Raw genomic sequence first — 50,589 nt, 5'->3', positions numbered from 1 at the left:
GTTGATCTAGACAATCCACACCTATGTCGGAGGCCCTCTCTTGCTGTCAAATCACTGCCGGGCTGTACTCAACCTCCATGGTCAGTACACCTAGGTGGCCTCGTCGTCGAAGGGCGGGCGCTTGCCGTTGAGCTGGGAGGCGGGCCTGCGCTCCGTCTCCTCCTCTTCCTCCCAGAAGTGCTTCTGGATGAAGCGCTTGGGGTTGAGGTCCTGGACGTCGAAGTCCTTGTACTCCGGGCCCAGCCCCTCCTTGATGTCGTTGGAGGCGGAGTTGGCCATGGTGCGGAGCTGGCGCAGGACCCGGCCGACCTGCTGGGCGGCCTTGGGGAGCTGGTCGGGGCCGAAGATCAGCAGCGCGAGCAGAAGGAGGAGGACGAACTCCCCACCGCTGATGCCGAACATGTGCAGTCCTCGCTCCTGGTGTACCTACCGGCTTCAAGCAGGTTAACCGGTATCGCCGGGCTTGGGTAACCGTGTACCCCCTAACGCGGCGGCGGCGCGGAGCCGCCTCCACGGCCGCGGGCGACCCCTTCGGACGCGGTCCAGCCCCCCGCTCGGGGAGCGGAGGGCTGGGAAGACGCACGTGTGACGGTCAGACCGCGCGAACGTCCGCCGCCTGCGGGCCCTTGGGGCCCTGGATGATGTCGAACTCGACCTTCTGGTCCTCTTCCAGGTTCCGGAAGCCGGTACCCGCGATCGCCGAGTAGTGCACGAACACGTCGGGCTGACCACCCTCGACGGCGATGAACCCGAAACCCTTCTCAGAGTTGAACCACTTCACGGTGCCCTGAGCCATGTGCTCTCCCTTGGGGACTACGGCGGGACCGCACCCTGCTGGTCCCGGGTCGCCGGGCGCCGTTCGACGAAGGGGATTCCCGAATCGGCGAGCGCCCACGTGCAGTTCCGCGAGGCGCCTCGGGCATCCATGGAAACAACAACAGCAACCAGTTGCAGACAGTACCAGGGGGAGTGTGGCCCTGCCGAGGCTTTTCCGGCAGGAATCCGCGTTTCCGGAGTGTCCTGTTTCGGCAACTCGAAACTGTTGCTTTCCCGCCCTTCTGCCACTAATGGAGATGTGTTCCGGGGAACGGTTATCGCGTTCCCCGGAACGGGTCAGGAAGCGTCTCGGCCGTAGACCCACACCTCGAACCAGAGGGGGTCCCGCCAACTCTCCTCCGGTACCGGATAGGCCGACAACACCGGATACAGATACGCGAAGTGGGCGATGGTCAGCAGCACCACGACGCCGAAGACGACACCGCCCACGGCCCGCAGGTACGGGGCGAAACGGGGACTGTCCTCGCCGGCCCCCATCACCAGTCCCAGGGCCAGCACGATCGCCAGGACCAGGAAGGGCAGGAACGGCAGCGCGTAGAACAGGAACATGGGGCGGTCGGGGTAGGCGAACCACGGCAGCCAGCCCGCGGCGACCGCGAGCAGCACCGCGCCCGCTCGCCAGTCCCGGAAGGTGATCCACCAACCGAACATCACGGTGACGGCGATGATGCCGAGCCACCAGATCACCGGCGTGCCGATCGAGACCACGGAGGTCACGCAGCTCCCGGCGTCGCACCCGGTGGCGTCGCCGTTGTAGTGGAAGAGCACCGGGGTGCGCATGACCACCCACTCCCACGGCGCCGAGATGTAGGAGTGGTCACTGCTCAGGTTGGAGTGGAAGTTCATCATGCGGGAGTGGTAGTCCGCGAGGCTCCACAGGGCCTCCACGGGGGCCCGTACGAACCCCGGCAGCCAGTCCGGCGCCATGCCGTCCGCGTGGTCGCGGTTGTAGCCGCCCCGGGTGAACAGCCAGCCCGACCAGGAGACCAGGTAGACGACGGCGGCCACGACCACCGTCTGGGAGAACGCCGGGACGGCGTCGAAGCCGAACCACCGGCCCAGGGGCCGCCGCTGACCGGCGCTGCGCCGGGCCCCGTAGTCCCAGGCGACGGTGAGCAGGCCGAAGGCGGCGACGAAGAACAGGGCGGACCACTTGGTGCCGATCGCCAGGCCGAAGCACAGCCCCGCCGCGAGCCGCCACCAGCGCATCCCCAACCAGCCCGCGGTGGTGACGTCCGCCCCGGCCTCCGCGATCCGCGCCAGCCGCTCCCGGGTCTGGTCCCGGTCGATCACCAGGCACGCGAACCCGGCCAGAATCCACAGGGTGAGGAAGATGTCCACCATGGCGACACGGCTGAGCGTGAAGTGCAGGCCGTCCAGCGCCATGATGAGACCGGCGGTGCACCCGAGCAGCACCGACCGGGTCATGCGGGTGGCGAGCCGGACCAGGATGAGCACCGACAGGACCCCGGCCACCGCGGAGGCCACCCGCCAGCCCTCGGGGGACACCGCCGTGCCGAACGGGAGCAGCGAGTACAGCCAGTCGCCGAGCGCGATCATCCACTTGCCGACCGGGGGGTGGACGATGAAGTCACCGCCCCCGGTCCAGATGTTCCCCTCACCGTTGCTCAGCAGGTTGTCGGCGTGGTCCAGCGACTCGTGCTCGTACCCGAACTCCCACAGCGAGTAGGCGTTGTTGGCGTAGTACGTCTCGTCGAAGTAGATGCGGTCGGGCTGACCGAGGTTGAAGAACCTCAGCGCGCCCGCGAATCCGGCGACGACGAGGGCGCCCAGCCACCCCAGCCACCAGGGGCTGGGAAGACGGGGCGCGAGGCGGGAGCGGAGCGTGGGCGGCTGGGCCGCTGCCGGGGGGTTCGAGGGCGGTACCTCGCTGTGAAGTGCGGTGCTGGTCATCTCGGCTCGTAGGTTGGGGTCAGAGATGGGGTCCGTTGCGGACGGACCGCGAAACCGGGTTTCGGGTGGCGCGATAGAGCCAACCGTAGCGCGACAGGACGGGGATCACAGTGGTTGAGGTCGTTGGCGGAACGCGGCGCGTCGGGAGGCTCGTTCTGGCGGGCCTGCCCATCGGAAACCTGGAGGACGCGCCTCCCCGCCTGCTCAGCGCGTTGGAGGGGGCTTGCGTCATCGCGGCGGAGGACACCCGTCGGCTCAAGCAGTTCGCCTCCCGTGCGGGCGTCCGGCTGGGCGGTGCCACCGGTGCCCGGATCGTCTCCTACTACGACCAGAACGAGACCCGCCGGGGCGAGGAACTCCTGGCCGACCTCCGTGGGGGCGAGGAGGTGCTGGTGGTCACCGACGCCGGGATGCCTGGGGTGTCCGACCCCGGTTACCGGCTGGCGGCGGCCTGTGCCGAAGAGGGCATTCCGGTCACCGCCATCCCCGGACCGTCGGCGGTCACCACGGCGCTGGTGGTCTCCGGGCTACCCACCGACCGATTCTGCTTCGAGGGCTTCCCCCCGCGCAAGGGCCTCAAGGGGTATCTGTCCGAACTCGCCGACGAGCGCCGCACGATGGTGTTCTTCGAGAGCCCGCACCGGATCGCCGCCACCCTGGAGGCGATGGCCGGTGCCTTCGGCGCCGAGCGGCGGGCGGCCGTGTGCCGCGAACTCACCAAGACCTACGAGGAGGTGCGCCGGGGCGGCCTGGGGGACCTGGCCGACTGGGCCGCCGAGGGCGTGCGCGGGGAGATCTCGGTCGTGGTGGAGGGCGCCCGCCCGAGGGCGGAGCGCACCAGCGACACCGAACTCGTGGAGGCCGTCGCCGCCCTGGAGGACGAGGGCGTACGCCGCAAGGAGGCCATCACCCGGGTCGCCAAGGAGACCGGTGTGCCCAAGCGGCGCGTGTACGACCTGGTCCACGGGGTCGTCGAGGCGGAGTGAGCCGCGTCTCGCCCCGGAACCCTTTCGACCGGGGAGCGTCGAACCTGGAAGTAACCGGCGACAGGAACGAGAATCCGACCATGCGCAGCGACCTCTTCCAGCAGGCCCAGGAGACCCAGCGTCCGGGGATGCACCTCCAGAACCACAAGATGCTCAGGGTGGGCCTCAACGGCGAGTTCCTCGCCAGGCAGGGCTCCATGGTGGCCTACCAGGGCGACATCGACTTCTCCTACCAGGGCGCCGGGAGCGTCGGGAAGTTCTTCAAGAAGGCGTTCACCGGAGAGGGCCTGCCCCTGATGCGGGTGTCCGGGCAGGGCGACGTGTTCCTGGCCAGGGACGCCTGGGACGTGCACCTGATCGACCTGGAGGGCGACTCCATCACGGTCAGCGGCGAGAACGTGCTGGCCTTCGAACCCGGGCTGGAGTGGGACATCCGCCGGGTGCAGGGCGCCGGGATGATGGCCGGAGGCCTGTTCAACACCGTGTTCACCGGCCACGGCCGGGTGGCGGTGGCCTGCCACGGGACCCCGGTGCTGCTCGACATCGACCAGCCGACTTTCGTCGACACCGACGCCGCCGTGGCCTGGTCGAGCACGCTCCGGACCGGAATCCGGCGCACGGCCAAGGCGGGGGCCATCATCGGACGCGGCAGCGGTGAGGCCTTCCAACTCTCCCTGGAGGGGCAGGGGTTCGTGCTGGTGCAGGCCTCCGAGGGCGCGCCCGCCCCGGTCCAGGGCGGCTGACCGGAGCGCCCGGGCGGCGTGCTCCGGGGCGGTGCCGGTCCGTGCGTTCGGGGCTGGGCGGCCCGGCCCCGGCGGGGGAGACCCCCCAGGAGCGAAGGGTCCCGGGCAACGGGGAGGGGCCCCGACCCGCGCGGTGTGCGCGGGCCGGGGCCCCTCCCGTGTGTACCGGTCCGGCGACCGCTACACCACGGCGCCGTCGTCGGCGTCGCGGGCGGCCTTGGCGGCTACCTTCTGCTTGGCCTTGCGCTCCTTGAGCACGTGCGGAGCGGGCGTGTTGTCCCACTTCTGGAGCCAGATGGCGATCGGCACGGCGACGAACACGGTGGAGACCACACCGGTGGTCAGACCGACCAGCATCGCGATGGAGAAGTCCTGGAGCGAGGACCCGCCGAGGAAGGTCAGGAAGCCCAGGATGATCCACGCGCCGACGGTGGTGTTGACCGTACGCGGCAGGGTGTTGAGCACCGCCCGGTTCGCGATCTCCTTGAACGAGGACTTCTCGTCCCTCGCCCATTCGTCTCGGACACGGTCGAACACCACCACCGTGTCGTTGACCGTGAAGCCGATGACGCTCAGGATCGCGGCGAGGAAGACACCGTCGATCGACTTGCCCAGCCAGATGAACAGCCCGATGACCAGCAGCATGTTGAAGGCCAGCGACAACATGGTGGCCAGACCGAACGACCAGCGGAAACGCCAGGCCAGGTAGATCATCTGGAGGGCCAGCGCCGCGCCCAGGGCGATCATGGCCCGGTTGCGCAGCTCGTCTCCCATGCTCGGGCCGATCAGCTCGTCGCTGACCAGCTCGACTCCGCCGGTCTCCTCGGAGAGGGCGTCGGCGATGGTGGCGGCCTCGGTGTCGGAGATGTCGGCGGTGCGCACGGAGATGTCGCCGTCGCCCGCCTCCTGCACCACGGCCGTGTCCGAACCCGCGAAGTTCAGGCCGGAGATGACCGACCGCGCCTCGTCCACGGAGAGCGACGTGTCGCCGGTGATCTCGTACTCCATGACCCGGCCGCCGGTGAACTCGACACCGTAGTTGGGCTGGCGGACCAGCGGTGCGGCGACCGCGGCGACCACGATCAGCGCGGCGACGATCAGGCCCGCACGGCGGAAGTCCATGAGCTGCGGGTTCTTCTCGACCAGCCAGGTACGGACCGGGCCGATGCGGTCGAGTCCGGTGATCGCCGGGTGCTTCTTGACGACCGCGCGGCGCACGGCCCACTCGACGAACACCCGCGCGATGATCAGCGCGGAGATCATGGAGGCGATGGTGCCGATGCTCAGCGTGACGCCGAAGCCCTGGACGGTGCCGGAGGCGAAGAAGAACAGCAGACCCGCGGCGAGGAACGTGGTGACGTTCGTGTCGAGGACGGCGCTCCAGGCCTTCTGCGTGCCCTGGACGAACGACTTCTCCAGGTTGGGCGCGATGGCGCGGCGCCGACGGCGGGCCAGGGCGCCGGTCTCGGACGTGCCGGAATCGGCGTCGGTGGCGTCCTTCAGACCGGCCGACTTGTTGGCCTCGTACGTCTTCTGCTGGCGCTGGTACTCCTCACGCGCGCGTTCGAAGATCAGCACGTTCGCGTCGATGGCCATACCGATCGCCAGCACGAAACCGGCCAGACCCGGGAGGGTCAGTGTGGCCCCCAAGGCGACCAGCGCTCCGTACGCGATGAGCGTGTAGAACGCCAGCGCGAGCGAGGCGAGGAAACCCACCAGGCGGTAGACCACCGTGATGTACAGGGCGGTGAAGGCGATACCGAGGAGCGCGGCGATGGCGCTGGCCTCGATGGCGGCGGCACCGAGGGTCGGGCCGACGGTCTGGCGCTGGACCTCGGTGACCGGCAGCGGCAGCGAACCGCCCTCGATCAGCACGGCCAGCTCGTTGGCGCTCTCGCTGGTGAAGTCCTGGCCGCTGATGGTGGTCTGGCCGCCGGACATCCCGGCCTCACAGCCGATCTCCAGCGCGACCTGCGGGGCGGAGATGATCTGGTTGTCCAGCACGATCGCCACGCGGCGGCGGGGGTCGCCGTCGTTGTAGCAGGCGGCCTTGCCGGTCAGCTCGCGCCACTGGTCGCGGCCCTCGCCCCGGAAGCCGACGTTGACGACCCACTGGGCGCGGTTGGCGCTGTCCAGGGCGGCGTCGGCCGTGGAGACGCGGTCGCCCTGGATGAAGGTCTCACCCAGCTGGAGCACGGTGCCCTGCTCGTCGGGCAGGGTCAGGGCGACGTCCTCGGGGTTCTCCGCGGAGGGGCCCGCCGGAGCCTGGGGCATGCCGCCCTGGCCGCCGAGCAGGTCCTCGAGGCCCTCCATGTCGCCGAGGTCGCCCATGCCCTCGGGCAGCTCGCCGCCGTCCTCGGGGGCGCCGTCCTGGTTGTCGGAGGGGGCGCGGGCCTCGTCCGCCGGCGGGTTGGCGAAGTCGCCGCCGGGGGCCTGGACGCCCTGGCCGCCCTGCTCGCCGACGCCCAGGACCTCGTGGAAGGACAACTGGGCGGTCTGGCCGACGATCTGCGCGGCCTCCGCCGGGTCCTGCACGCCCGGGAGTTCGACGATGATGCGGTTCTCACCGGAGCGGGACATGGTCGCCTCGGCCACGCCGAGGCGGTCGATGCGCTGGCGCAGCACCTCGACGACCTTGTCGGTGTTCTCCGAGTTGGCCTTGGTGCCGTCGGTGCCGTCCTGCGTCTCCAGGACGATCTGCGTACCGCCGCTGAGGTCGAGCCCCAGACGCGGTGGGATGAACCACGCCGCGCCGAACGCGACGAGGATGACGAGGAGGGAGATGAGCGCGCGCGTCCAGCGCGCCCCCGCTCCCGTTTGACTGGACAAGGGGTGAACCTCTCACTGCGGATGGTGGGTACCGGTCGCGTGCCCGGACGTTCCGGGCAGGGGGTCGCGTGGGGCCGGTCCCGGCGCCGTCGAGGGCTCCGGGAGGCGGCCGACCGGGGGTGGTCAGACGAGGGTGTGCGCGGTGAGAGGCGGTGCCCGGGTGGGCGGCAGCTCCTCCGCGTCGACCTGCTCCGGAACGGGGTCGTGGTGCGGGAGGGGCAGCGGCCACCAGGGTTGGTCCCACACCGCCAGGCGCAGGGCGCACGTGGGGACGGCGTCGGGCAGGTCCCGCAGCACCGACCGCTGGTCGCAGACGGAGACGGGCGGCCCGAGCGAGACCGTCTGGGTCCCCCGGTACGGGTGGGCCTCCTCCGACGCCCCCGAGGGGTCGCCGTCGGAGCCGCCGTCCGCGGTGTCGTCCGCGGGGGCGCTGTGCCCTCCGTGCGAGGGCAGGGCGACGGTGTCCCTCTCCCCGGAGAGCCCGGAGGCCACGGGGAAGGACAGGATGACCAGCAGGACCACGCTGGTGATCAGCGACCCGGTCCGCAGGACAGGACGGGGTAGGGCACGCGTAACCGTGGTGACCACCGCCTCTGTACCAGTTGGAGGGTCGTGCTGGCTTGGCCGGCGCCCGGGGGCACACGGCTCCATCCAGCAGAGCATACGGGTAGGCACCCTCCCGGGGGAATCACGCGGTCGCACCCTGTGGACGACCGGGAACGGGCCCGGCGCCGGGCGCACACGGGGCTCCGCCGGGGCGCGGGCACCCCGGGCCACCTTTAGTCTTGTGTCATGTCGTCGAATCGCCACATCCTGACCGCGGTCGCCTGGCCCTACACCAACGGCCCGCGCCACATCGGCCACGTCTCCGGCTTCGGAGTCCCCTCCGACGTCTTCTCGCGCTTCCAGCGAATGTCGGGGAACCACGTGCTGATGGTCAGCGGCACCGACGAGCACGGCACCCCGATCCAGGTGCTGGCCGACCAGGAGGGCGTGAGCGCCCGGGAGCTGGCCGACCGCTACAACCGGATCATCGCCGAGGACCTGGTCGCGCTCGGCCTCTCCTACGACCTGTTCACCCGCACCACCACCGGCAACCACTACTCCGTCGTCCAGCAGCTGTTCACCACGCTCTACGACAACGGCTACGTCTTCACCCGCACCACCAAGGGCGCGATCTCCCCGTCCACCGGCCGCACGCTGCCCGACCGCTACATCGAGGGCACCTGCCCGATCTGCGGCTTCGACGGCGCGCGCGGCGACCAGTGCGACAACTGCGGGAACCAGCTCGACCCGATCGACCTCGTCGCGCCCCGTTCGCGGATCAACGGCGAGACGCCGGAGTTCGTCGACACCGAGCACTTCATGCTCGACCTGCCCGCCTTCGCGGACGTCCTCACCGAGTGGCTCAAGGGCAAGGAGGGCGACTGGCGCCCCAACGTCCTCAAGTTCTCCCTCAACCTGGTGGAGGACCTCCAGCCGCGCGCGGTCACCCGCGACCTCACCTGGGGTGTGCCGATCCCGCTGGACGGGTGGAGCGAGAACGCCGCCAAGCGTATCTACGTGTGGTTCGACGCGGTGATCGGCTACCTGTCGGCCTCCATCGAGTGGGCCCGGCGCATCGGTGAGCCGGAGGCCTGGCGCCGCTGGTGGCAGGGGGAGGACAACGAGTCCTTCTACTTCATGGGCAAGGACAACATCGTCTTCCACTCGGTCATCTGGCCGTCCATCCTGCTCGGGGTGAGCGGCAGGGGCGACCGGGCCGGGGACGTGGGTCCGCTCGGCGCGCTCAACGTGCCCACCGAGGTGGTCTCCAGCGAGTTCCTCACGATGGAGGGGCAGAAGTTCTCGTCCTCGCGCCGTGTGGTGATCTACGTGCGCGACTTCCTGGAGCGCTACTCCGCCGACGCGCTGCGGTACTACATCATGGCCGCGGGCCCGGAGAACCAGGACACCGACTTCACCTGGGCCGAGTTCGTCCGCCGCAACAACGACGAGCTGGTGGCGGCCTGGGGCAACCTGGTCAACCGGTCCGTGTCCATGGCCGCCAAGAACCTGGGGGAGATCCCGGCCGCCGGTGAGCTCCTCGACGAGGACCGCAAGGTCCTGGAGGCGTCCCGGGAGGCGTTCGCGACGGTCGGCGCCCGCTTGGAGAGGTCGCAGTTCAAGGCGGCGCTCCAGGAGGCCATGCGCACGGTCGCCGAGGCCAACAAGTACATCTCCGACCAGGCTCCGTGGGCCCTGAAGAAGACCGACCCGGAGCGCATGGCGACGGTCCTGCACGTCGCCCTCCAGCTGGTCAGCGACGCCAACACCCTGCTCACGCCGTTCCTGCCGGAGTCGGCCAACAAGGTGTACGCGATGCTCGGCGGTACCGGCACCTGGACGGGCATGCCGCGCATCGAGACCGGCCACGACACCATCGGCGGTTCCGAGGAGAAGGTGGACTACCCGGTCATCACCGGTGACTACGCCGACAACGCCGCCCGCTGGGAGTCCGTGCCGATCGTGCCGGGCACCCCGCTGAGCCGCCCCACCCCGTTGTTCACCAAGCTCGACCCGTCCGTGGTGGACGAGGAGCTGGCGCGTCTGGCCGACGGCACCGAGTAGCCGCGAACCGACTCGGGTCGGGCGCCGGTCCACACGGACCGGCGCCCGACCGCTCTCACGTCGTCCGGCGCCACCGGCCGATCCGAGGTCCGGGGCCGCCTAGAATCACCACGGCGCACGCAGGACACGTGATGGGGGCATGGGCATGGGCAGACGCAAGGGCAGCGCGGTCAGGGAGCGCAACGCGCAGACGCCGCCACCCGCACCCGAGCCGTTGCGGGTCGCGGTGGCCGACAGCCACACCCACATGGACATGCAGACCCCCGGCGTCGAGGAGATCATCGCGGCGGCGCAGGCCGTGGGCGTGACCCCGCTCGTGCAGGTCGGCGTCGACCTGCCCTCCTCCCGCTGGGCGGCCGAGGTCGCCGCGAAGCACCCCGGCAGGGTGTGGGCGGCGGTGGCCCTGCACCCGAACGAGGCCCCCCGCGTCGTGCACGGTGACGGCGCCGAGGGAGTGGAGCCGGACGACACCGACTGGGCGGGCAAGGCGCGACCGGCCGGGGGCGTCGAGGCGCTGGAGGCCGAGCTCGCCGAGATCGACGCGTTGGCGGCGCTGCCGGAGGTGGTCGCGGTCGGGGAGACCGGGATGGACACCTTCCGGACCGGCCCCGAGGGCGCCCGGGCACAGGAGCTGTCGTTTCGCCGCCACATCGCCATCGCCAAGGGGCACGGCAAGGCGCTCATGATCCACGACCGTGAGGCGCACGAGGACGTCCTGCGCGTCCTGGAAGAGGAGGGCGCACCCGAACGGGTGGTCTTCCACTGCTTCTCCGGGGACGCCGAGATGGCGCGGGTGTGCGCGGAGCGGGGCTACTACATGAGCTTCGCGGGCAACGTCACCTTCGCCAGTGCCGAGCACCTGCGCGAGGCGGCGGCGGTCGCCCCGCCGGAGCTGGTGCTGGTGGAGACCGACGCCCCCTTCCTCACTCCCAAGCCCTACCGGGGGCGGCCCAACGCCCCCTACCTGATCCCGCTGACCCTGCGGGTGCTCGCCGAGACCAAGGGCATGGGCGAGGACGAGCTGGCCGGGATCGTCGCCGACAACGCCCGGCGGGCCTTCCGGTTCTGACAGGGCCCCGGACGCGCCGCCGACCGGTTCGTACCGGGCGGTGACGGGCGGCGAACAGCGGGCCGGGACCGAACGGCCCCGGCCCGCCAAAGCCTAGTATCCGCGCTTGAGGCGGCCCGCCTCCCGGCCCTCCCGGGTGTTGCGCTTCGACTCTTGGCGCCGGGCGGCGCGCATACGCGCGTCGCCGCGGGACCGGTTCCACTCCGCCTCGCGGCGCAGCTTGAACCAGCGTTCGAGGCGCCGGGAGTCCAGCTCCCCCTCGTCCACGGCGGCGCGGACGGCGCAGCCGGGCTCGGTGTCGTGGGAACAGTCCCCGAACCTGCACGCGTCGGCCAGAGCGTTGACGTCCGCGAAGGTGCGGTCCACTCCGGTCTCGTCCCCGGGCACGTCGATGCGGCGTACCCCGGGGATGTCGAGGAACAGCGCGCCCCCGGGCATGGGGATCAGCTGGCGGTGGGTGGTGGTGTGGCGGCCGCGCCGATCGTCGCGGATCGCCCCCGTCTCCATGACCGTGCGTCCGGCCAGGGCGTTGAGCAGGCTGGACTTTCCGGCGCCGGAGGTGCCGAGCAGGACCCAGGTGGCCCCGGGGCGCAGGAGGGCGGACAGCTCCTCCAGCCCCTCACCGGTGTGCGCGCTGACGGCGTGCACCTCGGCCCCGGTCGTGACCGACGTGACCAGTTCGACCACCTCGGGGAGGCGGTCGCCGGCGAGTTCGGACTTGGTGACCGCCACGACCGGTGCGGCGCCGCTGGTCCAGGCGAGGCTGAGGAACCGCTCCAGTCGGCCCACGTTGGGACCCTGGTCGGCGGCCTCGCAGATCAGGACGGCGTCGACGTTGGCGGCCAGGACCTGGTCGTGGGAGTCCTTGGCCACGCCCTGGCGGACGAGGGTGCCGGAGCGTTCCAGCACGGCCTCGACCAGCCAGGTGTCGCCCGAACGGCGGACGGCCACCCAGTCGCCGGTGGTCGGGGCGGTGGCGGGGTCGGTCTCCGCCGCCCTGCGCACCTCGGGTGCGAGCGCGGCGGTCGCGTGCTGGGGCAGCCGGACGCCGACGGCTCCCCGGCGGGCCTCGCTGACCCGGGCCGGGAGCAGGGCGTGCGGTGATCCGCCGGTGGCGGCGTCGAAGGCGGCGGCCACCCGGGAGTTCCAACCCAGTGTGTCGAGCGGGTGGGTGGTACGGCCCTCGGTGCTGGTGCTGGTGCTGGTGCTGTGGTGACTCACGTTGCTCTCTCCGTGGAGCGCGAGCCGCCGCGGGGCGCGGTCTAGGGCTCGCTGACGAATGCGGTGCGGATGCTGAGGCCAGGCATGAGGCGGGCCATGGGCGTGCTCCTCTCGTCAGCGGCCGACGCGGACCGCGTGGCACGCACCGACCCTAGGGCAGGGGGCCGACGCCGTGCCAGCGATTTTCCCGGGGCCGTTCAGCCGCGCCGGGTCCACACGTCGTCGGTGGGGCGGGGTGCCACCGGTACTCCGTGGCGCGGGGTGTAGGCCTCCCCGGTGCCGGGTTCGGCCCGGTCCGGTGCGCGTTCGGCGGCGCGGGAGTAGTCCCGGCGCTCGTTCTCCTCGTCGTCCCCCAGCAGGAGGAAGAGGCTACAGATCAGCAGCAGGACGAACAGGCCGGTGATCACCGGCAGCAGGAGGTCCCACGCCTTGGCGCCGTCGGGGGCGCCCACAGGGGTGAAGTCGGGCGGGACGATCCGCATCCCGGCCATGCTCGTGTAGTGGGTGGCGGTGACGGCGGCCGCCAGCACTACCGAGGCGAGGACGGTCCCGGGCAGTCCTCGCGTCCGGCGGGCGCACCACAGGGCCGCGGTCCCGGCGACCACGGCGATCACCGTCGACACGGCCATGAGGTACGGGTCGTGGTGCAGGGTGCCGTGCAGGTTCATCGCGGCCACGCCGACGTGGTGCATGGCGACGATGCCGAGGCCGACGAGCAGGCCGCCGCCCAGGACGCGCACGGCGGTGGCCCCGCGCTGGAGTGGAAGCAGCGCGACCCCGGTGACCAGGACGGGGACCGCTCCGCTGAGGACGGTCAGCGGGACGTCGTAGCGCAGCGGGGTGCCGGGCACGGAGTAGCCCAGCATCGCGACGAAGTGCATGGCCCACACGGCCATGCCGCCCAGGGCCAGGGCGGCCAGGGCGTGCCACTGCCATCGGAAGAAGCCGGTCGTGCGGCGTGCCCTGGCGGCGAAGGAGAACCCGAGGAAGGCGCCGATCACCGAGATGGCGAAGGCGATGGTGGGGGTCGGCCAACCTTGGGGGAGGAGTTCGGTCACGGTCCCAGCTCTCTGCATTCCATGACGTGGGTCACAGATGTGGCCCCGTTCATGGAGAGTAGGGACGCGCCGCCCCGTTGACCAGGGGGTACGTCGACGATCCGTTGGCCTGATGTGGCCAAAGGGGGTGGTGGGGCGCGCCGAAGGGCTCAGTCCCGGTGCGACCGCAACCCTGCGAAGGCGATGTGGCACAGGGAGTCGGCGATCTCCTCGCACGACATGCCCCGGTCCGGCTTGTACCACTCCACGACGGAGTTGACCATGCCGAAGAGCAGTCGGGAGGCGACGGCCGGGTCGACGTCGCTGCGGATGTCGCCGTCCACGACACCGTCGCGCACCAGGTCGGCGATGAGGTGGTCGAACCGGCGGCGCCGTTCGAGGGCGTGCTTCTCCACCTCGGTGTTGCCGCGCACCCGCAACAGCAGGGTGACGTGGGGGAGTTCCTCGACGAGCACCCGCACGCTGCCGCGCATCACGTGTTCGAGCCGCGCGATGGCCGGGCCGGTGGTGGCGCCCTCCTCGCGGGTGACCTCGAACAGCGCGTCCATGGCGAGGTCGAGGGACTGGCGCAGCAGCTCGGTCTTGCCGGTGACGTGGTGGTAGATCGCGGACTTGGTCACCCCCAGGGCGCGGGCCAGGTCCTCCATGCTGGTCCCGTCGTACCCGCGTTCGTTGAACACGCGCGCGGCCACGCGGAGCACGGAGTCGGCGTCGTGCCCGGGGCGGCCGGAGCGGCGCCTGCCGGTCTGTTTCGGGGCGGCTGGTTCGGGTGCGGAAGATCGGGACACGGTTGTCGAATCTACCTCGTGACGGGGTCGGACGTGCGCGGGGTCGGTGGTCCGGCCGCGTCGTCCTCCTGAGCACCGGCTCACTGAACGAACGGTCGGTAGGTATCCCACCCTAGACCCGGGGACGCGGTCCGGGAAGGGTGCGCACCCGCGACGACCTCGGCTTCCCACGGTGCCGGTGCGCGCGGTCGTCCGGCGGCCCCTCGCGGCGTCGTCAGGGCGAGGGGAGGCGCCCGTATTCCCGCGTGGCTGGATGCGGCCACGCGGTGTTAGGGATGCGTCAATCCCCTTGTGATCGCTCGAGCACCAGGAGTAGCTTTTACCCGCTTTGCTGGCAAATGTCGTTTTGTTCGTGAAACGGAAAAAGAGCACATGGCCATCACCCGTCGCGGTGCCTTCAAGGCATCGCTGATCGGCGGCGTCGGCGCCGCCGTCGCCACCACCATCCCCGCCTCCGTGGCCTGGGCCGACACCCCCTCCGCGCCCCCCGTCGCCCGCGACGCCAAGGAGGCCCTGCGCCTGCTCAAGCGGGGCAACCAGCGCTGGGCGCGTTACGCGTCCACGCACCCGAACGAGAGCCGGTCCCGCCGGGCCCAGCTCGTCGACGGCCAGGCCCCCTTCGCGACCGTCCTCGGCTGCGCGGACTCCCGGGTCCCCCCGGAGCTCGTCTTCGACCAGGGGCTGGGCGACCTCTTCACCATCCGCTCCGCCGGTCAGGTCCTGGACGGCTCGGTGCTCGGGAGTCTCACCTACGCCGTCGAACACCTGCGCACACCGCTGATCGTCGTCATGGGCCACCAGAGCTGCGGCGCCGTCGACGCCGCCGTGCAGGCCCACCGCACCGGCCAGCTCCCGCCCGGGCACGTCGGCGGCCTGGTCGCCGAGATCCTGGAGGTGGTGGAGTCCACCCCCGACGACGGTGAGGACTTCCTCGACGACTGCGTCCGCGCCAACGCCGAGCACATCGCCCGGATGCTCGCCGAGGACCCGGAGATCGGCGAGTTCGTCACCAACGGCGAGGTGGAGATCGTCGCCGCCCGCTACGGGCTGGAGGACTCCCGGGTCTCCTGGCTCTGACGTCCGCTTCCATCCCTCCCGCCCCTTCCGCAGCCACCCTCCACCACGCTCCCCGCCGGCCCCGCCCCCGTCCCTGACCGTGCCCCGCCACCGTTCCGCCACTGGCCAGCCCGTCGCCTATGCGGGAGAATGCCGGTGACCATCCCCCAGCGGACCAGGGAGACCCGGTATGTTCCGGATCGCGATCAGTCGGCTCAGCGACGGCGGACAACGCATCACCCCCGAACACCGGTGCACCGCCCTGTCCGTGGACGAGGCGGTCCTCGCCCTCCGGAAGCACCTGCCCACGGTCGACACCAGCGCCTTCGGCAGCGACGCCGTCCAGCGCTCGGTCAACCGGGTCAACGACTTCCGGCACGACGTGGCCACCTCGGACGGCGGACGCTACCGGGTGGTCATCGCCCCGATGATGTGAGTCCGGTGCCACGGCGACCCCGTGGCACCGGACGGCGCGGCCTGCCTCGGGTCGCCGACGACCCGGTCAGCCCGACCCGAACGCCGCGTCGAAGGACGCCGTAGGCGGGTCGAAGGCGTTGGCCCGCACGAACCGCACCGCCTCCGCCGCCCCGGCCAGCCGGTCCATGCCCGCGTCCTCCCACTCCACGGAGAGCGGTCCCTGGTAGCCGATCGAGTTCAGCACCCGAAAGCACGCCTCCCACGGCACGTCACCCCGGCCCGTGGACACGAAGTCCCACCCCCGGCGCGGGTCGCCCCAGGGCAGATGCGATCCGAGCCGTCCGTTGCGGCCGTTGCCCACACGCTTGCGGGCGTCCTTGCAGTCCACGTGGTAGATCCGGTCGCGGAAGTCCCACAGGAACCCCACCGGGTCGATGTCCTGCCACACCATGTGGCTGGGGTCCCAGTTCAGCCCGAACGCCTCACGGTGCCCCACCGCCTCCAGCGCCGCCTCGGTCGACCAGTGGTCGTAGGCGATCTCCGACGGGTGCACCTCGTGCGCGAACCGCACGCCCACCTCGTCGAACACGTCCAGGATCGGGTTCCACCGGTCGGCGAAGTCCCGGTAGCCCGCCTCGATCACGTCCGCGCCCACCGGCGGGAACATCGCCACGTACTTCCAGATCGCCGACCCCGTGAAGCCCACCACCGTCGACACCCCGAGGTTCGCGGCGGCGCGGGCGGTCAGCTTCATCTCCTCGGCGGCGCGCCGGCGCACGCCCTCGGGTTCACCGTCGCCCCAGACCCGGGAGGGCAGGATGTCGCGGTGGCGGTGGTCGACGGGGTCGTCGCACACGGCCTGGCCCAGGAGGTGGTTCGAGATCGCCCACACCCCCAGGCCGTGCCGTTCCAGGATCTCCAGGCGCCCGCGGACGTAGGCGTCGTCCACGGCGGCGCGGGTGACGTCCAGGTGGTCGCCCCAGCAGGCGATCTCCAGGCCGTCGTAGCCCCAGGAGGCGGCGAGCGCGCACACCTCGTCGAAGGGCAGGTCGGCCCACTGGCCGGTGAAGAGGGTGACCGGTCGGGTCATCGGGCTGCCTCCAGAGTGGCGGTGGATGGGCGGGGCCGGTCGGGTCCGGCCCCGGGGGCGCCGGTCGGTTCAGGGCGGGGTCGGCCCCGCCGGTGCCGGCACACCGACGAGGCCGAGCATGAGGTCGCGCACCTCGGCGGCGGCGACGCGGTCGCGGGCGAGCCCCGGCTCGCTGCACAGCACGAGGGGCCCGTCCTGGGGGTCGTCGTGGGGTCGCCCGTGGGTGCCCCGCACACAGCCCGGGTCCAGGGGGACGACGTTCATGGCGTAGCGCAGGCCCACCCGCTTGCGGACGAGGTTGGCCGCCGCCCTCGCCTTCACCAGCGGGTCGGCGGGGTTCAGGAAGAGCTCGGCCGGGTCGTACCCGGGCTTGCGGTGGATGTCCACCCCGCGCGCGAAGTCGGGCGCGGACCGGTCGTCCAGCCAGTAGTAGTAGGTGAACCAGGCGCCCGGGCGGGCGAACAGCACCAGCTCCCCCGAGCGCTCGTGGTCCAGCCCGTACCCCGCCTGGGCCTCGCGGTCCAGGACCAGGTCGACCCCGTCCAGCCCGCGCAGGAGCTCGGTGACCCTCGGCAGGTCGGCGGGGTCGCGGACGTACACGTGCGCGCACTGGTGGTCGGCGACCGCGAAGGCCCGGGAAGCCCACGGGTCCAGGTACTCCATGCCCTCCTGCGTGTACACCTCCAGGAGTCCTTCACGGCGCAGCAGCCGGTTGACGTGGACGGGCCGGTCGGCGGGGGTGATGCCGTACTCACTGAGCACCAGGACCGCCGCCCCGGCCGCCTCGGCGTCGTCCAGCAGCGGAGCGAGGGCGGTGTCCAGGTCTCCCACCGCCCGCCGGGCCTGCGCGGAGTCGGGTCCGAAGCGCTGGAGGTCGTAGTCCAGGTGGGGGACGTAACAGAGGGTGAGGTCGGCCCGGGGCAGGAGCCTGCGGGTGGCGGCCACGATCCACTCGGTGGAACGGAGGGACGCGGTCGGCCCCCAGTAGTGGAAGAGCGGGAAGGGCCCCAGCTCGGAGGTGAGCTCGTCGTGCAGCTCGACCGGCCGCGCGTAGCAGTCCGGTGACTTGCGGCCGTCCGCGTGGTACACCGGCCGGGGTGTGACGGTCCAGTCGGTGGTGGCGCCCATGGCGTACCACCAGCAGACGTTGGCGGTGCGAAAGTCCGGGCGGTGGCGTCGGGCGGTCTCCCACACCTTCTCTCCCCCCACCAGCCGGTTGTGCTGCCGCCACAGGTGTACCTCGCCCAGGTCCCGGAAGTACCAGCCGTTGGCGACGGCCCCGTGCTCGGCCGGGGCGGTCCCGGTGAGGAACGTGGACTGCACGGTGCACGTGACGGCGGGCAGCACCGTGTCCAGGGGAGCGCTCCAGCCGCGCTCGGCCAGGGCGCGCAGGCGTGGCGCGTGTTCGAGCAGGCGGGGGGTGAGCCCGACCGCGTCGACGACGAGGAGGCGGCTGGTCATGGGGCGTGGTTCCCTTCCGTGGCGGGCGCGTGGTGGGCGGGTACGGTGCGGGGGCCGGGGGCCGGGAGCCGGAGGCCAGGGACCGGGGGCCGGGGGCCGGGAGCCGGAGGCCCGCGGCTCAGAGCGGAACGAGCCCGAGCGCGGTGAGCCGGTCGCGCGCCCAGGCCAGTTCGGCGGCGATCCCGGCCACGAGCCCCGCCTCCCCGACCGGTCGTCGCTCCTCGGGCAGCACCGTCCAGGTGTAGGTCTCCACCTCCACGTGGTCGGTACGGGCGCCGCCGGGTCCCAGCAGGAGGGAGAGGGTGCGGTCGAGGTGGTCGGTGGTGCCGCGCAGGGGAGCGGCGGCGGGGGAGTGCAGGGGCGCGTGGAAGTGGGTGCGCCAGGGGCCCCGGCCCTCCAGCGGGCGGGGGCCGCCCAGGGCCTCGTGCAGGTCGTCCCTGGCCAGGGGGCGGCCGTCGACCAGCTCTCGGGTCTGGTGCAGGAACCGGTCCTCCGCGAAGGCGGCGAGGGCGGACCGGGTCGCGGGGTCGTCCGGGTCGGGCGCCTCCACGGCCGCCGACGCCTGGGTCTTGACCACCGGTAGCCCGGCCTCGGCCAGGCGGTCCAGGGCGGGGCCCGGTTCCTCGAACCCCACGGCCAGGTGACAGGTGTCCAGGCACACGCCCACGTGCGGGGGCGGGTCGGCGAGCAGGCGGACGGCGTCCTCGCTGGTCTCCACCGCGCAGCCGGGTTCGGGCTCCAGTCCGACCCGTACCGGGCGCCCGGCTCCGGCGAGCCTCTCCAGTGCGGCGGAGAGTTCCGCGAGGTGGCCTCGCGCTGTGTCCAGCCTCGCGGCGTCCCAGGGGTCCCGCCAGGCCAGCGGCAGGGTGGAGACGCTGCCGCGCGCCGCGTCGTCGGGCATCAGCCGGGCCAGCACCCGCGCGCAGTCCACCGTGTACTCCAGGCGGGCGCGCTCGGTCCAGTCCGGGGAGTACACCGCGTGCTTGACGACGGGTGCGTGGAACCCGGTGTAGGGGAAGGCGTTGAGGGTGACCGTCTCCAGCCCGGCGGAGGCCAGTCCGGCGCGCAGCCTCTCGGTGAGCGCGGGGGAGGCGGCCAGCTCGCTGGCGAGCGGCGCGGGCAGCCACAGGCCCAGGCCGAGCCGTTCGGCGCCGAGCGCGGCCCGGACCCCGCCGCCGAACACCCGGATCTGGCGCAGGACGCCGTCCAGGTCCTCGGCGGGGTGGACGTTGGTGCAGTAGGCGAGGTGGACGACGGTGCCGTCGGGGTGCCGGAACCTCACGCGGCGCCCCCTGGTGCGACGGAGCGCGGGTCCGGGGGCGGCTCGGTGTCCGGGCGCTCGCCGCGCAGGATCGAGTTGCCCGAGAACGTGCCCCCGGCCTCCGGGCCCGCGCCGGCCTCCAGCAACAGGCGGCCGCTCCTCCCGAAGAACTCGACCGGGTTGCGCCACAGCACGCGGTCCACGTCGTCCTCGGTGAACCCCGCCTCCAGCATCCGCCGCCCCGTGTACGCGGTGGTCAGCGGGTCGCTGTGCCCCCAGTCCGCCGCCGAGTTCACCACGGTGCGGTCCAGGCCCCACTCGGACAGCACGCGCACCATCCGTTCCGGCGACATCTTGGTGTCGGGGTAGACGGAGAAGCCCAGCACGCACCCGGAGTCGCGGACCATCTCCACGGTGGTCTCGTTCAGGTGGTCGACCAGGACCGTCTCGGGGGCGATCCCCGACTCCTCGACCAGCCGCAGGGTGTGCCGGGTCCCCTCGACCTTGTCCCGGTGCGGCGTGTGCACCAGCACCGGCAGCCCGAACTCCCGAGCCAGCTCCAGCTGGTGCCGGAACGCCTTCTCCTCCTCGGAGGTGCGCGAGTCGAACCCCACCTCGCCCACGGCCACCACGCCGTCCTTGGCCAGGTAGCGGGGGAGGAGGTCGAGCACCCCGGTCAGACGGGGGTCGTTGGCCTCCTTGGGGTTGAGCGCGATCGCGCAGTGGTGGCGGATGCCGAACTGGGCGGCTCGGAAGCGCTCCCAACCGACCAGGCCGTCGAAGTAGTCCCGGAAGGAGCCCGCGCTGGTCCGGGGCTGCCCGAGCCAGAAGGCGGGTTCCACCAGGGCGCGGACCCCGGCGTCGTACATCGCCCGGTAGTCGGCGGTGGTCCGCGAGGTCATGTGGACGTGCGGGTCGAAGATGCGCATGACGCCTCCAGTCAGCGGGGGTCGGGGCCGGACGGGCGGGCCTGGTCGGGTGCGCGGGGGAAACGCCCCAGGAGCGGGTGGACGTCGGCGGGCACCGCCCGTCCCGCGCGCTCGCGCTCACGGGCGAAGTCCGCGCACATGCGGGCCAGTTCGGCGTCGGCCCGCTCGCGCATACCCGCCACCAGGCGCAGCGGGACGCCGACGAACAGGCACTTGAGAACGGTCTGGCGCCAGGAGTGGTCGTCCAGCAGGGACTGTGCCCCGCTGGCCGAGGCGGCCGCGACCAGTCGGGTGTCGTTGGTGCGCAGGGCGTCCGCGAGCAGGCGGCGCGCGGTGGCGGCGACCTCCGGCGCCCCGGTGTCGAGGGCGTCGAGTCCGCGCAGCACGGCGCGGCGCTCGTCGGCGTCGCCGTGGTCGTAGAGGGCGTCGACCTCCCGGGCCAGGCCGCCCGGGGGCAGCGCCGTCGCGAGGGTCCGGAGCAGTTCCACCCGGACCAGGTCGTCCAGGGTCGGGCCCTCGGTTCCGGTGGGGTCCCCGGAAGGGCCGGGGCCGCGCGCGACCCGGCGGGCGGCGGACGGGAAGAGGACGGCCACGCGCCCGGGGCGCTCGACGACCTCGGCGCGCATCCGGGCCAGCTCGGTACGGGCGGGTTCCGCCAGCAGGTCGTCGACGGCTACCACGCGGCGCCTCCTCGTTCCGGTCGTCGTGTCCCACGGCTCACGTGCGTCACTTCACTCACCATCACTCGTCCCCCTCCCGCCCCCGCGCCCCTCCAGCACCCGCGACCAGGCCGTGTCGAGCGCACGCTTGGAGCGCGCGGCCACCAGCGGCGCCGCGTGCCCGTGCCGGGGCAGCTCCACCGAGGCCAGCCCCGTGTACCCCACACGGTCCAGGGCGGCCAGCACCCCGGCCAGGTCGAGGTCGCCCTCACCGAACTCCAGGTGTTCGTGCACGCGCGGGCGCATGTCGTCCAGCTGCACGTTGGCGATCAGGTTCCCGGCACGGGCCACCGCCCCCTCGGGGCCGTCGGGCTCGTTGCACACCCCGTGCCCCACGTCCAACGTCACCCGGAGCCGTTCGGGCCCGCCCAGCGCGCGCCGCAGCTCCAGGACGTCCTCCAGCCGCTCGGCGAACATGCCCGGCTCGGGCTCGAACGCGAGGTCGACCCCGAGCCCGTCCGCCGTCACCAGCACCTTCTCCACCCCGGAGAGCAGCCGGTCCCGGCCCTCCTCCCGGGTGACACCGGCGGGCAGGACGCCGGACCAGAACGACACCGCCTCCGCCCCCAGCGTGTGCGCGATCCGCACCGCCCGGCGCAGCAGGTCGACCCGCACGTCGCGGTCGCGGTCCGACACCAGGGTGGGCTCGTGCTTGCGGCGCGGGTCCAACAGGTACCGGGCCCCGGTCTCCACCACCACCGCCAGCCCCAGCGCGTCCAGCCTGCGTCCGACCGCCGCCACCCGGGCGTTCACGTCCAGGGAGAACGGGTCCAGGTGCGGGTGGTCCAGGGTGAGGCCGACCCCCGCGTACCCGAGGTCGGCGATGATCGCCAGCGCGTCGTCCAGCCGGTGGTCCCAGAACCCGTTGGTGCCGTACCCCAGCCTCAGCTGCCCGCTCACGTGACCGACACCGCCCTGGCCGCCCGCGCGGTCGCCGGGGCCCCGGCGGACAGCGCGCACGCGGTCCCCACCGCCCCGTACCGGGACAGCAGCGCCGACTGGAGTGGGATCATCCCCCGGATACCCGTGCCGGTCGCCGCGCGGACCGGACCGGCCCCGGGGTCGGCCAGCGCCCGGGCCTGGGCCCACCCGACCGTGGTGGCGAACGCGCCCGCGAACGCCCCCGCGGCGAGCTCGCCCACCCTGCCCCGCGCGGTGACGGGGGCCGTGCGCGCCGGACACGCGGCCAGGACGGCTCCGGCCAGCGTGCACGCCAGCGACCCGGCCGCCACGCCCGGCCGGGTGCCGTGCACCTCGCCACGGCTCAGCGCCGTCACGCCGTAGGTGTGCACGGCCATCGCGGCGGCGGGCAGCACGGCCGCGCCCGGCCGGTCGCCGGCGCCCAACAGCACGTCCAGCCCCCGGTTGACCGCCATACCCAGTGGAGCCAGCGGCGTGGGCTTGAGCACGAGGTCGTAGGCCCACACGGTGCCCGCCAGCGCGGTCGCCACCCGTGCGGTCCGGCCTCCCCCGGCCAGCCCGGCGACCGTGACTCCCGCCGCCGTGAGTCCCGTGGCCACGGCCAGGGCCTGGCCCGGGGTGACGTCCCCGGAGGGGAGCGGGCGTTCGGGGCGCTCGACCGCGTCCAGGTCGCGGTCGGCGTAGTCGTTGAGAGCCATCCCGGCCCAGTACAGGCATGCCGAGGCCACCGGGAGCGCCCACACACGGGGCTCGCGCAGCCGGCCCGCGGCGGCCGCCCCGGCGAGGCTGTCACCGAGCACGGTCAGAGCGGCGGGCAGGCGCACCAGACGGGCCAGGGCGCGCGGTTCCGGGAACCTCCGAGACCGGCTCATCCGCGCCCCGCCCCCTCCGCCGGTGCCGCGCACCAGGCGGTCAGCTCCTCCCACTGCGCCGACAGCCCGTGCACGTCGCTCCCGGCCGGGTCCTTGAAGAAGAACCCCAGCTCCGGCACCGGTCCCGCCCGCCCGGTCCGGTGCGCGTGCGCGATCAGCCGGGCCAGGTCCAGGACCAGCGGCGCGGCCAGCGCCGAGTCGTACCCCGACCAGGTGAACTGGAGGCTCATCCGCGCCCCCAGGAAGCCCTCGAAGGACACGTGGTCCCAGGCGGTCTTGGTGTCGCCCAGGTCCGGAACGTAGTCGACGTGCAGGGGGCCGTCCACGGGGTGCCCCAGCATCCGTTCCAGCCCCCGCGCCTTGGAGGCGGTCTTGCTGTCGTTGCTGGCCGGGTCGGCCAGGGTCGCGCCGTCGCCCCCGCCCAACAGGTTGGTGGACGACCACGAGCGCACCCGCAGCGCCCGCGCCGCGAACATGGGCGCCAGCGCGCTCTTGACCAGGGTCTCCCCGGTCTTGCCGTCCGACCCCGCCCACGGCAGCCCGAGCCGTTCGGCCAGGGAGGCCAACGCGGGCGGTCGGGGGCCCGCGTTCGGAGTGAACTCCACGAACGGACACCCCGCCCTCAGGGCGGCGTACGCGTACACCGAACTGGCCGGGACCCGGGCGGTCCCCGCGTCCAGGGCCGCCTCCAGCACGTCCGGGTCGTCCAGTTCGGGCACGCGCTCCGGAACCGGCTCCGTACTGGACAGGTCCACCACCACGACCCGCTCCAGGCACTCGTCCTCGGCGAACGCGCGCAGGTCCCGCTCCAGCCGCTCCACGTGGCAGCGGGCGAACCCCTCGCCGCGGGGCGCCACACCCGCGCGAATCCGCCGGTCCACGGCGTCGAGCTCCTCCGCGAAGGCCTCGGGCAGGTGCGCCGGGACCACACCGGCCCGGGCCAGCGGCACCGCGCTCTTGACCAGGGGGGTCTCGGAGACGTCGTGTCCGCCGAAGACCAGGTCGCCGAGGCCGGGCAGGTCGGCGTCGGCGAACTCGGGGCGTTCGGTCACGCACCCCGTCCGCTCGGCGGCACCCGCCCGTACGGCCAGGGCGCCCAGGACGGCCGTGGTGGCGACCGACCCGCGCGCCCCGACCAACCACACTCCGATACGTGTCATGTGCTCCCCTGCTGGTTGTCGTGCTGGTACTGGTCTCCGGCGGGCCGCGCCCCGGTGGTTCCGGAGCGCGGCCCCGCCCGGGCGGTCGTTCCGGCCGTCGCCGCGTCGGTCCCGCGTGTTCGTCCTGTCCGTCTTGTCCGTCCCGTCAGTGGTCGTCGTGGGCGGGCGGACCGTCCCCGGTCGCCCCCTCGCCCTCCTCCGCCTCGTCCGGCTGGAGCGCCCCGCTGGCGGGGTCGGCGGGCAGGTACAGGTGGATGTGGCCGTGCCCGGCGTCCACGCTGACCATGTCGAGCTGGGTGGCCGCCACCGACCAGGCCGTCACCGCCTGGTCGCGCAGGTCGGCCGCGAGGTCCAGCAGGTCCGTGCGCTGGTCGTCGTCGGCCTGGGAGGCCGCGTGGTAGGCGCTCACGGCCGAGCCGAGCAGGTCCACCGAGCCGTCCAGCCCGGCGACGGTGACGTTGAAGTCGGTCCGCCCCGACTCGCTGAGCTCGAAGTGGGCCCCGGCGTCGCGCACCGTGCCCAGCCAACCGTCGATCTCCTCGGAACTCGGAAACTCCTCGGCAGGGGCCGAGCCGTCGGCGGGCAGCACCCCGTTGAGGGACTCCAGGGCGGGGACCAGTTCCTCGTGGGCGGCCCTGGTGTGGCCCACCAGGCTGGCCACCTGGTCCACGTGGCGGGCGTCGGCGGAGGCCTCCAGCTCCGCCACCCGGGCGGGGTCGGGGGTGACCTGGTCGTCCCCGCCTCCGAAGAAGAGCACCACCGAGGCGACGACGGCGCCGACCAGCAGCACGGAGCCGCCGGTCAGCCACCAGGTGGTGGGGCTGGCGTTCGAGGTCCGGACCCTCTCGGTCCCCTCCGGGGCGGCGTTCTCCGCGTCCTCGGAGGAGGGGGTCTTCCCCTGCTGGCTGCTCGAGGGATCGGTGCTCACGGGCACCTCCTGTCAGGTTGACACTGGCCGGGTCATGGGCGGCGTGTGCCGTGCGAACGACGCCGCGGGGGTGTGGCGGGGCCGGGGGGGGCGGCCCCGCCACGACGCGATTTCCGCGCTACTGCCGATCCGGGGTTACTCGGGTGGTGCGGTCAGGTGTTCGAGGCCGTCGGCCAGGCGCCCCAGCTCCTCTCGGGTGTCGGCGTCGGCGACGCTCTCGGCGGTCCTACGGAACCGGTCGAGGGAACGCCCCGCCTGCGCGGGCCGGTCCATGCTCACGTGGTGCTCGGCCAGTTCCAGCTGGCGGGTGAGGCGGGTGGCCTCGGAGAAGCTCAGGGAGCCCTCCTCGGCGAGCTCGCCGAGCCGCTCGTGGACCTCGGCGAAGGTGAACTCCTCCACCTCGTCCTCCAGGTCGGTGACCTGCACGTCGCGGAACCACACGAGGTCGTCCGCGCCGTGGTTCTGGAGCCCGACGCGTCCCGACGACAGGTCGCGGTCGGGGTCGGTGCTCTCGAACTCGTTGACCAGCTCACCGTTGACCCACACGCGGATCATCGGGTCGCTGACCTCGATCTCCATCGTGTTCCACTCGCCCACGACCTCCGGGTGGGAGGTGGCCGCCTGGAAGTTGTAGACGGCCCCGGTCCGGGTGAGGGGGTCGCCCGCGGGCGCGCCGAACGGGTCGATCTGGATCTCGTAGCCCTCGTTGACCGCCACCCACGGGTCGTCGCCCGGGTCGGGGAAGCCGACGAAGACACCGGAGTTGTCGGACTCCTCGTGCGTGAGGTAGTCCAGCTTCAGCCGATAGGAGCCCAGCTCGTCCTCGTGCCAGAGCAGGCCCATGCCGCCCTCGGTCTGGAGGACGCACCCGTCGCCGCCGTCGACGACCTCGAAGCCGCCCGGACCCGCCATGGTCCAGCCGTCCAGCGACTCCCCGTCCCACAGGGCGCGGTACCCGTCGTCGAGGGACGGCGGGGCGCACTCCACGGGGCCCGGGTCGTCGCCGACCGTGATGGTGTGGGTGGCGGAGGTCCCGGTGCGGCCCTCGCCGTCGGTGGCCACCGCGCTGACCGCGTACTCACCGTCCGGAACGTCGGTCCAGGCGGCCTCGTAGGGGCCCTCGGTCACCGTGGCGACCGGTTGCCCGTCCACGAGGAACTCCACCTCCTCGATCCCGGCGTCGCCGTGGTCGGTGACCTCGGCCGCGAGCGGCACCTCCTCACCGGCCCCGAAGGACGCGCCGTCGGCCGGGCTGGTGAGCTCGGTCTCGGGCCCCTCCTCGTGGCCGCCGTCGTGGTCGGCGTTCACGTCGAAGTAGTTGACGTTGAACAGCGCCTCGTCCCCGGCTCCGTCGTTGACGAACACCAGGTGGAGGTCGATGGTGCCGCCGGGGTCGGTGACGTCCTCCATCGTGACGTCGGTCCACTCCTGCCAGCCGCCGGTGGGTTCCACGTCCACCGAGCCGACCAGCGTGCCGTCGGGGGAGTCGGCGCGGGCCTCGATGGTGCCGCCCGCCCCGTTCGACGCCACGCGGAAGCCGATCCGCTCCACCCCGTGCAGGTTGACCGGGTCGTAGGCGACCCAGCCGCCGTGGTGGACACCGCCGATGTTGCGTAGGCCGCCGTTGGGGTCCTCCGTGGACTCGGTCATCACCCCCTCACTGGAGGTGAAGTACTGCGCCTGCATCCGCGACGGGTTGAGCTTGACCCCGTCACTGCCGGTCAGGGACGGAACGCCGTCCCCGCCGCGGTCGGTGTACTCGGCCTGGAGCACCCAGAAGATGTTCATGTCGTGGCCGTGGCCGCCGTCGGTCCCGGTGACGCTCACCCCCTCGCAGCCCTCGTACTGGGTCCAGGGGTGGGCGTGGGTGTCGTGGCCCAGCGACGAGGTCACCTGCACGGTGTCGCAGTCGATCCCGTCACCGATCGACCCGTCCTCGGCGTCCTCCACGGTCACGTCGAACGGGATCTCGTCGCCCCAGTCGAAGAACTGGCCGTCCCGGGGCGTGTCGAAGGCGACCTCCGGCGCGGTGTTGCCCGCGGTGATCGACACCGTCGCCGTGCCCGTGCGCTCCTCGGTGTCGGTCACGGTGAGGCTGACGTTGTACCGGCCCGCCTCCTCGAAGGTGTGCGTGGGCGACACCTCGGTGGAGGTGGTGCCGTCACCGAAGTTCCACGCGTGGTCGAAGGCCAGGCCGCCGGGGTGGAAGGAGTCCTCACCCGAGAACTCCACCGTCAGCGGGGCGGGGCCGGAGGTGGTGCTGGCGCCGATCCGCGCCACCGGGCTGTTGCCCGACCCGGAGTAGTCGATACGGGAGATCGCCGAGTCCTCGGAGCCGCCGAACCAGCCCGAGCCGTACTCCAGCACGTACAGGGCGCCGTCCGGGCCGAACTCCATGTCCATGGGGTTGGCCAGGTCGATGTCCGGGACGGTCTCGGTGATGTCGAGGACGCCGCCCTCGTCGTCCAGGTGCACCTGCTTGATCCACTGGCGGCTCCACTCGTACAGCAGCGGGACGCCGTCGTAGTACTCGGGCCACTTGTTGTCGGAGTCCAGCTCCGGGTCGAAGGCGTAGGCCGGGCCGCCCATCGGTGCGCCGCCGCCGGTGCCCAGGTGCGGGAACTCCTCCGACTCGTCGTAGCCGTACCAGATCGCCGCCGGGGAGACCGGGGGCAGCTCCGTGAGCCCGGTATTGCGGGGTGACTCGTTGACCGGGGCGTCGCAGTCGAACTTCTCCCCGGACGTGCCTGACCCGAAGTCGTACTTGTTGTAGGCGGAGTTGTCGCCGATGCAGTAGGGCCAGCCGATGTTGGTCGCCTCGGTGATGTGGTGCCAGGTGACCGTGTTCTCGGGCCCGCGCTCGGGGTCGGCCGCGGGCGCGTCCGGGCCGTAGTCGGCCAGGTAGACGCTGCCGTCGGTCTGGTCCACGGAGAACCGGAACGGGTTGCGCAGGCCCATGGCGAGGATCTCGGGGCGGGTCAGGTCGGGGTCGGAGCTCTCCTCCGGGAACAGGTTCCCCTCGGGGATCGTGTACCCGCCGTCGTCGTCCACCGCGATCCTGATCAACTTGCCGCGCAGGTCGTTGGTGTTGGCCGAGCTGCGCTGGGCGTCGAAGGCCGGGTTGCGGCTCTCCCGCTCGTCGTGCGGGCTGAACCCGTCCGAGCCGAACGCGCTCGTGTCGTCGCCGGTGGACAGCAGGAGGTTGCCGTCCGGGTCGAAGTCGATGTCGCCGCCGACGTGGCAGCACATGCCCCGGGTGGCCTCGACCTCCAGGATCACCTGTTCGCTGTCCAGGTCCAGTACCGGTTCGTCACCGTCCACGAACTGGAAGCGCGACAGGTTGTTGTGCGCCTCGAAGGGCGCGAAGTCCTCCGGGTCGCCGTTCTCGGGCGCGGCCCCGGACGGGACTCCGTCGACCACGGGCGCGTAGTACAGGTACACCCACCCGTTCTCCTCGAAGTCCGGGTCGAGCGCGATGCCCTGGAGCCCGTCCTCGTCGTGGTCGTAGACGGGGACGTCCGCGAGCGCGTCGGTGCTGTAGGTCTCGGGGGACCACAGGGCCACCTGGCCGTCGCGGGAGGTGTGCATGACCCGGCCGTCCGGGAGCACGGCCATGCCCATGGGCTCGCCGACGTTCTCCTCACCCTGGGCGAGCGTGACCTTCTCGAAGTTGTCCCACTGGGTGGCGCCGCAGTCGCCCTCGGCCCGTCCGGCCGCCCACTGGAGGCCGCCCAGGAGGTGGGCGGTGAACTCCGGCTCGGAGTACGACTCGACGGTGTGGCCGCCGCCGGTGTACCAGGAGCGCCCGCCGTCGTACACCTGACACCAGGCGATCGGGTGGTCGAACCCCATCTGCCCGGCCGGGTCCACGACGTCCTCGTAGGAGGCCTCGTTCAGGCCCGCCAGAACGTGCACGTCACCGCGCGGGCTGACGTCGTAGTCGTACCACTCGTCGTGCCGGTCCCAGCTGGCCGGGAGCATCGAGGTGGAGGGGTGGGCGCGGTCGTTGACCATCACCTCGGCGTCCTGGGTGCCGGGCGGGTGGCTGGCGAAGTACGCCCCCACCAGGTCGCCGTACCACTCCCAGTCGTAGTGGGTGTCGGACGCGGAGTGGACGCCGACGTAGCCGCCGCCGTTTTGGACGTACTCCTCGAACGCGGCCTGTTGGCCCTCGTCCAGGACGTCGCCGGTGGTGGAGAGCCACACGACCGCGTCGAAGCGGGCCAGGTCCTCCGGGTTGAAGATGTCGGCGTCCTCGGAGTGCTCGGTCTCGAAGCCGTGCTCCTCGGCGAGGGCCTCGTACAGGGCGACGCCGTAGGGGATGGAGTCGTGTCGGAAGCCGGTGGTCTTGGAGAAGACGAGCGCGGTGAACGGCTCCTGCTCCTCCGTGTCGGCCTGGGCGGGGACCGAGGTCAGTCCGAGGGCCAGGGCGACGCTCGCCGTCAGGGCGCCCAGCGTTCGTAGGGGTCTCTTGATCACGGGAAACCTCACCTGGGGGTGGGGGGTCGATGAGTCCGTGCGGCGTGCCGGCGCCGACGGCAGGGACGGGGGCCGCGTTCGCGTGTACGGCGGGGGCCGTACGGCGGGTGCGAACCGTCGCGGAGTTCCTGCTATCGCGTTCGGAAGCGGGGGGTGGCCGCCTCATCGGTGTGATCAGTCCACGGCGGTTCCTTTCGTCGGGGGCAGGGAGGAACGTGGGCGGGACCGGCTGCTGGCATTCTCGGGTGTGCCGGTCCCGATGACCAGGGGTCTCGGGTGACCTGTTGAGGCCCCTGGGTTCACGGTCGGTAACCGTTCCAGGTGAAGCGGGGCAGGGGCCTCTCGGTCATTCGTACAAACCTGGGCGGATGGGGCCTTTCGGTCGGGCCGTGTGGTCCTCGGCCGCGGGCACGTCGACCCAGCGGCGCTCGCGGGCCGAGACCAGGACGGCCTCGGCGAGCACGGCGGCCCGGAGCCCGTCCGCGAAGACGGGGAGCCCCTCGGGTTCACCACCCGCGACGGCGGTGCCGGTGTCGGCGACCAGGGCGTTGAAGCAGTCCTGGTAGCCCTGGGGGTGGCCGACCGGGAGGGTGACCAGGCGGGCGGCGTCGGCGCTGAGGCCCGGGTCGTCGCGGGAGACGGTACCGGTGCGCTCGCGCCCGCCCGCCCAGAGCGTCTCGGGGCGCTCCTGGTCGAAGCGGAGCGAACCCTCGGTACCGGAGACCTCCAGCACCAGCTGGTTCTTGCGGCCGGGGGAGACCTGGCTGACCACGGCGGTGCCGACCGCGCCCGACTCGGTGGCGAACTGGAGGGTGACCAGGTCCTCCGTGGTGACGGCGCGGCCGCCGTCGGTGCCCCGGCGCTCGTTGAACCGGGAGGTCTGCGCGCAGACGGAGGAGATCCGGTCGCCGGTGACGAACTCCATCAGGTCGCACCAGTGCGATCCGATGTCGCCGAACGCCCGGGTGGGTCCGCCGACCGACGGGTCCACCCGCCAGTTGTCCTCCTCAGGGCGCAGCAGCCAGTCCTGGAGGTAACCGCCGTGGACGAGCCCGACCCGGCCGACGGAGCCGGAGGCCACCCGGGCGCGTGCCTCGCGGGCCATGGGGTGGAAACGGTAGACGAAGGGGACGACGGCGGTCAGGCCCGCGTCCCGGGCCGCCCGGGTGAGGTCCCGCGCGGTGGACGCGTCGGTGGCCAGCGGCTTCTCGCAGACCACGTGCTTTCCGGCCGCGAGGGCGGCCAGACTCAGGGGGGCGTGCAGGTGGTTGGGGGTGCACACGTGCACCACGTCGACGTCGGGGTCGCGGACGAGTTCGAGGGCGTCGGCGTGCGCGCGCCCGGCACCGTGGGAGGCGCTGAAGGCCTCGGCCCGGGCGAGGGAGGACCCGGCGACCCCGACGACCTCGCCGCCGTTGGCACGGACCGCGTGGGAGTGGACCCGCCCCATGAAGCCGGTACCGATCACCGCGGCGCGGTAGGTGGAGGGGGCGGTCGGTTCGGAAGCAGGCGCTGAGCCCAGACCTGTGACCTTCTTCACTGACATGTCCGAGACGTTACGTCTGACTTATGTCGAAGGTCAAGCATAAGTTGCCGGATGTGGACAAAATAGATGAATGACGGTCACTCAATAGATCCTGTGCTTCACTGGTCCCATGACGGAAGACGCGCTGACAGGCCCCGAGGGACCGGGGGCGACACCCCTGCGCACCCCGGCCGCCACCGCCGCGCCCGGCGCCGGGACCCTCCTCCGGCTGCTGCGCGACGGCCGCCCCCGCACCCGCTCCGAGCTGGCCGCCGTCACCGGCCTGGCCCGCTCCACGGTCACCCAGCGCGTGGACGCCCTCCTGGCCAGCGGGCTCATCGGCCCGGCCGGGGAGGCCGTGTCCACTGGAGGGCGCCCGCCCACGACCTTCTCGTTCCGCCCCGACGCGCGCGTCGTCCTGGCCGCGGACCTCGGCGCCACCCACGCCCGGCTCGCCCTCACCGACATGTCCGGCGCCGTGCTCGCCCAGAACCGCGCCGACATCGACATCGCCCAGGGACCCGAACCCGTCCTCGACTGGGTCGTGGACCACGGCCGCGCCCTCCTCGACGGAGCCGGACGCGGCACGGACGACCTCCTCGGCGTCGGCGTGGGCCTACCTGGGCCCGTCCAGCACTCCACGGGGCGCGCCGTCAACCCGCCGATCATGCCCGGCTGGGACGACTTCGACGTACCCGGCTACGTGCGCGGCCGCATTTCGCGGCCCGTGCTCGTGGACAACGACGTCAACATCATGGCGATCGGCGAACACCACGTCGCCTGGCCCACCGCCAGCCATCTCCTCTTCGTCAAGGTCGCCACCGGCATCGGCTGCGGGATCGTCAGCGAGGGCAACGTCTACCGGGGCGCCCAGGGAGCCGCCGGGGACATGGGGCACATCCACGTGCCCAGCGGCGCCGACCGGCCCTGCCGCTGCGGCAACACCGGCTGCCTGGAGGCCGTGGCCAGCGGGCACGCGCTCGCCGAGGCGCTCACCGCCCAGGGGGTGCCCGCCTCGGGAGCCCGCGACGTCGTGGAGCTCTCCCGCAACGGTTCCGTCCCGGCGCTGCGCGCCCTGCGCCAGGCCGGGCGCGACGTCGGCGAGGTCCTGGCCGCCTCGGTGAACATGTTCAACCCGTCGGTCATCGTGGTCGGCGGCGCGCTGGCCATGGCAGGCGACCACCTGCTCGCCGGGGTGCGCGAGGTCATCTACCAGCGGTCGCTGCCGCTCGCCACCGAGAACCTCAGCATCGTCTCGTCGAAGGCGGGGGAGGGCGCGGGAGTGATCGGCGCGGCCGTCATGGTGATCGAGCACTGCCTGAGCCCCGACCACGCCGAGTCCCTCGTCATGGGAGCCTGACCGGGAGCGGGCCCGTGAAAGGCGCCGCTCCCCGGCGGCGGATCAGGAACGGACGAACGGGGCCCGCCACCACCAGTGCCCGTCCGGCACACCGGACGGAACCGCCTCGGGGGAGGCCTCCTCGTTCTCCGGCAGGTTCTCCTTGAGCTGTTCGTCGACCCCGTCGATCTCCTCCGGCTTGACCAGGGCGAACGTCACCGCGCCGAGGAAGCCCTCGAACAGGTTCTCCAGCATGGAGCGGTACAGGCAGGCCGCGTACCACCCCTCCTCAGGGCCGGAGGCCAACCGATCGGCACGGAACAGGAGTCCCCGGATCTCCTCGCGACGGACGGCGGCGCCCTCAGCGACGAGCAGCCGCTGCTCCGGTGTGCCGACGAGGTCGGCCGCACCGATGCGGGCACCCCAGAGCAGAAGCAGCGACTGCCTCAGGGGGATTTCCGGGTCCGCCAGGTCGACCCGGGCGCGATCCAGAAGTTCCTCCGGACTACCCGTGAAGCCGTGCACGGGCTTCGACGGCGGTGCGGGCCACCCGTGGTCGGCCAGGTAGGCGGTGCCGTCGCCCCAGATCTCCACCAGGGTTGAGAGGGTCACCGTGGCCAACGGGGTCATGGGTGCGACCCGTTCGAAAGAGATGCTCAGCACCTCGTCGTCGGCTCCCAGAGACCTGGCGCGGCCGGTGCGCACGGTCTCCCCGGCCGAGGCGTGGTAGGCGGGGATGGGGTCCCCGAGTTCCGCTGCGGGTAGTTCGTCCAAGCGGCGCATGACGTGTGCCGCGGCGTCGATGGGAGATTCGAAACCGATCCGGTCGGCGGACTCGCGCAGAGCCTTCACCACGGCCTTGGGGCCCGCGGTGAGGTCCACGCGCACACCGCCCCGGCCCAGGGCGTCCACCGCGGCGACGTCCTGCTGGAGTCTTCTCTCCACCAGGGAGAGGTTGTCGTCGGTCATGGGGTGTCCCAGTCCTCTTCGTAGTAGCCGTAGAGCTTCTCGTTGATCTCGGCTTCGGTCCAGTCGTGGCGTGTGGGGACGCGCCACCACCAGTGTGACTCCGGAACCCACCAGGGGATCTCCCCGGGTGGGATCGGCACGATGTCGTCGGCGTTCTCGGTGAAGAGCGCGTCGACCACATCCAGCTTGTCGGCGTCGGCCGGGTGCATCAGGTCAGCGAAGGGGACGAAGTCGTCGATAATGATCTGAATCTTACTTCGATATTGGCATGCATTCAGGAATCCATCCCCCGTGCTGCGCCTCGAATATTTCTGGTACATGCGGAAATAATGGGTGAACCCGTGTCGGTTTCCATGCCTCCTCAGGAGCTTGCCTGCTTCCTCCTGAAATTTCGGCTCCCAGGTGCGGTTGTGTCTGCGGTTAAGCTTCCACAAGGAAGCGATTCCATCCACGATCGCGGGAAATGCTGTGGCCGTGGTCGGAGTCTTGCCCTCGGCGTTATCTCGAAGAAGTTCGAGGACTTCCTCCTCTTCGGGGTTAAAATTCTGGACCATGGTCCTCCTTCGTTTCTTTCCGGTATGTCGTCGGTGCGATCACTCCCGTCTCCCGCGAGAGGATCGTCGGGGTATAAATAGCGAATTTTCCTGCCGAAATCGACCTCTCAAACTGTACTTCAACTTCGGTGTTGTTCTTTTTGGAAAGGAAATTGACGACCTTTCCTTCTTTGATGGTCCGTCCCATGCTGTTGTGGTAGGCGGCGACCCGGTGGAGGCCCTCCCGTTCTTCGGTCGGCATCTCGCGCCCATGGATCTCCACGTGCCTGAGTGCATTGATGTCGTCTCCCATGCCGACGGCGTCAGCCTGGTCGCGGAGGGATGCGATGATCTTCTCTTTGCTTTCTGTGATGTCGATATCGATTCGCGCCCCCCGTCCTAGTCCGTGGAGGGTTTCAAGGTCGGATTGAAGTCTGTCTCGGAATTCTTCATCCGAGCTGAGGACTCGGTCTGCTGTGATCTTTATGAGTTCCGTTTCAGTAAAATAGGGGTTTCTCTCTGAAATGTACTCCTGTGTGGTGTCGTAGTAGGCCATGTAATAGGAGTACCTGTTGGCGGAGTCCTTGATTCCATCGCCTTCGAGTGCAAAGGAGAGACCTTGGGCCACCACGGGACGTATTGCTTGCGCCTCACTCCCCATGGTGTTCGTGTACGGGTATTTGTTGTCTAGTACCACTTTGGCCAGTCGGCTCAATGTCTTGGTGCTGGGTGTCGATTCCCCGTGGAGCCTCAGGAAATCTTCTTTGTCTTTGCCAGCCCAATCAATAACTCTGAAGAGGTGGTTGACCTTCTCTTTCAGCTTCCTTTCTTGCTTCTCTCTCTTGGTGAGGGGAGGGTTTTCTGACGAGTTGCTCACGGCAGTCTCCATTTGGGGGTGGGGAGAGGCGTGGTCGGGTGGGGTGGGGGCCATGCGGGTTACGGGGAGAGTTCTCCGGGCGTCTCGTCTTCGTCGTAGAGGTCGCTGAGGGAGTAGTCGTGGATCTTCTCGTTGATCTCGGCTTCGGTCCAGTCATGGCGGGTGGGGGCACGCCACCACCAGTGGGATTCGGGGACCCACCAGGGGATCTCCCCGGGTGGGATCGGCACGATGTCGTCAGCGTCCTTGACGTAAAGGCTGTCGATCCTCTCCCGTGCTCCGGCGTCGGCCGGGTGCACGAGGTCGGCGAACGGAACGAAGTACTCGTTCAGGATCTGGATCTTGCTGCGGAGGTAGCAGGCGCTCACGAACCCGTCGCCTCGTCTGCGCAAGGAGTACCTCCGGCACGCCCCGAAGTAGGCCGAGAATCCGTGGCGGTTCCCCTCTGTCCTGAGGAGTTGGGACGCCTCGTGGACGAATTCCGGTGGCCAGGCGCGGTCGTTACGGAGGTGGTCCTCCCTCAGGCGCATGATTCCCTCGACGATCTCGGGGAAGTTCCTGGCGCTGTCCGGGGGACGGCGACGGCGTTTTTCAGGAGGAGCTCGATGACGGCCTGCTCCTCGGGGCTGAACTGGGTCATGGTCGTGACGGCTCCGATGTCTCGTGAGTTGGTCAGTGCGTGCGGTGCGAGCCGGGTTCACGGCGGTTCCGTCGTGCTTGAGTCCTGGTCTTCGCCGTATCCCCCAGCGAGAGGAGGGCGGCGGTTCTCGCCCGACTACCGGGAGAGATCCCCGGGCAGCTCCTCGTTCTCGCTGTAGAGGTCGCTGAGGGAGTAGTCGTGGAGCTTCTCGTCGATCTCCTGCCGACTCATGTCGAGGCGGGTGGGGGCGCGCCACCACCAGTGGGACGCGGGGACCCAGGTGGGGAGCTGGTCCGGGGGGATGGGTGGGATCTCGTGGGCGTCGTCGGTGTAGATCTCGTCGATGGCGTCCAGGGCTCCCGAATCGGCGGCGTGCATGAGGTCGGCGAAGGGGACGAACTCCTCGACGAGCACCTGGATGTGGCTGCGGAGGTAGCAGGAGCGCTGGAAGCCGTCTCCCATGCTGCGCAGGGCGAACGTCTCACACTGGCCGACGTAGGCCTGGAAGCCGTGCCTGTTCGCGTCCGACCGGACGAGTGCGCGGACCCGCTCGACGAAACCCGGCGACCACTGCCCTCCGTCCCTGCGGTGGTACGCCCACAGGGTGACGAGGCGGTCCAGGGCCTCGTCGAAGACCCGGACCACTTCGGGGCCGGAGAGGTCGCCCGCGGTGCTTTCGAGGAGGGCCACGATCGTGTCCTCTTCACGGGAGGGGTCGTGCTCCACGCGTTGTGTCATGAGGGCTCCCAGCGGTCGACGTCGGAGCGGCCGGGCCCCACGCCACCGTGACGCGTGGCTCCGCTTCCGGACCGCTCCCCGGGTCCCCGCCCGCCGACGGGACCCGCGTTCTCGCCCTGTGCGACGCGGGGGCGCCTCGGTTGGTTCTCGCCACCACGGCACGGGAAGGGGGCGGGGCCACGTGGCCCCGCCCCCGGCGGTGTCGGTCGTTCGGTCAGTCGTCGCGGGTGCCGTGTCGGGCACGCTCCTCCTCCGCGCGCTGGGCCCGCGCGCGGTCGCGGGCGTCCTCGTACTCGGCGTCCTCCTCCAGGGCGCGGTAGCGCGTGGGGTCGTACTCCCGCTGGCCCACGTCGGGCAGGACGCCCTCGTGGCGCAGGGCCGGGCCCGCGTCGCGTCTGGCCTGCCGGGGGACCCGGCTGATCACGGCGGTCCGCCCCACGCCGCGCAGCAGCGAGGCGATGGCGATACCGCACACCAGGTTGATCAGGCCCGTGGCGACCTGGCTGGAGATCTCGGCGCCCTGTGTGAAGGGCGTGACGGCCGCGATGGCCGTGGCCAGACCGACGATCCAGCCGAAGAACGAGAGCGCCCGGGGCGCGGAGAGCAGCAGAAGGTGGAGCAGCGCGGTCGCGAGCAGTGCGACCAGCCCCGCCAGCAGCGCGTATCCGACCGTTCCGGCGTCACCCAGGTTCCCGGCCTCCTCCGGTGCGAGCACCGGGATGCCGAAGACCCCGCGAACCACCAGGGTCCCGGCGAAGATCACCAGGGCGGCGACCACCGCGGTGGCCAGTCCGCCGGACCACAGGCGGGTCACGTTGACGGCTCGTTCACTTCCGATTTCGTTCATACCGATATCCCCAAAATAGGGCTCGAACTCGGTCGTAGGCCACATACCCGCAGCTCCGCAGCGGTAACCCACGCGTGGAACACTGTGGGCATGGCTCCTTTCGCGCACGCTCGCGTCGATCTCGACGCGATCACCTCCAACGCCCGGCTGCTCCGTGATCTGGCCGGGGGGACCCCTCTCATGGGCGTGGTCAAGGCCGACGGGTACGGGCACGGAATCCTGCCCGCCGCGCGCGCCCTCGTCGCGGGCGGCGCCACGTGGCTGGGGACCGCGCTGATCAAGGAGGGGCTGGAGTTGCGCCGGGCGGGGATCACGCTGCCCGTGCTGTCCTGGATCATCCCTCCGGGGGAGCCGGTGGGGGAGGCGATCGGGGCCGACATCGACCTGGGGGTCAGCGACCGTGCCGTCCTGGACACGGTGGTGGCCGAGGCCGCGCGCCTGGGCCGGGTCGCCCGGGTCCAGCTGAAGGCGGACACCGGCCTGAACCGGGGAGGCGTCGGCCGGGGCGCGTGGGCGTCGGTGGTCGAGGCGGCGGCGCGCGCGGAGGAGGACGGCCTGATCCGGGTCACCGGGGTGTGGTCGCACTTCGCCTGCGCGGACGAGCCGGGACACCCCTCGATCCGGGCGCAGCTGGAGGTCTTCCACGAGGCTCTCGCGGTGGTGGAGAAGGCAGGACTGTCCCCGGAGGTCCGGCACATCGCGAACTCGGCGGCGCTGTTGACCCTGCCCGAGGCCAGGTTCGACCTCGTCCGGGGCGGGATCGCGAGTTACGGTCTGTGCCCTATCCCGGATATGGACGTGCCCGGATTGCGTCCCGCGATGACTCTCGCGTCGAAGGTCGCGCTGACCAAGCGCGTCCCGGCGGACAGCGGCGTCTCCTACGGCCACCGGTACGTCACCAAGGAGGAGACCACCCTCGCCCTGGTGCCGCTCGGGTACGCGGACGGCGTCCCCCGGGCCGCCACCAACCGGGGTCCGGTCCTGCTCGGCGGCTCCCGGCGCACCATCGCGGGAACAGTCTGCATGGACCAGTTCGTTCTTGACGTGGGAGACGACCCGGTGCGCGCGGGCGACCTCGCGGTGCTGTTCGGCGACCCGACCGAGAACCCGGACGTGCCCACCGCGCAGGACTGGGCCGATGTCCTGGACACCATCCCGTACGAGATCATCACGCGGATCGGCGTCCGGGTGCCGCGCACGTACGTCGGCGGGTCCTGACGCTCTCCCCGATATCGGTCACGAACCTTCCCCACCCGACCTAACCTGGGTGAAGAGGGACCTTCGGCGCGCCCCGACGCGGGCCGAACCACGACACGACCACTCTGCGAGAGCGATGACAGACACCACAGCCACCACCGGGGGCACATCCCGCGTCCACGCGGTCACCGCCGCGACGGGCGAGGAGATGCGCGTCCTGGGCCGTGACCTCGCCGCCCTCTCCCGCCCCGGGGACCTCCTGATCCTCTCCGGGCCGCTGGGAGCGGGCAAGACCACCCTCACCCAGGGGCTCGGACAGGGCCTGGGCGTACGCGGGTCGGTCACCTCGCCCACGTTCGTCATCTCCAGAATCCACCCGTCGGTGGTGGGCGGTCCCGCGCTCGTGCACGTGGACGCCTACCGGCTCGGCGGCCCCGACGAGATCGACGACATCGACCTGGACATGACCCTGGCCGAGTCCGTCACCGTCGTCGAGTGGGGCGAGGGCGTGGCCGAGGGGCTGGCCGACGACCGCCTGGAGATCCGGATCGAGCGCCACCCCGACGACACCCGCACCGTCCACCTGCGCGCGGTCGGCGCCCGGTGGACCGACATCGACCTGCCCGGCACCGCCGCCGGGAACGGATAGGCGGACCCACCCGTGCTGCTCCTGGCCTTCGACACCGCCACCCCGGCGGTCACCGCCGCCATCGGGGAGACCACCCCCGACGGCACCTTCTCGCTGCGCGCGAGCGCGAGCTCCGTGGACGCCCGCCGCCACGGCGAGCTCCTCACCCCCACCATCCAGAACCTGCTCACGGCGTCCGGGCTGGTGCTGGGCGACATCGACCACATCGCGGTCGGTGTGGGCCCCGGCCCCTACACCGGGCTTCGGGTGGGTCTGGCCACCGGTCACGCCCTCGCGGACGCCCTGGGCGTGCCCTGCCACGGGGTGACCACGCTGGACGCCCTGGCCTTCGCCACGCGGCGGACCGGACCGTTCCTGGGCATGACCGACGCCCGCCGCAAGGAGGTGTTCTGGGCGCGCTACGACGACCACCTCACCCGGGTCGGCGAGGTGCGGGTGGACCGCCCCGCCGAGATCGACACCGGCGGCCTGCCGCTGGTGGGCGACGGTGTCCGGATGTACGCCGAGCTGCTGGGCGCCGACCCCGAGGACACCGCGGCCCTGGAGCCGCTCCACCCGGACGCGGCGGCCATGGCCGAGCTGGCTCTGCTGCGCCTGCGCCGGGGCGAGGAGCTGTCCGAGCCCGCGCCGCTCTACCTGCGCCGACCCGACGCGGTCGAGCCGGGCGCGCCGAAGAGGGTCCGCCAGTGGGTGAGGTGACCGAGGCGGTGCGCCTGCGCCCGATGACCGCCGACGACGTCCCTGCCGTCATGGCGCTCGAACGCGCGCTGTTCCCGCAGGACGCCTGGAGCGAGGGCATGCTCCGCGAGGAGCTCGCCGAGGTCTCCACCCGGTACTACGTGGTGGCCGAGACCGAGACCGAGACCGAGACCGGTGACGGGGCCGCCGGGGCGGACACCGCGACCGCCACCGGTGCGGGCCTGGTCGGCTACGCGGGGCTGAGGTTCGTCCCGCCCGAGGGCGACGTCCAGACGATGGCCGTCGCGACGGACGCGTGGGGGAGGGGGATCGGCCGGGCGCTGCTCACCGAGCTGCTCGACCAGGCCGCCGCCCGGGGCGTCACCCACATGTTCCTGGAGGTGCGTTCGGACAACCCGCGCGCCCAGGACCTCTACACACGTTTCGGCTTCGAGGCGATCGGCGTGCGCCGGGGCTACTACAAGGGGGCGGACGCCATCGTCATGCGCCGCGTCGCGGAGAGGGGAAGCCATGAGTGAGCCGTTGATCCTGGGGATCGAGTCGTCCTGTGACGAGACCGGGGTGGCGCTGGTCCGGGGCTGCGAGCTGCTGGGCGAGTCGGTCGCCTCCAGCGTCGACCAGCACGTGCGGTTCGGCGGCGTGGTGCCCGAGGTGGCCAGCCGCGCCCACCTGGAGGCCATGACCCCCACCGTGCGCCGCGCCCTGGACGACGCGGGAGTGAAGCTCTCCGACGTGGACGCCGTCGCGGTCACCGCCGGGCCCGGCCTGGCCGGCGCGCTCCTGGTGGGCGTCTCCGCGGCCAAGGCCTACGCCATGGCGCTCGGCAAACCGCTGTACGGGGTCAACCACCTGGTCGGCCACGTGGCCGTGGACCAGTTGGACCACGGGCCCCTGCCCAAACCGTCGATCGCCCTGCTGGTGTCGGGCGGCCACACCTCTCTGCTGCTGGTCAACGACCTGGCCACCGACGTGGTCTCGCTCGGTGACACCGTCGACGACGCCGCCGGTGAGGCCTACGACAAGGTGGCGCGGCTGCTGGAGCTGCCCTACCCGGGCGGTCCGCCCATCGACCGGGCGGCGCAGAGGGGCAACCCGAAGGCGATGCGCTTCCCGCGCGGCAAGTGGGGCGACGGCACGTACGACTTCTCCTTCTCCGGGTTGAAGACGGCCGTGGCCCGCCACGTGGAGGACGCCGAGCGCCGGGGCGAACCGTTGGTGGTGGCCGACATCGCCGCCGCCTTCCAGGAGTCGGTGGTGGACGTGCTCACCCGCAAGGCGGTCGACGCCTGCGTGGAGAACGGGGTGAGCACCCTGGTGATCAGCGGTGGCGTGGCGGCCAACTCGGCGCTGCGGGCCCTGGCCGAGCAGCGCTGCCGGGAGGCCGGGATCGAGCTCCGCGTGCCGCGTCCACGCCTGTGCACGGACAACGGTGCCATGATCGCGGCCTTGGGCGCGGAGGTGGTCGCGGCGGGGCTGCCGCCGTCCTCGCTGGACCTGGCCACCGACACCTCGCTGCCGGTGGAGTCCCCGCTGGCCGTGTAGTCGTCGTGCCGGTCGGGTGGCTTCGCGGCCGCTCGGCCGCCTCGGGCCCCGCCGATCCGCACCGGACCGGTGGGGCCCGCGTGTGCCCGGGCCGGGTCCGCCCCCGTCCCGGCCCCGTGGCACTGTCCCCGCGCTCCCCGTTCCCCGCGCCCCCGTCCCCGCGCCCGCGCTCACGCACCCACCCGGTCGGAGACACCTCCGGGCCCCTGTGGTTGGGTGCGGTCATGTTCGCGATCACGGCAGCACGCATCTCGTTCGACGACCCCCTGTCCGGACTGGAGGCGGGCGAGCGGCCCGACCCCGTACCCCGCGAGGGGTGGACCACCGTCCGGGTCCGGGCGGCGGCGCTCAACCACCACGACCTCTGGAGCCTGCGCGGTGTGGCGCTGCGGGAGGACCGCCTCCCGATGGTCCTGGGCGGAGACGCCTCCGGGGTGGACGAGGACGGCAACGAGGTGATCGTGCACGGGGTGGTCACCGAACCTCCCCGGCCCGGGCGCTCGCCGCGCTTCTCCCTGCTCTCGGAGATCCATGACGGCACCCTCGCCGAACGCGTGCTCGTCCCCCGCGAGAACCTGGTGCCCAAGCCCCCGGAACTCTCCTTCGAGGAGGCGGCCTGCCTGCCCACCGCCTGGCTCACCGCGTACAGCATGCTGTTCGGCAAGGCGGACCCGCTCCCCGGTTCCACGGTCCTCGTCCAGGGCGCCGGGGGAGGGGTCTCGGCGGCCCTGATCGCCATGGCGGCGCAGGTCGGGCACCGTGTCTACGTCACCAGCCGGAGTGCGCGGAAGCGGGCCCGCGCCCTCGAACTGGGCGCGCACGCCGCGGTGCCCTCCGGCGAACGGCTCCCGGAACGCGTGGACGTGGTCTTCGACTCCGTGGGGCAGGCGACCTGGAAGCACTCGATCCACTCGCTCAAGCCCGGCGGTGCGATCGTCACGTGCGGTGCGACCAGCGGCGACGCCCCCTCCGCGGAGCTCACCCGGGTGTTCTTCCTCCAGTTGAGGGTGCTGGGCTCCACGATGGGCACCCGCGACGAACTGGTGGCGCTCACCGAGATGTGCGTGCGTACCGGGCTGCGCCCCGTGATCGACCGGGTCCTTCCGCTGACCGAGGCCCGGGAGGCCTTCCGGGCCCTGGAGGCCGGTGAACAGTTCGGCAAGATCGTCCTCGTGCCCTAGCCGGACCGGGGCCGGAACCCGACCGAACCAAAGGTGCCTCCCGTGCGTCTACTGACTGTCCGGGGAGCGACACGGGGCAGCCGGGAGGATGTCCCGGAGCGTGCCGAAGGGGCGTGAACATGTCGGGTGAAGTGGCGGCCAACACGCAGGACGCCGACAGCGGGGGCGAGAGCGCGGAGATCGCCGCCTCCTACCTGCGGGAACTACCGCAGGACTTCCAGGAGGCCGTGAACGAGGCCAAGGGTCTGCTCACACACGACCCCACCATCGGGGGCTGGGGCGGGTTCGCGGAGGACCACGAGAGCCACATGAACGAGGTCCAGCGGCACGCCGCGACCCTGGCCTCCAACGTCCGCAGCGGGGCGGGTCGGATCAGTGCCACCGACCAGTCCTCTGAGGACGGCTTCACGGGGAGCCAGGCGTCGGCCCCGATGGACGCGTCGCGGCACCTCAACCCCAACATTCGGGTGAACCGGCACCACGTCGGACCGGTCTAGGAAGATTCGGGAGTCACGGACGTGTCTTTACTGAATTACACCGAGTGCGAGTTCGACACCGCGAAGCTCACCACGGCCCGGGACGGGTTCCAGGCGCTGCACGCCAAGATCGCGGGCAGGTCCGAGGGGTACGAGTCGATCACCTCGCCGGTCGGGTCGGAGTTCAGCGACCTCGTCGACACCCAGCTGAAGCGGCTCGCGACGCAGAACCAGCAGGCGTGGAGCAGCGCGCTCCTGGCCTGCCTGCACGCTTACGGCGTGCTCGACAAGGCGATCGAGGACACCGACTGGTACGAGGAGCAGATCGCCGACGTCAAGTACCGGCTCTCCTCGGCCGTGAACGCCATTCCCTCAGTGGAACAGGACAGCTACACGCGGGTCGATTCTGTCAGGAGGACCTTCGACGCCGAGGCGCGCACCCTCTGGACGAGGTTCGAGGAACGGTGCCAGGAGACCGAGGACACGCTGAAGGACGGGCCGACGCCCTTCCGCATCCGCCAGCTGGCGGAGGGCGGGCACTTCGGTGCCAACGAGCAGGCCGGGTACAAGAGCAGCGGTGACGTCGACTACTACGTCATCGACGAGGACTACAACGCCGAACTGCTCATCGTCCACCTGTACGACGCGGTGGTCCACGGTCGCGACGGCAGCATCGACATGCTGGAGTCGGACCCGCTGACCCTCGCGCTCCTCCAGAGCATGTTCCGCCGGGCGGAACAGGCCCGCGAGGCCGGGGGGGAGCTGAGCGAACGCGAGCTCGACTTCCTCCAGGACATCTATCAGACGCTGGGCTACGGCTACGACGGGAAGGGGGACGGCTTCCTGAAGTTCGCGGACCAGGTCCGCGACAGCGACCACATCGACGACGACCTCCGTCGGGACATCCAGCGCGTGTTGGCCAACAGCATGCTGGTGCTGTCGGACGAGCAGGTCGGCGGCGGTATGTCCCGGCTGCCGGAGGACGTGCGGAACGCGGCCGACGGCCCGGAGATGCGAGATCTACGGGAGATCAGCGAGGAGAACTCCCAGGACTACATGGACGACTACCGGGAGTGGGGCGAGAAGTTCTCGTCCCTGGCCGACCTGCTCGGCCACTCCGGCGGTGGCGTGCGGGGCGGTACCGAGTTCTCCACCACCCTCCTCGGTACGACCGTCCAGTGGATCGGACACGAGCAGTTCTACGGCGGCCAGCCCGACCTGGAGGACTACCAGAACGTCGTCGACGCGGCCACGCGTAACCCCGAGGCCAACAACATCATCCTGACCGGCAGGGACTTCGACGGGAAGGAGTACGAGCACCACGAGAACCACACCCGCGTCTCGCCGAAGAACTCCCTGACGACCCTCTACACGGTCGACTGGCCGGACGACGGCGAGGCGGTCCGGGGGCTCACCCAGTGGCTGTCCCACGAACCCCCGCTCGACCCCTCGATCGACCCCGACGACCTCCCGCCGGGCGCCCGCGACCTGAGAGGCGTTCCCTTGGGCGCCCGCGAGGACGCCATGGTCGCCTTCCTGGACCTGTTGGAGGACGACGACGTCTTCGAGGCCCTGAACAGTACGAACCACAACGTGAAGTACAAGGACGAGGACGGCAACGAGGTCGAGTGGCGGGGAGTCTCCGCCACCCAGCTCAACCCCGAGCTCGCCGACGGTCTCGTGGACATCTTCCTCAGGTACTCCGACACGTTCGCCCACACCGAGGGCGTGGGCCCCGGTGAGGAGGTCGAGACGGCGAGGAACGGCGACACCCTCCGGTTCTCCTCGGACGCCCGTCTGGCCTTCACCCAGTTGGCGGTGGGCGACCCCGACGCGGCCGGCCGCCTCTACGGGGAGGTCCAGATGATGGCCACCGAGGCGATGTACGGCTACGTGGACGACACCGGCCAGGAGGCGACCCGAGCCGCGTCCAGGAGCGGTGCCCTCACGGGTCTGGTGGAACGGGCCCTGCTGGAGGAGGCCGAGTCCCGGAAGGAGAGCGACGAGCAGGCCGTCGCGCGGGCCAACAAGTCGAAGAACGCGATGCTCGACCTGGGAGCCGGCGCCCTGGTGGACGCCAAGGTCCCGAACGTCGTCTCGGCGGCACTCAAGCTCGTCGCCCAGGACGCCTGGACGGACACGGCGAACGGGGGAGCCTCCTCGCACGTCCCGGTCAGGAATCCGACGTTCGAGAACCAGTTGATGGACCAGATCGCCCTCCAGGCCCTGATCGAGAGGGACCCGCGACTGTTGGACCGGATCGAGGAGAACTTCGACCACGTCGTGGTCGGGGAGGGCGCGGACCGGCACATCCCGTTCGACCCGAAGGACTGGGAGGACGAGGACGGAAGCTCCATCCTGCCCGGTGTCCTGAACCACGTGGCCAACCATCCGTGGCCGGGGAACGGCGACCTGACGGCGCGGGACGCCAGGGACGAGTTCCTGCGGACGTTCGACAACCAGCGCGGCAACTGGGCGGACCGCGGCGCGGGGTGACCCCCGGCTCCGGTGGTGCTCCCGGCCCCGAGACACGGTTGAGGGTGTGGAGCACTACCGGACCCCGGGAGACGCGGGTTCCACCGGCGGACCACCAGGCCACCGGATGCCTCCGGTGCCGGCGGGGGCGGACCGCGCCGGGCGGTCCGGCTCCGGCGGCGGTCCGCAGGGTTCCCGCCGCAAGGGAAGAGGGGCCCGGGACGTCCACCGTCCCGGGCCCCTCGTTCACGCTGGCGCGCGGTTACTCGTCGTCGTCCTCGTCGCGGCGGCGCTTCTTCTTGCCGTCGCGGCCCGGGCGCAGCAGCGCCTCGGCCAGGGCGAGCACGGTCTCCTCCAGCGAGGAGAACCGCTTGGTGATGTCGTCGTGCGAGTTCTCGACCGCCTCGGTGACGGTCTCCTCCAGCTCGTGGCGGTCGGGCCGCTGCTTGAGTTCGCGGATGACCGGGTCGACGGCCGAGGTGACGTGGGAGTCGATCTCGTCGAGCTTGCCGGTGTGGTCCAGCAGCGGGCGGTCGACCAGCTCGGTGAGGCGGCGGTGCAGCTCGCTGACCTCCAGGGTCTGCGGCAGCTGGTTGAGGCGCTGGTTGAGCGCCTCCAGCCGGTCGTCGATGGCCTCCATACGGCCGTCGACACCCTCGAAGTGTCCGCTGACGCCCTCGAACTGGCCCTCGACGCCGTTGACGCGGCCGTCGATCCCGTCGAGGCGGCCGTTGAGGCCGTCGATGCGCCCGTCGACGCGGTCGATCTTGCCTTCGACGCCCTCGAAGCTCCCCTCGAAGTGGCCCTCGAAGGTGTCGAACCGGTCGGTGAGGCGGCCCAGCTCGTGGTCGACCTTGCCGGTGATCTGCGACAGGTGGTTGTCGACCTTGCCGGTGAGCCCCTCGCGGTGGCGCTCCAGGCGGTCGTCGAGCGCCGTCCGGTGGGAGTCGGCCTGGTCGGTGAGGGCCTCGGTGAGGGTCTGGTGCCGCTCCTCGGCCTCGGTGGCGAGCCTGGCGTTGTCCTCCTGGACGAACGCCCGCAGCTCGGCGAGGTCGGCCGCGACCTTCTTGGCGTCCTCGGCGATCCGTGCCGAAAGGGCGTCGGTGCGCTGGGTGAGCGACTCGCGCAGCCCCTGGGCGGTGGTCTCGGCGTGTTCGCGGGTCTCGGTGCGGCCCAGCTCGATCTGCTCGTCGAGCTCGGACAGGCGCTGACGCAGGTGCGTGCGCACCTCGTTCAGGGACTTGTCGTGGTTCTCCCGCAGCTTGGCGAGCGAACCGGTGACGTCGGCGACGGCGGCGACGGCCTCGGCGTGGTTCTCCTCGGCCTGGGTGTTGAGGTGCCCGGCGCTCTCGGTGACCTTGCCGGTGAGCTCCTCGTGGCGCCGCAGGGAGGCGGCGGCGTGGTCCTTGAGCTCCTGGGTGAGGGCGTCGTGGCGTTCGCCGGAGGCGGTGGCCAGGGCGCCCAGCTCCTCGGCCAGGGCGGTGGTGCGCTCGCCGAGCTCGCCGGTGTTCTCCTGGAGGCGGGAGAGCAGGGTCGCGTGCTGTTCGGCGGTGCGCTCCTCGACGAAGCCGCGCAGTTCGGCGGTGCGCTCCTCCAGGGCGGAGGTGAGGGTGGCGGTGACGCGCTCGTCGAGCTCGGTGGTGACCCGCTCGCCGAGGGCGGCGGTGGCGGTCTCCTGGGCCTCGCGGTGCTCGCGCACGGCGGTGGCCAGGGCCTCGTGCTGTTCCCGGCCGGTGGTCTCCAGTGCCTCGCGGTTCTCCCGGCCCGCGCTCTCCAGAGCCTCGCGGCTCTCGCGCACGGCGGCCTCGACGGCCGTGCGGCTCTGGGAGACGGCCTCAGACAGCTCCTCGCGGCTCTCGGCCAGGGTGGTGCGGACGGTGGCGGACAGTTCCTCGTGGCGTTCGCCCAGGGTGGTGTCCAGGGCGGTCAGGGCGGCCTCGATGGCCTCGGTCCGGGTGCCCAGTTCGGTCAGGGCCTTGTCGAGGGAGTCCAGGCGGGTGCTCATGGTCTCGCCCAGCTCGGTGACGCGCTCGCCGACCTCGGTGACCTGCTCGGCGGTCCGGTTGCCGGTCTCGCCCATGCGCTGGAGCCGGGTGAGGGCGGTGTCGAGGTGACCGGCCACGCGCTGGGTGTCGGCCCGCAGGGTCGACATCTCCGACAGCGGCTTGACCTGCCTGCCGACCACCTCTATGTGCTCGGCGAGCGCCTCGGCCCACTCCGGCGGGCGGGCCAGGAAGTCGTCGATCCGACCGTCGACGGCGGTGATCGCCTCGGCGAGCGCGGTGAGTTCGCGTTCGCGCAGCTCGCGGAGCAGCCACTCCATGCCCTCGAGGCGCTGGCGCATCTCCTCGCTGACCGCACCCTGCGACTTCTGCTCGGAGACGTGCTCCTGGGCGGCCTGGGAGAGCAGGTCACGCATCCGGTCGGAGACTCCGGCCTGACCTCCTCCGTTGAGGAAGTTGTGATTGGTCTGTTCCACCGAGGTGCTCCTTATGGTTCTGGCGCTCCCGCCCGCTGTCGCCGCACGGTGGTCGCGCGGACGGGTTCCCGATGGTCCCCGGGTGGGCGTGGCCCCGCACGATGTGCGTCCCAATGTGACGGAAACGTGACTGTGCGTGCGTGTGGGGGGCGCGGTTCGAGCGCCGACCGAACCGCTGGGCGGATCGAACGGACACGGCCTTCCGGGTGAACCCATGAGAAGGGAAAGGAATCTGCGGCGCCAGTTTAACGACATCGCCCCGCTCGACCCCAGGGGTCGGCGAAAGATATGGGTGTGGAAGATAACGATATGGTCCGTGAGCCCCGTGCCGATGTGATCCGGCCCGCATCGGGCTCGGGGTGGAGTCGGAGGCCTTCCGGAGCCCCTACGCCGCCTCGGTTTCGCGGCACAGCAGGTAGAACGGTTTCTCTCCGATTCGGGTGAGCGCCACCGTCACGGATTCCGGCCCGGAGGCACGCAGGTCGCGCCGGAGTTTCTCGGTGTCCACCGCCGAACCGCGTTTCTTGATCGTTACCGTTCCGGCCTTGTGCGCACGGACCGAGGAACGCAGCCGTTTCAAGGAGAACGGCGCGAACTCCAGTACCTCCAGGACCCGCCACAGAGGTGAGCGCTCGGCACGGTCCGAGGTGAAGTAGGCGATCCGCTCGTCCAGCAGGGCGCCGTCCACCCGAGCCGCCGCCTCCGCCACCAGGTGCGAGCGGACCACCGCCGGGTCGGGGTCGTACAGGTAGCGCCGGGCCGGGGCGACCGGCGCCGGGCCCAGGCCGGGCACCTCGTCCAGGTGCGCCGACGCGCCCTCGCTGGCCAGCAGGCCCTCCCGCTCGTGCAGGACGGTCGCGCGCCGCCGGGGGGCGCCGTGGCCCGCGCCCGGGCCGCTGCCGGAGCCCTGGCCCGCTTCCGGTTCCGGGGCCTGGTCGAAGCCCAGGCCACCGAACCACAGCGCGGTCTCCTTCAGTTCGCCGTCGACCGAGATCCACTCGGCCGAGGCGGCGGGGGAGAGGACCTCGTGCGGGATGCCCGGCGCGGCCTTGAGACAGGCGGCCTCCGCGCCCTCGGCCAGCCGGGTGGCCACGTCCCATGGCGGCGAGTAGGCGGACGGGTCGAACACCCGGCCGCGCCCGCCGCGCCGGGCGGGGTCGCAGAACAGCAGGGGGTGGTCGCCGGGGGCCACCGCGTTCACGTCGCCCTCGCGGACCCGCGCGTACTCCGCGAGCCCCAGCGCCTCGATGTTGGCGCGGGCCACCGCCACCGTCAGGGGGTCGGCGTCCACGCCCTCGACCGGCACACCGCGCGCGGCCAGGGCGAGCAGGTCCGCGCCGATCCCGCAGCACAGGTCGCCCGCGAACGCGCCCCGGGCCACCGCGTCGGGCAGGTGGCGGGCGGTGCGCTCCGCGCGGTACTCGGCCACCGTGCGCCGGGTGGACTGCTCCAGCCCGTTCGGGGTGAAGAACATGCGTGCGGCGTTCTCCCCGAACTTGGCCCGGCCGCGCCCGCGCAGGCTCACCTGGGTCATCACCGCATTGACCAGCTCGGACACCGGGATGTCGGGGGCCAGTGCGGTGACCCTGGGGTCGGCCCGCAGCCGGGAGGCGGCTGCCAGGGGGTCGCGGGCCACGGTCTCGGGGTCCGCCTCGCGCAGGATCTCCCGGCCCTCGTGGGTGAGCAGCGCCGAGAACGCCGGAACGCGCATGGAACCTCCTGCTGTGGGCACGACGGTGGGTGGGTCGGCCCCTCGGTCCGGTGTCCCACCACATTTCCATTCTGGCACTCTCGGGGGTAGAGTGCTAAACGCGACGAGGCCGGTCTGGCACCCGCGACGACAGGCCGCCGCGGTCGCCCCTTTTACGTGGTTGGTCCGTGCCCACGCGCGGGCCGACATCAGTGACACCGAGACTTTGAAGGGGGAGGTCACACCGTGTCGACCGCCACCAAGACCGTGCTGAAGCCGCTTGAGGACCGCGTCGTGGTCAAGACCCTGGAGGCCGAGCAGACCACCGCGTCTGGCCTGGTCATCCCGGACACCGCCAAGGAGAAGCCCCAGGAGGGCGAGATCCTGGCCGTGGGTCCCGGTCGCCTCGACGACAACGGCAAGCGCGTCGCCCTCGACGTGAACGTCGGCGACGTCGTCCTCTACAGCAAGTACGGCGGCACCGAGGTCAAGTACGACGGCCAGGAGTACCTGGTTCTCTCCGCCCGCGACCTCCTCGCGGTCGTCGAGAAGTAGCTCTCGGCTCAGAGCCTTCGACATCCCGCACCGGTCGGCCTCGCGGCCGGGCGGTGCGGGATGTTCTCTTTCGACCCGAACCGCTAGAGGAAGTACTGACACATGCCGAAGATCCTGGAGTTCGAGGACGACGCCCGCCGCGCCCTCGAACGGGGCGTTGACCGCCTCGCCAACGCCGTCAAGGTGACGCTCGGCCCGCGCGGCCGCAACGTCGTCATCGACAAGAAGTTCGGCGCCCCCACCATCACGAACGACGGCGTGACCGTCGCCCGTGAGATCGAGCTGGACGAGCCCTACGAGAACCTGGGCGCGCAGCTGGTCAAGGAGGTCGCCACCAAGACCAACGACGCCGCGGGTGACGGCACCACCACCGCCACCGTGCTGGCGCAGGCGCTGGTCCGCGAGGGCCTGCGCAGCGTCGCCGCCGGCGCCTCCCCGATGTCCCTCAAGAAGGGCATCGACGCCGCGGCCGCCCGGGTCTCCGAGATCCTGCTCGACCGCGCCGTGCCGATCAAGGAGCGCGCCGACATCGCCTACGTGGCGACCAACTCGGCGCAGGACGCCCAGATCGGCGACCTCATCGCCGAGGCCTTCGACAAGGTCGGCAAGGACGGCGTCATCACGGTGGAGGAGTCCCCGACCTTCGGTCTGGAGCTCGACTTCACCGAGGGCCTCCAGTTCGACAAGGGTTACATCTCGCCCTACTTCGTCACCGACGGCGACCGTCAGGAGGCCGTCCTGGAGGACGCGCAGATCCTGATCAGCCAGGGCAAGATCGGCAACCTCAACGAGCTGCTGCCGCTCCTCGAGCAGGTCGTGCAGAGCAAGAA

At 71.5% G+C, this 50,589-nt stretch carries 44 protein-coding genes (1 of these 44 cut by a window edge); 17 read left to right on the top strand and 27 right to left on the bottom strand.

The genetic code is table 11. The features are described 5' to 3' along the window. Window positions 1–90: 90 nt before the first annotated feature. The 3 genes from ACFYL4_RS23875 to ACFYL4_RS23865 all read right to left on the bottom strand — a co-directional run bounded on the left by ACFYL4_RS23875 (window position 91) and on the right by ACFYL4_RS23865 (window position 2,751). Window positions 91–402, bottom strand: coding sequence for a sec-independent translocase (locus ACFYL4_RS23875; protein WP_357769844.1), 312 nt, complete (start codon window positions 400–402; stop codon window positions 91–93). Window positions 403–592: 190 nt separating this feature from the next. Beyond that, the gene (locus tag ACFYL4_RS23870; protein WP_017543917.1) at window positions 593–796 is read right to left on the bottom strand and encodes a cold-shock protein; all 204 of its coding nucleotides are present in this window, start codon (window positions 794–796) and stop codon (window positions 593–595) included. Between the two features lie 317 nt (window positions 797–1,113). Beyond that, a complete protein-coding gene (locus tag ACFYL4_RS23865) occupies window positions 1,114–2,751 on the bottom strand; it encodes a dolichyl-phosphate-mannose--protein mannosyltransferase (protein ID WP_387521168.1) in 1,638 nt (545 codons plus the stop codon). 110 nt (window positions 2,752–2,861) lie between these two features. Between ACFYL4_RS23865 and rsmI the strand changes: the two genes are divergently transcribed. Both rsmI and ACFYL4_RS23855 read left to right on the top strand, forming a co-directional pair. Continuing rightward, window positions 2,862–3,737 carry a 16S rRNA (cytidine(1402)-2'-O)-methyltransferase gene (gene rsmI / locus ACFYL4_RS23860; protein ID WP_357769840.1) on the top strand — a complete coding sequence of 292 codons (876 nt, stop codon included), beginning with the start codon at window positions 2,862–2,864 and terminating at the stop codon, window positions 3,735–3,737. 80 nt (window positions 3,738–3,817) lie between these two features. After that, window positions 3,818–4,480 (top strand): AIM24 family protein, encoded by a 663-nt coding sequence (locus ACFYL4_RS23855; protein WP_357769838.1) that lies wholly within the window; start codon window positions 3,818–3,820, stop codon window positions 4,478–4,480. Window positions 4,481–4,660: 180 nt separating this feature from the next. Here ACFYL4_RS23855 and secD read toward each other — a convergent pair whose 3' ends face one another. Continuing rightward, entirely contained in the window at window positions 4,661–7,309 is a 2,649-nt protein-coding gene (secD, locus tag ACFYL4_RS23850) for a protein translocase subunit SecD (protein WP_387521165.1), read from the bottom strand. Window positions 7,310–7,432: 123 nt separating this feature from the next. Continuing rightward, window positions 7,433–7,897, bottom strand: coding sequence for a hypothetical protein (locus ACFYL4_RS23845; protein WP_387521162.1), 465 nt, complete (start codon window positions 7,895–7,897; stop codon window positions 7,433–7,435). Window positions 7,898–8,101: 204 nt separating this feature from the next. On the opposite strand from ACFYL4_RS23845, the gene metG reads away from it, so the two are divergent. Together metG and ACFYL4_RS23835 are read left to right on the top strand one after the other, a co-directional pair. Next, window positions 8,102–9,919: a methionine--tRNA ligase gene (metG, locus tag ACFYL4_RS23840; RefSeq protein ID WP_387521159.1), complete on the top strand. Its 1,818-nt coding sequence runs from the start codon at window positions 8,102–8,104 to the stop codon at window positions 9,917–9,919. Between the two features lie 145 nt (window positions 9,920–10,064). Further along, entirely contained in the window at window positions 10,065–10,988 is a 924-nt protein-coding gene (locus ACFYL4_RS23835) for a TatD family hydrolase (RefSeq protein ID WP_387521156.1), read from the top strand. A gap of 93 nt (window positions 10,989–11,081) precedes the next feature. On the opposite strand, the gene rsgA is transcribed toward ACFYL4_RS23835, so the two are convergent. From rsgA to ACFYL4_RS23820, 3 genes are all read right to left on the bottom strand, one after another. Next, window positions 11,082–12,209, bottom strand: coding sequence for a ribosome small subunit-dependent GTPase A (rsgA, locus tag ACFYL4_RS23830; RefSeq protein ID WP_387521153.1), 1,128 nt, complete (start codon window positions 12,207–12,209; stop codon window positions 11,082–11,084). A gap of 197 nt (window positions 12,210–12,406) precedes the next feature. Continuing rightward, on the bottom strand, window positions 12,407–13,267 hold the full coding sequence (locus tag ACFYL4_RS23825) for an MHYT domain-containing protein (RefSeq protein WP_387521151.1): 861 nt from the start codon (window positions 13,265–13,267) through the stop codon (window positions 12,407–12,409). Window positions 13,268–13,416: 149 nt separating this feature from the next. Beyond that, window positions 13,417–13,959, bottom strand: coding sequence for a TetR/AcrR family transcriptional regulator (locus ACFYL4_RS23820; RefSeq protein WP_387521192.1), 543 nt, complete (start codon window positions 13,957–13,959; stop codon window positions 13,417–13,419). Window positions 13,960–14,427: 468 nt separating this feature from the next. On the opposite strand from ACFYL4_RS23820, the gene ACFYL4_RS23815 reads away from it, so the two are divergent. Then, window positions 14,428–15,132, top strand: coding sequence for a carbonic anhydrase (locus ACFYL4_RS23815; protein WP_387521148.1), 705 nt, complete (start codon window positions 14,428–14,430; stop codon window positions 15,130–15,132). A 169-nt stretch (window positions 15,133–15,301) separates the two neighbouring features. Beyond that, window positions 15,302–15,547 carry a hypothetical protein gene (locus ACFYL4_RS23810; RefSeq protein WP_357766829.1) on the top strand — a complete coding sequence of 82 codons (246 nt, stop codon included), beginning with the start codon at window positions 15,302–15,304 and terminating at the stop codon, window positions 15,545–15,547. A gap of 66 nt (window positions 15,548–15,613) precedes the next feature. Here ACFYL4_RS23810 and ACFYL4_RS23805 read toward each other — a convergent pair whose 3' ends face one another. The 11 genes from ACFYL4_RS23805 to ACFYL4_RS23755 form a co-directional block, all read right to left on the bottom strand. Further along, window positions 15,614–16,618, bottom strand: a complete 1,005-nt coding sequence (locus ACFYL4_RS23805; RefSeq protein ID WP_387521146.1) for a sugar phosphate isomerase/epimerase family protein — start codon at window positions 16,616–16,618, stop codon at window positions 15,614–15,616. A 69-nt stretch (window positions 16,619–16,687) separates the two neighbouring features. After that, window positions 16,688–18,079 (bottom strand): alkaline phosphatase family protein, encoded by a 1,392-nt coding sequence (locus ACFYL4_RS23800; RefSeq protein ID WP_387521145.1) that lies wholly within the window; start codon window positions 18,077–18,079, stop codon window positions 16,688–16,690. A 118-nt stretch (window positions 18,080–18,197) separates the two neighbouring features. Continuing rightward, window positions 18,198–19,361: a metabolite traffic protein EboE gene (gene eboE, locus ACFYL4_RS23795; protein WP_387521142.1), complete on the bottom strand. Its 1,164-nt coding sequence runs from the start codon at window positions 19,359–19,361 to the stop codon at window positions 18,198–18,200. Next, window positions 19,358–20,269: a TatD family hydrolase gene (locus tag ACFYL4_RS23790; RefSeq protein WP_387521140.1), complete on the bottom strand. Its 912-nt coding sequence runs from the start codon at window positions 20,267–20,269 to the stop codon at window positions 19,358–19,360. The genes eboE and ACFYL4_RS23790 overlap by 4 nt, the downstream gene beginning before the upstream one ends. Window positions 20,270–20,280: 11 nt before the next feature. Continuing rightward, window positions 20,281–20,949 (bottom strand): EboA domain-containing protein, encoded by a 669-nt coding sequence (locus ACFYL4_RS23785; RefSeq protein WP_387521138.1) that lies wholly within the window; start codon window positions 20,947–20,949, stop codon window positions 20,281–20,283. A 51-nt stretch (window positions 20,950–21,000) separates the two neighbouring features. Beyond that, window positions 21,001–21,948 carry a sugar phosphate isomerase/epimerase family protein gene (locus ACFYL4_RS23780; RefSeq protein ID WP_357766812.1) on the bottom strand — a complete coding sequence of 316 codons (948 nt, stop codon included), beginning with the start codon at window positions 21,946–21,948 and terminating at the stop codon, window positions 21,001–21,003. Next, complete coding sequence (locus ACFYL4_RS23775; RefSeq protein WP_387521134.1) at window positions 21,885–22,781, bottom strand: SCO3242 family prenyltransferase; 897 nt, start codon at window positions 22,779–22,781, stop codon at window positions 21,885–21,887. Before ACFYL4_RS23775 ends, ACFYL4_RS23780 begins: the two co-directional genes overlap by 64 nt. After that, the gene (locus tag ACFYL4_RS23770) at window positions 22,778–23,941 is read right to left on the bottom strand and encodes an inositol-3-phosphate synthase (RefSeq protein ID WP_357766806.1); all 1,164 of its coding nucleotides are present in this window, start codon (window positions 23,939–23,941) and stop codon (window positions 22,778–22,780) included. Before ACFYL4_RS23770 ends, ACFYL4_RS23775 begins: the two co-directional genes overlap by 4 nt. A gap of 145 nt (window positions 23,942–24,086) precedes the next feature. After that, window positions 24,087–24,869: a hypothetical protein gene (locus ACFYL4_RS23765; protein WP_387521132.1), complete on the bottom strand. Its 783-nt coding sequence runs from the start codon at window positions 24,867–24,869 to the stop codon at window positions 24,087–24,089. 135 nt (window positions 24,870–25,004) lie between these two features. Next, a complete protein-coding gene (locus ACFYL4_RS23760) occupies window positions 25,005–29,348 on the bottom strand; it encodes a ThuA domain-containing protein (protein WP_387521129.1) in 4,344 nt (1,447 codons plus the stop codon). 346 nt (window positions 29,349–29,694) lie between these two features. After that, the gene (locus ACFYL4_RS23755) at window positions 29,695–30,888 is read right to left on the bottom strand and encodes a Gfo/Idh/MocA family protein (RefSeq protein ID WP_387521190.1); all 1,194 of its coding nucleotides are present in this window, start codon (window positions 30,886–30,888) and stop codon (window positions 29,695–29,697) included. A 115-nt stretch (window positions 30,889–31,003) separates the two neighbouring features. On the opposite strand from ACFYL4_RS23755, the gene ACFYL4_RS23750 reads away from it, so the two are divergent. After that, entirely contained in the window at window positions 31,004–32,233 is a 1,230-nt protein-coding gene (locus ACFYL4_RS23750; RefSeq protein ID WP_387521126.1) for an ROK family protein, read from the top strand. A gap of 42 nt (window positions 32,234–32,275) precedes the next feature. Here the strand turns inward: ACFYL4_RS23750 and ACFYL4_RS23745 are convergent, their stop codons facing one another. The 6 genes from ACFYL4_RS23745 to ACFYL4_RS23720 all read right to left on the bottom strand — a co-directional run bounded on the left by ACFYL4_RS23745 (window position 32,276) and on the right by ACFYL4_RS23720 (window position 36,816). Next, complete coding sequence (locus ACFYL4_RS23745; RefSeq protein ID WP_387521124.1) at window positions 32,276–33,181, bottom strand: hypothetical protein; 906 nt, start codon at window positions 33,179–33,181, stop codon at window positions 32,276–32,278. After that, entirely contained in the window at window positions 33,178–33,735 is a 558-nt protein-coding gene (locus ACFYL4_RS23740) for a hypothetical protein (RefSeq protein ID WP_387521121.1), read from the bottom strand. Before ACFYL4_RS23740 ends, ACFYL4_RS23745 begins: the two co-directional genes overlap by 4 nt. Beyond that, window positions 33,719–34,591, bottom strand: a complete 873-nt coding sequence (locus ACFYL4_RS23735; RefSeq protein ID WP_387521119.1) for a hypothetical protein — start codon at window positions 34,589–34,591, stop codon at window positions 33,719–33,721. The genes ACFYL4_RS23740 and ACFYL4_RS23735 overlap by 17 nt, the downstream gene beginning before the upstream one ends. A 59-nt stretch (window positions 34,592–34,650) precedes the next feature. Next, a complete protein-coding gene (locus ACFYL4_RS23730; RefSeq protein ID WP_387521116.1) occupies window positions 34,651–34,983 on the bottom strand; it encodes a hypothetical protein in 333 nt (110 codons plus the stop codon). Window positions 34,984–35,366: 383 nt separating this feature from the next. Then, on the bottom strand, window positions 35,367–35,969 hold the full coding sequence (locus ACFYL4_RS23725) for a hypothetical protein (protein WP_387521113.1): 603 nt from the start codon (window positions 35,967–35,969) through the stop codon (window positions 35,367–35,369). A gap of 214 nt (window positions 35,970–36,183) precedes the next feature. Beyond that, window positions 36,184–36,816 carry a DUF6069 family protein gene (locus tag ACFYL4_RS23720; protein ID WP_357766771.1) on the bottom strand — a complete coding sequence of 211 codons (633 nt, stop codon included), beginning with the start codon at window positions 36,814–36,816 and terminating at the stop codon, window positions 36,184–36,186. A 90-nt stretch (window positions 36,817–36,906) separates the two neighbouring features. Between ACFYL4_RS23720 and alr the strand changes: the two genes are divergently transcribed. The 8 genes from alr (at window position 36,907) to ACFYL4_RS23680 (ending at window position 45,056) form a co-directional block, all read left to right on the top strand. Next, complete coding sequence (gene alr, locus ACFYL4_RS23715; protein WP_387521110.1) at window positions 36,907–38,034, top strand: alanine racemase; 1,128 nt, start codon at window positions 36,907–36,909, stop codon at window positions 38,032–38,034. A 115-nt stretch (window positions 38,035–38,149) separates the two neighbouring features. Further along, window positions 38,150–38,662, top strand: coding sequence for a tRNA (adenosine(37)-N6)-threonylcarbamoyltransferase complex ATPase subunit type 1 TsaE (gene tsaE / locus ACFYL4_RS23710; protein ID WP_357766766.1), 513 nt, complete (start codon window positions 38,150–38,152; stop codon window positions 38,660–38,662). 12 nt (window positions 38,663–38,674) lie between these two features. Further along, complete coding sequence (tsaB, locus tag ACFYL4_RS23705; RefSeq protein ID WP_387521107.1) at window positions 38,675–39,361, top strand: tRNA (adenosine(37)-N6)-threonylcarbamoyltransferase complex dimerization subunit type 1 TsaB; 687 nt, start codon at window positions 38,675–38,677, stop codon at window positions 39,359–39,361. Next, complete coding sequence (gene rimI, locus ACFYL4_RS23700; RefSeq protein ID WP_387521187.1) at window positions 39,358–39,879, top strand: ribosomal protein S18-alanine N-acetyltransferase; 522 nt, start codon at window positions 39,358–39,360, stop codon at window positions 39,877–39,879. Before tsaB ends, rimI begins: the two co-directional genes overlap by 4 nt. Continuing rightward, window positions 39,872–40,903: a tRNA (adenosine(37)-N6)-threonylcarbamoyltransferase complex transferase subunit TsaD gene (gene tsaD, locus ACFYL4_RS23695; RefSeq protein WP_357766758.1), complete on the top strand. Its 1,032-nt coding sequence runs from the start codon at window positions 39,872–39,874 to the stop codon at window positions 40,901–40,903. The genes rimI and tsaD overlap by 8 nt, the downstream gene beginning before the upstream one ends. Before the next feature lie 224 nt (window positions 40,904–41,127). Continuing rightward, window positions 41,128–42,084, top strand: a complete 957-nt coding sequence (locus ACFYL4_RS23690; RefSeq protein WP_387521105.1) for a zinc-binding dehydrogenase — start codon at window positions 41,128–41,130, stop codon at window positions 42,082–42,084. A gap of 119 nt (window positions 42,085–42,203) precedes the next feature. After that, on the top strand, window positions 42,204–42,581 hold the full coding sequence (locus ACFYL4_RS23685; RefSeq protein ID WP_357766752.1) for a hypothetical protein: 378 nt from the start codon (window positions 42,204–42,206) through the stop codon (window positions 42,579–42,581). 21 nt (window positions 42,582–42,602) lie between these two features. Next, window positions 42,603–45,056 (top strand): hypothetical protein, encoded by a 2,454-nt coding sequence (locus tag ACFYL4_RS23680; protein ID WP_387521103.1) that lies wholly within the window; start codon window positions 42,603–42,605, stop codon window positions 45,054–45,056. Window positions 45,057–45,297: 241 nt separating this feature from the next. On the opposite strand, the gene ACFYL4_RS23675 is transcribed toward ACFYL4_RS23680, so the two are convergent. Together ACFYL4_RS23675 and ACFYL4_RS23670 are read right to left on the bottom strand one after the other, a co-directional pair. Beyond that, on the bottom strand, window positions 45,298–47,514 hold the full coding sequence (locus ACFYL4_RS23675) for a hypothetical protein (RefSeq protein WP_387521100.1): 2,217 nt from the start codon (window positions 47,512–47,514) through the stop codon (window positions 45,298–45,300). A 385-nt stretch (window positions 47,515–47,899) separates the two neighbouring features. Next, a complete protein-coding gene (locus ACFYL4_RS23670) occupies window positions 47,900–49,225 on the bottom strand; it encodes an SAM-dependent methyltransferase (RefSeq protein ID WP_387521098.1) in 1,326 nt (441 codons plus the stop codon). 225 nt (window positions 49,226–49,450) lie between these two features. On the opposite strand from ACFYL4_RS23670, the gene groES reads away from it, so the two are divergent. Together groES and groL are read left to right on the top strand one after the other, a co-directional pair. Beyond that, complete coding sequence (groES, locus tag ACFYL4_RS23665) at window positions 49,451–49,759, top strand: co-chaperone GroES (RefSeq protein ID WP_017582507.1); 309 nt, start codon at window positions 49,451–49,453, stop codon at window positions 49,757–49,759. Window positions 49,760–49,861: 102 nt separating this feature from the next. Continuing rightward, window positions 49,862–50,589, top strand: the start of a protein-coding gene (groL, locus tag ACFYL4_RS23660) for a chaperonin GroEL (protein ID WP_357766741.1). It continues 877 nt past the right edge of the window; the window shows 728 of its 1,605 coding nt (coding positions 1–728); it begins with the start codon at window positions 49,862–49,864; its stop codon lies off the right edge, out of view.

Origin of the sequence: Nocardiopsis sp. NPDC006938 (assembly GCF_042869555.1) — a bacterium.
Lineage (GTDB): Bacteria > Actinomycetota > Actinomycetes > Streptosporangiales > Streptosporangiaceae > Nocardiopsis.
Note: the sequence above shows the minus strand (reverse complement) of the source record. Positions and strands in the feature narration are given on the sequence as shown.

Excerpts from the sequence above, each read along its gene's own strand:
- ACFYL4_RS23875 (WP_357769844.1), bottom strand. The coding sequence starts at position 402 with ATGTTCGGCATCAGCGGTGGGGAGTTCGTCCTCCTCCTTCTGCTCGCG.
- ACFYL4_RS23870 (WP_017543917.1), bottom strand. The coding sequence starts at position 796 with ATGGCTCAGGGCACCGTGAAGTGGTTCAACTCTGAGAAGGGTTTCGGG.
- ACFYL4_RS23865 (WP_387521168.1), bottom strand. The coding sequence starts at position 2,751 with ATGACCAGCACCGCACTTCACAGCGAGGTACCGCCCTCGAACCCCCCG.
- ACFYL4_RS23855 (WP_357769838.1), top strand. The coding sequence starts at position 3,818 with ATGCGCAGCGACCTCTTCCAGCAGGCCCAGGAGACCCAGCGTCCGGGG.
- metG (WP_387521159.1), top strand. The coding sequence starts at position 8,102 with ATGTCGTCGAATCGCCACATCCTGACCGCGGTCGCCTGGCCCTACACC.
- ACFYL4_RS23835 (WP_387521156.1), top strand. The coding sequence starts at position 10,065 with ATGGGCAGACGCAAGGGCAGCGCGGTCAGGGAGCGCAACGCGCAGACG.
- ACFYL4_RS23815 (WP_387521148.1), top strand. The coding sequence starts at position 14,428 with ATGGCCATCACCCGTCGCGGTGCCTTCAAGGCATCGCTGATCGGCGGC.
- ACFYL4_RS23810 (WP_357766829.1), top strand. The coding sequence starts at position 15,302 with ATGTTCCGGATCGCGATCAGTCGGCTCAGCGACGGCGGACAACGCATC.
- ACFYL4_RS23805 (WP_387521146.1), bottom strand. The coding sequence starts at position 16,618 with ATGACCCGACCGGTCACCCTCTTCACCGGCCAGTGGGCCGACCTGCCC.
- ACFYL4_RS23800 (WP_387521145.1), bottom strand. The coding sequence starts at position 18,079 with ATGACCAGCCGCCTCCTCGTCGTCGACGCGGTCGGGCTCACCCCCCGC.
- ACFYL4_RS23790 (WP_387521140.1), bottom strand. The coding sequence starts at position 20,269 with ATGCGCATCTTCGACCCGCACGTCCACATGACCTCGCGGACCACCGCC.
- ACFYL4_RS23775 (WP_387521134.1), bottom strand. The coding sequence starts at position 22,781 with ATGAGCCGGTCTCGGAGGTTCCCGGAACCGCGCGCCCTGGCCCGTCTG.
- ACFYL4_RS23770 (WP_357766806.1), bottom strand. The coding sequence starts at position 23,941 with ATGACACGTATCGGAGTGTGGTTGGTCGGGGCGCGCGGGTCGGTCGCC.
- ACFYL4_RS23750 (WP_387521126.1), top strand. The coding sequence starts at position 31,004 with ATGACGGAAGACGCGCTGACAGGCCCCGAGGGACCGGGGGCGACACCC.
- ACFYL4_RS23745 (WP_387521124.1), bottom strand. The coding sequence starts at position 33,181 with ATGACCGACGACAACCTCTCCCTGGTGGAGAGAAGACTCCAGCAGGAC.
- ACFYL4_RS23740 (WP_387521121.1), bottom strand. The coding sequence starts at position 33,735 with ATGGTCCAGAATTTTAACCCCGAAGAGGAGGAAGTCCTCGAACTTCTT.
- ACFYL4_RS23725 (WP_387521113.1), bottom strand. The coding sequence starts at position 35,969 with ATGACACAACGCGTGGAGCACGACCCCTCCCGTGAAGAGGACACGATC.
- ACFYL4_RS23720 (WP_357766771.1), bottom strand. The coding sequence starts at position 36,816 with ATGAACGAAATCGGAAGTGAACGAGCCGTCAACGTGACCCGCCTGTGG.
- alr (WP_387521110.1), top strand. The coding sequence starts at position 36,907 with ATGGCTCCTTTCGCGCACGCTCGCGTCGATCTCGACGCGATCACCTCC.
- tsaE (WP_357766766.1), top strand. The coding sequence starts at position 38,150 with ATGACAGACACCACAGCCACCACCGGGGGCACATCCCGCGTCCACGCG.
- tsaD (WP_357766758.1), top strand. The coding sequence starts at position 39,872 with ATGAGTGAGCCGTTGATCCTGGGGATCGAGTCGTCCTGTGACGAGACC.
- ACFYL4_RS23690 (WP_387521105.1), top strand. The coding sequence starts at position 41,128 with ATGTTCGCGATCACGGCAGCACGCATCTCGTTCGACGACCCCCTGTCC.
- ACFYL4_RS23685 (WP_357766752.1), top strand. The coding sequence starts at position 42,204 with ATGTCGGGTGAAGTGGCGGCCAACACGCAGGACGCCGACAGCGGGGGC.
- ACFYL4_RS23670 (WP_387521098.1), bottom strand. The coding sequence starts at position 49,225 with ATGCGCGTTCCGGCGTTCTCGGCGCTGCTCACCCACGAGGGCCGGGAG.